The organism is Streptomyces sp. NPDC003023, assembly GCF_042888225.1.
Lineage (GTDB): Bacteria > Actinomycetota > Actinomycetes > Streptomycetales > Streptomycetaceae > Streptomyces.
Genome location: NZ_JBIAPL010000004.1, coordinates 1 through 54517 on the forward strand (window position 1 = coordinate 1; position 54517 = coordinate 54517).

The 54517-nt window shown below is 70.2% G+C and carries 62 protein-coding genes, 5 tRNA genes and 1 other RNA gene (1 of these 68 cut by a window edge); 28 read left to right on the forward strand and 40 right to left on the reverse strand.

Translation table 11 applies throughout. The features are described 5' to 3' along the window. On the reverse strand, positions 1–248 hold a 248-nt coding region (locus ACFYV1_RS15005), incomplete at its 3' end, for a phosphoribosylformylglycinamidine synthase subunit PurQ (protein ID WP_389395898.1). Then, entirely contained in the window at positions 245–490 is a 246-nt protein-coding gene (purS, locus tag ACFYV1_RS15010) for a phosphoribosylformylglycinamidine synthase subunit PurS (protein ID WP_389395899.1), read from the reverse strand. The genes purS and ACFYV1_RS15005, both read right to left, overlap by 4 nt. 290 nt (positions 491–780) lie before the next feature. Here purS and ACFYV1_RS15015 point away from each other — a divergent pair, with 290 nt between their 5' ends. The 8 genes from ACFYV1_RS15015 to ACFYV1_RS15050 all read left to right on the forward strand — a co-directional run bounded on the left by ACFYV1_RS15015 (position 781) and on the right by ACFYV1_RS15050 (position 5319). Beyond that, positions 781–1119, forward strand: a complete 339-nt coding sequence (locus ACFYV1_RS15015) for an Lsr2 family protein (RefSeq protein ID WP_389395900.1) — start codon at positions 781–783, stop codon at positions 1117–1119. A 109-nt stretch (positions 1120–1228) separates the two neighbouring features. Beyond that, positions 1229–1300, forward strand: a tRNA-Gly gene (locus tag ACFYV1_RS15020). 80 nt (positions 1301–1380) lie between these two features. Further along, positions 1381–1453 (forward strand) — tRNA-Gly (locus tag ACFYV1_RS15025). A 146-nt stretch (positions 1454–1599) separates the two neighbouring features. Next, positions 1600–2532 (forward strand): ABC transporter ATP-binding protein, encoded by a 933-nt coding sequence (locus ACFYV1_RS15030; protein WP_389395901.1) that lies wholly within the window; start codon positions 1600–1602, stop codon positions 2530–2532. Next, positions 2529–3344, forward strand: coding sequence for an ABC transporter permease (locus ACFYV1_RS15035; protein ID WP_389395902.1), 816 nt, complete (start codon positions 2529–2531; stop codon positions 3342–3344). The genes ACFYV1_RS15030 and ACFYV1_RS15035 overlap by 4 nt, the downstream gene beginning before the upstream one ends. A 24-nt stretch (positions 3345–3368) precedes the next feature. Continuing rightward, positions 3369–4592 (forward strand): sensor histidine kinase, encoded by a 1224-nt coding sequence (locus ACFYV1_RS15040; RefSeq protein ID WP_389395903.1) that lies wholly within the window; start codon positions 3369–3371, stop codon positions 4590–4592. Further along, positions 4589–5224 carry a response regulator gene (locus tag ACFYV1_RS15045; protein ID WP_389395904.1) on the forward strand — a complete coding sequence of 212 codons (636 nt, stop codon included), beginning with the start codon at positions 4589–4591 and terminating at the stop codon, positions 5222–5224. The genes ACFYV1_RS15040 and ACFYV1_RS15045 overlap by 4 nt, the downstream gene beginning before the upstream one ends. Before the next feature lie 22 nt (positions 5225–5246). After that, positions 5247–5319: transfer RNA gene (locus ACFYV1_RS15050), tRNA-Gly, on the forward strand. A gap of 203 nt (positions 5320–5522) precedes the next feature. Here ACFYV1_RS15050 and ACFYV1_RS15055 read toward each other — a convergent pair. From ACFYV1_RS15055 to ffs, 6 genes are all read right to left on the reverse strand, one after another. Further along, positions 5523–6422 carry a phosphoribosylaminoimidazolesuccinocarboxamide synthase gene (locus tag ACFYV1_RS15055; RefSeq protein WP_389395905.1) on the reverse strand — a complete coding sequence of 300 codons (900 nt, stop codon included), beginning with the start codon at positions 6420–6422 and terminating at the stop codon, positions 5523–5525. Between the two features lie 92 nt (positions 6423–6514). Next, positions 6515–7975 (reverse strand): N,N-dimethylformamidase beta subunit family domain-containing protein, encoded by a 1461-nt coding sequence (locus ACFYV1_RS15060; RefSeq protein ID WP_389395906.1) that lies wholly within the window; start codon positions 7973–7975, stop codon positions 6515–6517. Between the two features lie 233 nt (positions 7976–8208). Then, entirely contained in the window at positions 8209–9876 is a 1668-nt protein-coding gene (locus ACFYV1_RS15065) for a hypothetical protein (RefSeq protein WP_389395907.1), read from the reverse strand. 452 nt (positions 9877–10328) lie between these two features. Next, the gene (gene purD, locus ACFYV1_RS15070) at positions 10329–11579 is read right to left on the reverse strand and encodes a phosphoribosylamine--glycine ligase (protein WP_389395908.1); all 1251 of its coding nucleotides are present in this window, start codon (positions 11577–11579) and stop codon (positions 10329–10331) included. A 61-nt stretch (positions 11580–11640) separates the two neighbouring features. Beyond that, positions 11641–13950 carry a DNA polymerase III subunit gamma and tau gene (locus tag ACFYV1_RS15075; RefSeq protein ID WP_389395909.1) on the reverse strand — a complete coding sequence of 770 codons (2310 nt, stop codon included), beginning with the start codon at positions 13948–13950 and terminating at the stop codon, positions 11641–11643. A gap of 53 nt (positions 13951–14003) precedes the next feature. After that, positions 14004–14102, reverse strand: an RNA gene (gene ffs / locus ACFYV1_RS15080) — signal recognition particle sRNA small type. 120 nt (positions 14103–14222) lie between these two features. On the opposite strand from ffs, the gene ACFYV1_RS15085 reads away from it, so the two are divergent. Further along, a tRNA-Ser gene (locus ACFYV1_RS15085) sits at positions 14223–14310 on the forward strand. Positions 14311–14425: 115 nt separating this feature from the next. Here ACFYV1_RS15085 and ACFYV1_RS15090 read toward each other — a convergent pair. Next, positions 14426–14593 carry a hypothetical protein gene (locus ACFYV1_RS15090; protein WP_389395910.1) on the reverse strand — a complete coding sequence of 56 codons (168 nt, stop codon included), beginning with the start codon at positions 14591–14593 and terminating at the stop codon, positions 14426–14428. Positions 14594–14824: 231 nt separating this feature from the next. Between ACFYV1_RS15090 and ACFYV1_RS15095 the strand changes: the two genes are divergently transcribed. Together ACFYV1_RS15095 and ACFYV1_RS15100 are read left to right on the forward strand one after the other, a co-directional pair. Continuing rightward, on the forward strand, positions 14825–16252 hold the full coding sequence (locus ACFYV1_RS15095; protein WP_389395911.1) for an ATP-binding protein: 1428 nt from the start codon (positions 14825–14827) through the stop codon (positions 16250–16252). 403 nt (positions 16253–16655) lie between these two features. Beyond that, on the forward strand, positions 16656–18362 hold the full coding sequence (locus tag ACFYV1_RS15100) for a lysyl oxidase family protein (RefSeq protein WP_389395912.1): 1707 nt from the start codon (positions 16656–16658) through the stop codon (positions 18360–18362). 75 nt (positions 18363–18437) lie between these two features. Here ACFYV1_RS15100 and ACFYV1_RS15105 read toward each other — a convergent pair whose 3' ends face one another. The 10 genes from ACFYV1_RS15105 to ACFYV1_RS15150 all read right to left on the reverse strand — a co-directional run bounded on the left by ACFYV1_RS15105 (position 18438) and on the right by ACFYV1_RS15150 (position 27379). Next, on the reverse strand, positions 18438–19484 hold the full coding sequence (locus tag ACFYV1_RS15105; RefSeq protein WP_389395913.1) for a PDR/VanB family oxidoreductase: 1047 nt from the start codon (positions 19482–19484) through the stop codon (positions 18438–18440). A 16-nt stretch (positions 19485–19500) separates the two neighbouring features. Further along, entirely contained in the window at positions 19501–20958 is a 1458-nt protein-coding gene (locus ACFYV1_RS15110) for a purine-cytosine permease family protein (protein ID WP_389395914.1), read from the reverse strand. After that, entirely contained in the window at positions 20955–21254 is a 300-nt protein-coding gene (locus ACFYV1_RS15115) for a Rieske (2Fe-2S) protein (protein ID WP_389395915.1), read from the reverse strand. The genes ACFYV1_RS15110 and ACFYV1_RS15115 overlap by 4 nt, the downstream gene beginning before the upstream one ends. After that, a complete protein-coding gene (locus ACFYV1_RS15120; protein WP_389395916.1) occupies positions 21251–22132 on the reverse strand; it encodes an iron-containing redox enzyme family protein in 882 nt (293 codons plus the stop codon). The genes ACFYV1_RS15115 and ACFYV1_RS15120 overlap by 4 nt, the downstream gene beginning before the upstream one ends. Continuing rightward, entirely contained in the window at positions 22132–22917 is a 786-nt protein-coding gene (locus ACFYV1_RS15125) for a dihydrodipicolinate synthase family protein (RefSeq protein ID WP_389395917.1), read from the reverse strand. The genes ACFYV1_RS15120 and ACFYV1_RS15125 overlap by 1 nt, the downstream gene beginning before the upstream one ends. 11 nt (positions 22918–22928) lie before the next feature. Next, entirely contained in the window at positions 22929–23432 is a 504-nt protein-coding gene (locus tag ACFYV1_RS15130) for a DUF6190 family protein (RefSeq protein ID WP_389395918.1), read from the reverse strand. Then, positions 23422–24615 carry an aminotransferase class I/II-fold pyridoxal phosphate-dependent enzyme gene (locus tag ACFYV1_RS15135; RefSeq protein WP_389395919.1) on the reverse strand — a complete coding sequence of 398 codons (1194 nt, stop codon included), beginning with the start codon at positions 24613–24615 and terminating at the stop codon, positions 23422–23424. The genes ACFYV1_RS15130 and ACFYV1_RS15135 overlap by 11 nt, the downstream gene beginning before the upstream one ends. Positions 24616–24871: 256 nt before the next feature. Continuing rightward, entirely contained in the window at positions 24872–25564 is a 693-nt protein-coding gene (locus ACFYV1_RS15140) for a DsbA family protein (RefSeq protein ID WP_389395920.1), read from the reverse strand. Positions 25565–25614: 50 nt separating this feature from the next. Then, complete coding sequence (locus ACFYV1_RS15145; protein ID WP_389395921.1) at positions 25615–26421, reverse strand: MBL fold metallo-hydrolase; 807 nt, start codon at positions 26419–26421, stop codon at positions 25615–25617. A 19-nt stretch (positions 26422–26440) separates the two neighbouring features. Further along, complete coding sequence (locus ACFYV1_RS15150) at positions 26441–27379, reverse strand: DMT family transporter (protein WP_389395922.1); 939 nt, start codon at positions 27377–27379, stop codon at positions 26441–26443. Positions 27380–27491: 112 nt separating this feature from the next. On the opposite strand from ACFYV1_RS15150, the gene ACFYV1_RS15155 reads away from it, so the two are divergent. Next, positions 27492–28211, forward strand: a complete 720-nt coding sequence (locus ACFYV1_RS15155; protein WP_389395923.1) for a TetR/AcrR family transcriptional regulator — start codon at positions 27492–27494, stop codon at positions 28209–28211. Here ACFYV1_RS15155 and ACFYV1_RS15160 read toward each other — a convergent pair. Further along, entirely contained in the window at positions 28199–28843 is a 645-nt protein-coding gene (locus ACFYV1_RS15160; protein WP_389395924.1) for a TetR family transcriptional regulator, read from the reverse strand. The two genes, ACFYV1_RS15155 and ACFYV1_RS15160, sit on opposite strands and share 13 nt — an antisense overlap. Before the next feature lie 133 nt (positions 28844–28976). Here ACFYV1_RS15160 and ACFYV1_RS15165 point away from each other — a divergent pair, with 133 nt between their 5' ends. The 7 genes from ACFYV1_RS15165 to ACFYV1_RS15195 all read left to right on the forward strand — a co-directional run bounded on the left by ACFYV1_RS15165 (position 28977) and on the right by ACFYV1_RS15195 (position 35672). Further along, on the forward strand, positions 28977–29549 hold the full coding sequence (locus ACFYV1_RS15165; protein ID WP_389395925.1) for a helix-turn-helix domain-containing protein: 573 nt from the start codon (positions 28977–28979) through the stop codon (positions 29547–29549). 472 nt (positions 29550–30021) lie between these two features. Continuing rightward, complete coding sequence (locus tag ACFYV1_RS15170; protein WP_389395926.1) at positions 30022–30438, forward strand: YciI family protein; 417 nt, start codon at positions 30022–30024, stop codon at positions 30436–30438. Continuing rightward, positions 30432–31664: an RNA polymerase sigma factor gene (locus tag ACFYV1_RS15175; protein ID WP_389395927.1), complete on the forward strand. Its 1233-nt coding sequence runs from the start codon at positions 30432–30434 to the stop codon at positions 31662–31664. Before ACFYV1_RS15170 ends, ACFYV1_RS15175 begins: the two co-directional genes overlap by 7 nt. Positions 31665–31965: 301 nt before the next feature. Continuing rightward, a complete protein-coding gene (locus ACFYV1_RS15180) occupies positions 31966–32634 on the forward strand; it encodes an HhH-GPD-type base excision DNA repair protein (RefSeq protein WP_389395928.1) in 669 nt (222 codons plus the stop codon). A gap of 165 nt (positions 32635–32799) precedes the next feature. Next, positions 32800–34335, forward strand: a complete 1536-nt coding sequence (locus tag ACFYV1_RS15185) for a M28 family metallopeptidase (RefSeq protein ID WP_389396428.1) — start codon at positions 32800–32802, stop codon at positions 34333–34335. Positions 34336–34531: 196 nt separating this feature from the next. Continuing rightward, positions 34532–34828, forward strand: a complete 297-nt coding sequence (locus ACFYV1_RS15190) for a type II toxin-antitoxin system VapB family antitoxin (protein WP_003955420.1) — start codon at positions 34532–34534, stop codon at positions 34826–34828. 220 nt (positions 34829–35048) lie between these two features. Next, a complete protein-coding gene (locus tag ACFYV1_RS15195) occupies positions 35049–35672 on the forward strand; it encodes a LytR C-terminal domain-containing protein (RefSeq protein ID WP_389395929.1) in 624 nt (207 codons plus the stop codon). A gap of 70 nt (positions 35673–35742) precedes the next feature. Here ACFYV1_RS15195 and upp read toward each other — a convergent pair whose 3' ends face one another. After that, positions 35743–36378, reverse strand: a complete 636-nt coding sequence (upp, locus tag ACFYV1_RS15200; protein ID WP_389395930.1) for a uracil phosphoribosyltransferase — start codon at positions 36376–36378, stop codon at positions 35743–35745. Between the two features lie 118 nt (positions 36379–36496). Between upp and ACFYV1_RS15205 the strand changes: the two genes are divergently transcribed. From ACFYV1_RS15205 to ACFYV1_RS15225, 5 genes are all read left to right on the forward strand, one after another. Next, entirely contained in the window at positions 36497–36679 is a 183-nt protein-coding gene (locus tag ACFYV1_RS15205; RefSeq protein WP_389395931.1) for a hypothetical protein, read from the forward strand. A gap of 150 nt (positions 36680–36829) precedes the next feature. After that, the gene (locus ACFYV1_RS15210) at positions 36830–37366 is read left to right on the forward strand and encodes a hypothetical protein (RefSeq protein ID WP_389395932.1); all 537 of its coding nucleotides are present in this window, start codon (positions 36830–36832) and stop codon (positions 37364–37366) included. Between the two features lie 139 nt (positions 37367–37505). Then, positions 37506–37946: a tRNA adenosine(34) deaminase TadA gene (tadA, locus tag ACFYV1_RS15215; protein WP_389396429.1), complete on the forward strand. Its 441-nt coding sequence runs from the start codon at positions 37506–37508 to the stop codon at positions 37944–37946. Between the two features lie 102 nt (positions 37947–38048). Further along, positions 38049–38133, forward strand: a tRNA-Ser gene (locus ACFYV1_RS15220). Positions 38134–38263: 130 nt separating this feature from the next. Continuing rightward, positions 38264–38968, forward strand: a complete 705-nt coding sequence (locus tag ACFYV1_RS15225; protein ID WP_389395933.1) for a TIGR02391 family protein — start codon at positions 38264–38266, stop codon at positions 38966–38968. A gap of 36 nt (positions 38969–39004) precedes the next feature. Here the strand turns inward: ACFYV1_RS15225 and ACFYV1_RS15230 are convergent, their stop codons facing one another. The 18 genes from ACFYV1_RS15230 to ACFYV1_RS15315 form a co-directional block, all read right to left on the reverse strand. Beyond that, positions 39005–40267: a tyrosine-type recombinase/integrase gene (locus tag ACFYV1_RS15230; protein ID WP_389395934.1), complete on the reverse strand. Its 1263-nt coding sequence runs from the start codon at positions 40265–40267 to the stop codon at positions 39005–39007. Between the two features lie 10 nt (positions 40268–40277). Then, the gene (locus ACFYV1_RS15235; protein ID WP_389395935.1) at positions 40278–40496 is read right to left on the reverse strand and encodes an excisionase family DNA-binding protein; all 219 of its coding nucleotides are present in this window, start codon (positions 40494–40496) and stop codon (positions 40278–40280) included. Positions 40497–40634: 138 nt separating this feature from the next. Further along, entirely contained in the window at positions 40635–41891 is a 1257-nt protein-coding gene (locus ACFYV1_RS15240; protein WP_389395936.1) for a DUF3631 domain-containing protein, read from the reverse strand. Further along, the gene (locus ACFYV1_RS15245) at positions 41888–42256 is read right to left on the reverse strand and encodes a hypothetical protein (protein WP_389395937.1); all 369 of its coding nucleotides are present in this window, start codon (positions 42254–42256) and stop codon (positions 41888–41890) included. Before ACFYV1_RS15245 ends, ACFYV1_RS15240 begins: the two co-directional genes overlap by 4 nt. Beyond that, positions 42253–43140, reverse strand: a complete 888-nt coding sequence (locus ACFYV1_RS15250) for a bifunctional DNA primase/polymerase (protein WP_389395938.1) — start codon at positions 43138–43140, stop codon at positions 42253–42255. The genes ACFYV1_RS15245 and ACFYV1_RS15250 overlap by 4 nt, the downstream gene beginning before the upstream one ends. Beyond that, positions 43137–43871 (reverse strand): DNA methylase, encoded by a 735-nt coding sequence (locus ACFYV1_RS15255; protein WP_389395939.1) that lies wholly within the window; start codon positions 43869–43871, stop codon positions 43137–43139. The genes ACFYV1_RS15250 and ACFYV1_RS15255 overlap by 4 nt, the downstream gene beginning before the upstream one ends. Positions 43872–43954: 83 nt before the next feature. Then, entirely contained in the window at positions 43955–44239 is a 285-nt protein-coding gene (locus ACFYV1_RS15260) for a hypothetical protein (protein ID WP_389395940.1), read from the reverse strand. A gap of 10 nt (positions 44240–44249) precedes the next feature. Continuing rightward, positions 44250–44438, reverse strand: coding sequence for a hypothetical protein (locus ACFYV1_RS15265; RefSeq protein ID WP_389395941.1), 189 nt, complete (start codon positions 44436–44438; stop codon positions 44250–44252). 46 nt (positions 44439–44484) lie between these two features. After that, a complete protein-coding gene (locus ACFYV1_RS15270) occupies positions 44485–44667 on the reverse strand; it encodes a hypothetical protein (protein WP_389395942.1) in 183 nt (60 codons plus the stop codon). A gap of 13 nt (positions 44668–44680) precedes the next feature. After that, positions 44681–45151 (reverse strand): hypothetical protein, encoded by a 471-nt coding sequence (locus tag ACFYV1_RS15275; RefSeq protein ID WP_389395943.1) that lies wholly within the window; start codon positions 45149–45151, stop codon positions 44681–44683. A 217-nt stretch (positions 45152–45368) separates the two neighbouring features. Further along, positions 45369–47462, reverse strand: coding sequence for a hypothetical protein (locus ACFYV1_RS15280; RefSeq protein ID WP_389395944.1), 2094 nt, complete (start codon positions 47460–47462; stop codon positions 45369–45371). Positions 47463–47464: 2 nt separating this feature from the next. Then, positions 47465–49024 carry a hypothetical protein gene (locus ACFYV1_RS15285; protein ID WP_389395945.1) on the reverse strand — a complete coding sequence of 520 codons (1560 nt, stop codon included), beginning with the start codon at positions 49022–49024 and terminating at the stop codon, positions 47465–47467. 93 nt (positions 49025–49117) lie between these two features. Further along, the gene (locus tag ACFYV1_RS15290; protein ID WP_389395946.1) at positions 49118–49360 is read right to left on the reverse strand and encodes a hypothetical protein; all 243 of its coding nucleotides are present in this window, start codon (positions 49358–49360) and stop codon (positions 49118–49120) included. A 19-nt stretch (positions 49361–49379) separates the two neighbouring features. After that, positions 49380–49715 carry an RRQRL motif-containing zinc-binding protein gene (locus tag ACFYV1_RS15295; RefSeq protein WP_389395947.1) on the reverse strand — a complete coding sequence of 112 codons (336 nt, stop codon included), beginning with the start codon at positions 49713–49715 and terminating at the stop codon, positions 49380–49382. Further along, entirely contained in the window at positions 49712–50713 is a 1002-nt protein-coding gene (locus ACFYV1_RS15300) for a DUF2637 domain-containing protein (RefSeq protein ID WP_389395948.1), read from the reverse strand. The genes ACFYV1_RS15295 and ACFYV1_RS15300 overlap by 4 nt, the downstream gene beginning before the upstream one ends. Beyond that, on the reverse strand, positions 50710–50997 hold the full coding sequence (locus tag ACFYV1_RS15305; protein WP_389395949.1) for a DUF6303 family protein: 288 nt from the start codon (positions 50995–50997) through the stop codon (positions 50710–50712). The genes ACFYV1_RS15300 and ACFYV1_RS15305 overlap by 4 nt, the downstream gene beginning before the upstream one ends. Beyond that, positions 50997–51260 carry a DUF6284 family protein gene (locus tag ACFYV1_RS15310; protein WP_389395950.1) on the reverse strand — a complete coding sequence of 88 codons (264 nt, stop codon included), beginning with the start codon at positions 51258–51260 and terminating at the stop codon, positions 50997–50999. Before ACFYV1_RS15310 ends, ACFYV1_RS15305 begins: the two co-directional genes overlap by 1 nt. 88 nt (positions 51261–51348) lie before the next feature. Further along, complete coding sequence (locus ACFYV1_RS15315) at positions 51349–51486, reverse strand: hypothetical protein (protein ID WP_389395951.1); 138 nt, start codon at positions 51484–51486, stop codon at positions 51349–51351. Here ACFYV1_RS15315 and ACFYV1_RS15320 point away from each other — a divergent pair. The 4 genes from ACFYV1_RS15320 to ACFYV1_RS15335 all read left to right on the forward strand — a co-directional run bounded on the left by ACFYV1_RS15320 (position 51485) and on the right by ACFYV1_RS15335 (position 54193). After that, the gene (locus ACFYV1_RS15320; protein ID WP_389395952.1) at positions 51485–51625 is read left to right on the forward strand and encodes a hypothetical protein; all 141 of its coding nucleotides are present in this window, start codon (positions 51485–51487) and stop codon (positions 51623–51625) included. The two genes, ACFYV1_RS15315 and ACFYV1_RS15320, sit on opposite strands and share 2 nt — an antisense overlap. Positions 51626–51731: 106 nt before the next feature. Further along, positions 51732–52274 (forward strand): hypothetical protein, encoded by a 543-nt coding sequence (locus tag ACFYV1_RS15325; protein WP_389395953.1) that lies wholly within the window; start codon positions 51732–51734, stop codon positions 52272–52274. 726 nt (positions 52275–53000) lie between these two features. Further along, the gene (locus tag ACFYV1_RS15330; protein ID WP_389395954.1) at positions 53001–53717 is read left to right on the forward strand and encodes an XRE family transcriptional regulator; all 717 of its coding nucleotides are present in this window, start codon (positions 53001–53003) and stop codon (positions 53715–53717) included. A 2-nt stretch (positions 53718–53719) separates the two neighbouring features. Next, on the forward strand, positions 53720–54193 hold the full coding sequence (locus ACFYV1_RS15335; protein WP_389395955.1) for an NUDIX domain-containing protein: 474 nt from the start codon (positions 53720–53722) through the stop codon (positions 54191–54193). Here the strand turns inward: ACFYV1_RS15335 and ACFYV1_RS15340 are convergent. Then, positions 54181–54517 carry the 3' portion of an HD domain-containing protein gene (locus ACFYV1_RS15340; protein WP_389395956.1) on the reverse strand. Its footprint extends 236 nt past the window's final position, so only the last 337 of its 573 coding nucleotides appear in the window; the start codon falls outside the window, past its right edge; it ends in the stop codon at positions 54181–54183. The two genes, ACFYV1_RS15335 and ACFYV1_RS15340, sit on opposite strands and share 13 nt — an antisense overlap.

The following is a 54517-nucleotide window of genomic DNA, read 5'->3' on the forward strand; positions in this document are numbered from 1 at the left end:
ACCGGCATACCGGCCTTCGCCTGCTCGATGACCGTCTCCATCACCGGCGAGAACCGGGAGATCGCTCCGGCACGCAGATAGTCGCCGTACGAGAAACCGCCGGCGAGGACGACCGCGTCGACCTGCTTGAGGTCCTTGTCGCGGTGCCACAGCGGAACCGGCTCGGCGCCCGCGAGCCGCGCGGCACGCAGCGCGTCCCGGTCGTCGAGCGTTCCGGGGAAGGTGACGACTCCGATACGAGAGGTCACGACTCCACCTTCACGACGAAGTCCTCGATGACGGTGTTGGCGAGGAACGTTTCAGCCATCTCATGGATGCGGACAAGGGCGGCCTCGTCGACCGGCCCCTCCACCTCCAGTTCGAAGCGCTTTCCCTGACGTACGTCCGCGATCCCGGCGAACCCCAGTCGAGGCAGTGCACGCTGCACCGCCTGTCCCTGGGGGTCGAGGATCTCGGGCTTGAGCATGACGTCGACTACGACGCGAGCCACGGGCACTCCCGGTGGTGTGTTGCGAGGGCGGTTCCCTCAGCGTACCCGCCCGGAAAATCTACGCGGGTAGATATCAAGGCAACACACAAGGAAATCCAGAGAAAGAATCCGCGTCTCCATTGCGACGGACACGCGGAAGCAATTGGCGGGGCTTCACAATGCGCCACGTTTCGCTGTACAAAGGAATACAGAGGAAAGCAGCATTGCCCCTCGACGGCCGAATAGCCGGTATCGCCGCACGTCAGACCCCGACCGTAACCGGCGATACCGCAGGGAAAGGACCGATATCCGTGGCTCAGCGCGTGGTGGTCACACTCTCCGACGACATCGACGGCGGAGAAGCGGCGGAAACGGTCTCGTTCGGCCTGGACGGGAAGTCGTACGAGATCGACCTCAATCTCCCCAATGCAAAGAAACTGCGCAAGGCCCTCGCGCCGTACATGGCGGCCGGCCGAAAGCAGACGAACAGCGGCAAGCGCGACAAGCAGCGCGCCGTCACCTACCGGCACACCGCCGTCGAGGCGGCTCCCGCGGCGGTCCGGGCCTGGGCCCAGTCCAACAAGATGGACGTGCCGGCCCGGGGCCGCATCCCCAAGCGCGTCTACGAGGCGTTCCGCGAGGCGAGTTGAGCCGCCGAGGCCGCGCCCGCGCCGAACGGAGTTGCACTGCACCCCTGGTGATCGGCTAGAGTCTGGAGCACGCCGAGGGGCAAGCCGAAAGGCCCGCCTCGAGCAGCGTGCGGGTGTAGTTCAGTAGTAGAACATCCCCCTTCCAGGGGGAAGGCGCAGTGTGCAATTCCTGTCACCCGCTCTGCATCGCTTTACCGTCCACCGATGTGGATCAGGTACAGTGGTGAACGCACCGCCCAGTGAGAGCTGAGCGGCAGCAATGCGGACGTGGCTCAGTTGGTAGAGCATCACCTTGCCAAGGTGAGGGTCGCGAGTTCGAATCTCGTCGTCCGCTCAGAATCGAAGGCCCTGGTCGACAAGACCGGGGCCTTCGTCGTTTCAGCGGGTCGATCACGGTCGCCCGCACCCCATGACATTTGTCATGACCAGCGATGACAGCGCGCACTGCCGGGGTCTTTCCGTCCACGGAAGCCTTGAGGCATGACCGACGACGACTACGTGATCCAGGCCGAGGAACTCCGGCGCACCTACGCCGGGGGCTTCGAAGCCGTGACCGGTATCACCTTCCGTGCCGCCCGCGGGGAGATCTTCGCGCTGCTGGGGACCAACGGCGCCGGCAAGACCTCCACCGTCGAACTGCTGGAGGGCCTCGCCCGCCCCGACGGCGGCACCGTGCGCGTACTCGGCCACGACCCGTACCGCGAACGCGCCGCCGTCCGGCCCCGCATCGGGGTGATGCTGCAGGAGGGCGGATTCCCCGCCGAACTGACCGTGGAGGAGACCACCCGCATGTGGGCGGGGTGCACCAGCGGCTCCCGCCCGGTGGGCGAAGCCCTCGAATCGGTCGGACTGTCGAAACGGTCCGGTGTACGGGTGAAGCAGCTGTCCGGCGGGGAGAAGCGCCGGCTCGACCTGGCGCTGGCCCTCCTCGGGCGGCCGGAGGTGCTCTTCCTCGACGAGCCGACGACCGGACTGGACGCCGAGGGCCGCCGTGAGACCTGGGACCTCGTGCGCGCCCTGCGCGAGGGCGGCACGACCGTCCTGCTGACCACTCACTATCTGGAAGAGGCCGAAGGCCTCGCCGACCGGCTCGCGATCATGCACGAGGGGCGGATCGCCACGGAGGGACGGGTCGACGAGGTCGTCGCGGCCCAGCCCTCGCACATCTCGTTCGAACTGCCCGACGGCTACCTGCCCGGTGACCTCCCGCCACTGGCCCCGCTCGGGATCAGCAGCCACGAAGTGGTGGGCAGGAACGTACGGCTGCGCACCTTCGAACTCCAGCGGGCAGCCACCGGACTGCTGCTCTGGGCCCAGGAGCATCGCGTCGAGCTGCGGGGCCTGGGCGTCCGCTCCGCGTCTCTCGAAGAGGCGTTCCTGCACATCGCAAAGGACCAGGAGACCACCCGATGAGCACCACGGAGACCGTACGGCCCACCGACGACGCGCCCGCACGGACGGTGACGACCGCCGGGACACGGATGACCGCACTCGCCCGCGCCGAACTGACCCTCCTCGGCCGCAACAAGGCGACCATGTTCACCGCGCTCGTGATCCCGGTGATGCTGACCTTCGCGATGTCGTCAGCGGTGCGGGAGATGGATCTGCGGGATGCCGGCCTGTCGGTGGGCACCGTGCTGCTGCCCGGCGCGTTCGGCTACTCGCTGCTCTTCGCCGTCTACTCGACGCTCGTCGGGGTCTTCGTCGTACGGCGCGAGGAGCTGGTCCTCAAGCGACTGCGCACCGGAGAGCTCCGCGACCTCGAGATCCTGGCGGGCGCCTCCCTGCCGGCGGTGGCGATCGGCCTCGCCCAGTGCGCCGTGCTCGCCGTCGGCTGCACTCTGGCCATGGACATCCCCGTTCCACGGGCCGTCTGGCTCGCTGTCGCCGGTGTGCTCCTGGGAACGGTGCTGAGCTGCGCGCTCGCCGCCGCGACGGCGGCGTTCACCAGGTCCGCAGAGGGTGCCCAGATCTCGGTGATGCCGCTGATGCTTCTCTCGATGACCGGCTCCGGCATGGTCGTACCGCTCGACGTGATGCCCGAGCGCATCGCCTCCGTCTGCGAACTGCTGCCGCTGACACCGGTGATCAGCCTGATCAGAAGTGGCTGGACCGGCGGCGCGAGCACCGCGGAGACCTCCGGGCAGCTCGCGGTCGTCATGGCCTGGACAATCATCTCGGTGATTGCCGTGCGGAAGCGGTTCCGCTGGGAACCACGACGCTGAGACAGCCGACGGGGGCAGGAAACGGTGTTCAAGGGGATACGCGGCTGGCGCCGTCGCTGGCAGGAGCGCACCAAACTCCAGAAGATCGACCTCTATTCGCGGTTCACGCTCTGCACCATGGTCTGGTTCCTGATGGCGAGCTGGGGGCTCCTGCCGCTCGTCGAGAGCGTGCGGCACCGGCCGCTGCCGATCGCTCTCGGTACCGCGCTCGCCGTGGTGGGCATCGCGCAGTGCGTGGCCTCCAACCGCATCACCGGTCCGGCGTTCGACCACTGCCTCGGCAAGGCGGTTCTTCCCCGCCGCCGCCTGGCGTTGCCCTTGGTGCTGCTGGCCGTCGCGGTGGCGCTGGTCACGGCGCTGCGCGCGGTGGACGGCATGGAGGACGGCATGATCGCCTTCCTGCTGATGCAGACGCCGCTCGCGTTCGCCATCCCGTACGCGCTGCTGGTGCCGATCCGGGCCCTGCTGCTGCGGTTCGCGGTCTTCACCGCCGTACTGGTCGTGCTTCTCGCGGCAGCGGGCATGCGCGGCGGCGAGCTGGCGGGGCTGCTGCTGATGGTGTCGATCGCCTGCGCCCTGACGCTGCTCACGGTGCGGCCGTGCGCCTGGAGTCTGCAGGTCATGTGGCAGGCGGAGGAGGCGAGGGACGTTCAGGCACGACTGGCGGTCGCCGAGGAGCGGCTGCGCTTCGGCCGCGATGTACACGACATCCTCGGCCGGAATCTGGCCGTGGTGGCCCTGAAGAGCGAGCTGGCCGTGCAGTTGGCCCAGCGGGGACGGCCGGAGGCGGTGACGCAGATGCGGGAGGTGCAGCGCATCGCCCAGGAGTCGCAGAGAGAGCTGAGGGAAGTGGTGCGCGGATACCGGGACGCCGACCTGGCCGTCGAACTCGAAGGCGCACGCGGCGTCCTGACCGCCGCCGGGATCAACTGCGCCGTGTCGGGCACCGATTGCGTGGACGGTCTGGCGGCGCAGACACAGTCGGCCCTCGGTTGGGTCGTCCGCGAGGCGGCGACCAACGTGCTGCGCCACGGCGACCCGCGGACCTGTGCGGTGCGGCTCTCCGTGTCGGCCACGGCCGCGGTACTGGTCGTCGAGAACGACGGACTCGGCAACGGGCCCGACACGGCCGGCGGCGGCTCCGGACTCACCGGACTGCGGGAGCGGCTCACCGCGCTCGGCGGCACGCTGGACGCCGGCCCGGTGGGCGGCAGGATGTTCCGGCTAACGGCGGAGGTACCGAGATGACCGCGCGGGGCACGGACCCGTCGGCAACCGTGCGACTGCTGCTCGCCGACGACGAGCACCTGATCAGAGGGGCGCTGGCCGCACTGCTCGCCCTCGAGGACGATCTCGTCGTCGTCGCGGAGGCCGCCACCGGCCCTGAGGCGCTCGCGATGGCCCGGGCGCACCGGCCGGACGTCGCCGTGCTCGATCTGCAGATGCCGGGCGCCGACGGTGTGACGGTGGCCACAGCCCTGCGGGACGAACTCCCCGACTGCCGGACCATGATCGTGACCAGTCACGGGCTGCCGGGGCATCTGAAGAGGGCCCTGGTGGCGGGTGTGCGCGGCTTTGTGCCGAAGACCGTCAGCGCTCAGCGGCTGGCGGAGATCATCCGCACCGTGCACGCCGGAAACCGTTATGTGGACCCGGAGTTGGCCGCCGACGCGATCTCGGCCGGTGACTCGCCGCTGACCGCGAGGGAGGCCGAGGTGCTCGGCCTCGCGGCGGACGGGGCCCCGATCGCGGAGATCGCGGAGCGGGCATCGCTGTCGCAGGGAACGGTACGGAACTACCTCTCGTCGGCCGCCGCCAAGCTGGGTGCGGAGAACCGCCACACGGCGGTGCGGCTCGCACGCCGCCGAGGTTGGGTATAGTGGGCTCCGCGCTACGGCGCATGCGGACGTGGCTCAGTTGGTAGAGCATCACCTTGCCAAGGTGAGGGTCGCGAGTTCGAATCTCGTCGTCCGCTCAGTGTGAAGCCCCCGGCGATCTCGCCGGGGGCTTCTTCGTGTGCCGTGATTCCCCGTGTCCCCTCGTGACCTCGTGACCTCACACCCGTGATCCTGTGGTCCTCGTGAGACCGGCATGCGGGTCGGGCGGGGCGGGTGGGTCCGGCGGATCAGGGCCGAGAGGCCGCGGCGGCCGGTGCGGCCGTGATCCGCCGGGCACCGGCTACTGCCAGGGCGTCCCGGTCAGGAGCTCGTAGGCCTCCACGTACTTGCCACGGGTCGCCTCCACGATCTCCTGGGGCAGGGCGGGCGGCGGCTGCTCGCTCCCGCGGTCCCAGCCGGAGGCGGGGGAGGTCAGCCAGTCGCGGACGAACTGCTTGTCGTACGACGGCTGGGCGCGGCCCGGCTCCCAGCTCTCGGCCGGCCAGAAGCGGGAGGAGTCCGGGGTGAGCACCTCGTCGGCGATGATCAGGTCGTCGCCGTCGAAGCCGAACTCGAACTTGGTGTCGGCGAGGATGATGCCCCGGCCGCGGGCGATGTCGCGGGCCCTGGAGTAGACGGCAAGCGTCGTCTGGCGCAGCTGGGCGGCGGTTTCCGCGCCGACCTGGCGGGCCACCTCCTCGTAACTGACGTTCTCGTCGTGGTCGCCCACGGCCGCCTTGGTGGCGGGCGTGAAGATCGGGGCGGGGAGTTCGGAGCCGTCACTCAGGCCCTCGGGGAGCGCGAGGCCGCACACCGTGCGGGTCTGCCGGTACTCGGCGAGGCCGGAGCCGGTGAGGTAGCCACGGGCCACGCACTCGACCGGGACCATGCGCAGGGACTTGCACACCATGGTGCGGCCGGCCCAGTCGGCCGGGGCGCCCTCGGGCAGGTCGGTGGAGACGACGTGGTTGCCGATCAGGTCCTGCAGGCGCTCGAACCACCACAGCGAGAGCTGGGTGAGGACCCGGCCCTTGTCGGGGATCTCGGTGGGCAGCACCCAGTCGTACGCCGACATGCGGTCGCTGGCGACCATCACGAGGTCGCCGGCCTCGTTCTGGTACAGGTCGCGCACCTTGCCGGTGTGCAGATGCACCAGTCCGGGCACCTGCAGCGGCTCGGGCTTTTCGACGAATCCGGACACGGGTTCCTCCCGTAGCTGTGAACAACAGCTCCGATTGTCCCGTATGCGGGCGGGGCCCACCCGGTCAGGGGTGGGCAGACCGCCCGGAACGCTCAGTCCCGCTTGCAGATGCGGTCCAGCAGGTTGGCCGTCGCGCGCTGGATGCGCGGGTCCACATGACCGGGCCGGTCCAGGGCCGGCGACCAGGCGAACGTCCCTGACGCGAACACCAGAGCACCCGACGGCGCTCGGTAGAGGGATGTCTCCTGGTGGCGGAGCGCGCCGTCGCCGTCCCGGTAGGGCGAGTGGGCCAGCAGGATCCGGCCCTCGTGCTCGGGGAGGGCGGTACGGGGGAAGTACCGGTCGGCCTCCCCGGCGACCAGGCCGGGAAGCTCGTCGCCCTCCCCCGCCCCGGTGGCCTCCCACAGCCAGTGGTCCGCGTTCCTCACGATCATGGGCGACGGTTCGGGGACGCGGCCGGCGTACTGGATGCCCATCAGCTGCTGCTCGGCCCGGTCCACCTCGCGCCACAGTGCGGGCTTTCCCGGACCGCGGCGCTTGCGGCAGGTCAGCAGCCGGTCGGGCAGACCGGAGGGGGAGGGGGCGAGATCGACCTGCCAGTACATGGTGTTGGCGGAGAGGAAGACCAGGGACGTGCCCCGGTCGCGGGCCAGTTCGGCGGCCCGGCGCATGGGCGCCGACCAGTACTCGTCGTGGCCGGGGAAGACGAGCCCCCGGTAGCGGGCCGGGTCGACGCGGCCCGCGTGCAGGTCGCGGGCGTCGGCGTAGGCGAGGTCGTATCCGTACCGCTCGGCCCAGCGGATGAAGTCGTAGGCGTGGCCGACATGGAGGGGCAGGCCCGCTCCCGCGTACGGGCGGTCGAAGGAGACCGTGATCGCGGCGTCCTCCTCGCCGAGCAGCGTGCCCGCCTCGTCCCACGCGTGGTACAGGCTCGCACCGGTGCGGCCGTCCTCCGGGTAGAGGTTGTACGCCTGCCAGGTGATGTCCGGCAGCAGCAGCAGGAGATCCGCGGGATGGCTGTCGCGAACCGTGAAGGGGATGTGGGAGCGGTATCCGTCGGCGGTGGTCAGCACGGCGACGTACGCGCCGATCGACCAGTACGACGGGATCTGCAGCCGCCACGAGAGCCACCAGTGGTGGCAGGAGACCGTGCGGTCGGCGGTGAGCGGTGGCGGCTGGACGATCCCCGAGAGGCGGGGGCTCGTGGTGATCTTGGCGGCGCCGTCGCCCCCGTAGTGGCCGATGCGGTAGATGTCGACGGAGAACTGCTGAGGCGGGTCGACGGTGACGTGGAAGTCGATCGCCTCGCCGGGTGCGGCGGCGCCCGGGCTGACGAACCCCTTGATCTGGCGGCGCACGTCGTCCGCCGTGCGGGGACCGCCGGAGCGGCCGCGGGCCAGGCCGGGGTCCGCGTACCAGGGGACGACCTGGCCCGTGTCGTCGAAGTAGTGCTCGCTGCCGCGCAGCCAGGGCAGCGGGCCCTGGCCGAATGGGTCGGACACGGCGTGCGCGAGGGCCCCCGACTCCCATCGCCGGATCTGGTCCGCCGCCATCCCCGTCCCCTCCCTCGGTGTGCCCCAGTGACACTCGTGATCCGACATCCTCGATCGCGCCACCCGTTCAGCGCCGGTCTCCAGCACATCACATTACGCATGCGGCCCGTCACCGTTCGTCGCTAATTGACGACAAGGAGGGCAATAAGGGGAAGGGGTTGCTCCGGATCGCCTGCGCGGCACGGTCGGACGACCCTGCCCAGGAGGCCCGGCACCAGACAGGGTCCGGACGGTCAGACGAGGCGGACCGGCTTCTCGGGGCGCACTCCCAGGGACCCCAGCCAGACCCGCAGCGGCTGCGCGTCGCCGTCCTCCACCAGGCTCAGCACGGGCGCCGTCAGGTCCGTCCTGCGCTCACCGTCGATCAGGAGCGTCGGACCGTCCAGCCAGTCCAGTCCCGGTGCCGCTCCGACGGTGTCGACCGCCGTGCAGCAGACCATCGCGACAACATGGTCGGCGAGCAGTTCGCGACCGGTGCGGGGTGGCTGGAGCGGCATGAGGGGCAGGGGATCGCCGCCGCCCCAGAGCGCCAGGGCGTCCACGGAATCGTCCGACGACGCGGGCGCGGCTCCCGCGGTCCCCGCGGCGGGCGTCGGCGCGGCATCCTCGCGGGCCACGCGTGCGGTCAGCACGGCGGCCAGTGCGTCACTCGCCTCCGCGCCCGGCCGCGCGGAGAGGTGGTCCATGACCCGGGCCAGCGTCGGGCCCTGCGGCCCCCTCGACGGCGGTACGCCCAGCTCGTCGAGGACCCGATGGATACGGGCCGCCTCCGAACGCCACTTCCGGTCGACGACCTCCTCTGGATAGTGCTGCCAGTCGACCGGCGACCAGTCCTGGCCCTGACCGGCGGGACCGCCGTGGAAGAGACGCGCGGCGAGCAGCGACGCCGCCTCGTCGACCGCGCCGGGCTCCTCCAGCAGGTCGCAGGCGGGACGCTCGCCCAGCCGCGAGGTGAAGCCCTCCGCGAGACGGTCACGGCGCGACAGCTCCGTCAGGGCCGAGACCACGCCGGCGTCCAGCCGCGACGGCCAGCGGCCCATGCGCCACGCGGGCAGCGCCACCCTCGTCAGCAGCCGGTCCCAGCCCGCATATGCCAGACCGACCTGTTCCTGGGCGACGATCCGCAGCCCGTAGTCGACGGCCTGCGCGCGCTCCGACGCCGCAGCGGCGACCCAGCGCTCCATGCCGGCGGCGTGCTCCTGGCAGGCGCGGAGCAACAGCCGTGCGGCTCCGCCGACGAAACCCGCCGACGTCCTGCCCAGCGCCCCCCGGCCGGGGCGGGCCGCATCGGCCACCGCGCCGTCGAGACCCCGTACGAAACGGCGGGCAGCGGCTATGTCGGGGTCGGCGGCAGAGCCCGTGCCCGCGACGACCGGAGCGAGCACGGCCCGGAGTTCGGCCACCCTCATCCACCACAGGAACGGCGAACCGATCACCAGCACGGGCGCATCGCCCGTGCGCCGCCGGGCGCCCGATATCGAATGCGCCGGATGAGAGCGGTCCTCGAGCCAGCTGTCGCAGTCCGGCGTGAGCGCCAGCGCCGACGGGGCGGGTACTTCGAGACGCTCCGCCAGGTCGCGCACGAGCCGGTAGAGATCCGGGGCGGAACGCTCGGACAGGTCCACGGTCGGACTGAGCGCGGGAGTGGCCCGCACGATCACCGCGGTGACGGCCGCGGCGACCACCAGCACGACCAGCGCGCAGACCGTGACGACCCAGCGGGCGATGTCCCAGCTCCCGCCCTCCATACGCCCCGTCGCACCGCCGGCGAAAAGGACGACGGCGACGGCCGCCGGAAGCAACGCCACGGCGACCGCCCTGCTGCGGATACGCAGCACGGCCAACGCCTCGGCGCGTGCGCCCCTGGCGCCCATGGACTCACCGATACCGGTACCGGACACGGCCGGACCTCACCCCCTCTGCCCTGCGACGGTGTTGGTCACTCCCCCACTGTGGCACCGCCCACTGACATCGCAATGCCGGTGGGCCAAGTGCCGGAAAGCTTGCGCCGCACCATAGTTGGGGCTTCGGCGGCCGTCATCCGGATGGGGCAGCCGTCACTCGATGGAATGGCTTTGGGCAAAGGATCGCCCGCCCGGACGGAATGTCGGGGCGGGCGTCACGGAGCGGCTCCGGCGGGCGTCACGGGGCCGCCCCGGCGGGTGTCGCGGAGACGGCTCCGGCGGGCGTCACGGGGCCGCCCCGGCGGGTGTCGCGGAGACGGCTCGGGCGGGGTGGAAGGGGGGTGGGACGGGGCACCGCGGGACGGGGATCACCCGACGGCTCGGCCCCGCTCCCGCGCCCGCGCCGTTCGGAGCCCGCCCGCCAGAACTCGCCGACGGGCCCCCGGCGGTCAGACCTCGGCGGCCTTGCGGGCGATGTCCGTACGGTGCTGCGAGCCGTCGAGACGGATCCGGCCCACGGCCCGGTACGCCCGCTCGCGGGCCTCGACGAGATCCTTGCCGGTCGCCGTGACCGACAGAACCCGGCCGCCCGCGCTCACGACCGCGTCGCCGTCCCGCTTGGTACCCGCGTGCAGGACGTACGCGTGCGGTGCGTCCTCGGCGACGACGGCGTCCAGGCCCTCGATCGGGTCACCGGTGCGAGGGGTGTCCGGGTAGTTGTGGGACGCGACGACCACGGTCACGGCGGCGTCGTCGTTCCAGTTGAGCGGCGGTTCCATGTCCAGCGTGCCCTTGGCGGCATTGAGCAGCACGCGCGCCAGCGGGGTCCTGAGGCGGGCGAGGACCACCTGGGTCTCCGGGTCGCCGAAGCGGGCGTTGAACTCGATGACCCGCACACCGCGCGAGGTGATCGCCAGCCCCGCGTACAGCAGCCCGGAGAAGGGCGTCCCGCGGCGGCGCAGTTCGTCGACGGTCGGCTGCAGCACGGTGGCCATGACCTCGTCCACCAGCTTGGGGTCGGCCCACGGAAGCGGCGAGTAGGCACCCATGCCGCCGGTGTTGGGACCCTCGTCGCCGTCGAGGGCGCGCTTGAAGTCCTGCGCGGGCTGCAGCGGAAGGACCGTCTCGCCGTCGGTGATGGCGAAGAGGGACACCTCGGGTCCGTCGAGGAACTCCTCGATCACGACACGACCACAGGCCAGCGCGTGTTCGCGGGCCACGGCGAGGTCGTCCGTGACGACGACGCCCTTGCCGGCCGCGAGGCCGTCGTCCTTGACGACGTACGGAGCGCCGAAGGCGTCGAGCGCCTCGTCGATCTCCTCGGGCGTCGTGCAGACGTAGGCGCGGGCCGTGGGTACACCGGCCGCCGCCATCACATCCTTGGCGAAGGCCTTGGAACCCTCCAGCTGGGCCGCTTCCCCGGAGGGACCGAAGCAGGGGATGCCCACCCGGCGTACGGCGTCGGCGACACCGGCGACCAGGGGTGCCTCGGGGCCGACCACCACGAGTCCGGCTCCGAGCACGGTGGCGAGCTCCGCGACGGCGGTGCCGTCGAGCTGGTCGACCGGGTGGAGCTCGGCGACCTCCGCGATGCCTGCGTTCCCGGGCGCGCAGTGCAGAGCGGTGACGTCGGGATCGAGGGACAGAGAGCGGCACAGGGCGTGTTCGCGGGCGCCGCCGCCGATGACGAGGACCTTCACGGCAGTCAGCCTAACCGCCGAAGGCCGCTGCCTGTCGTACGGGCCTCCGAGGGAGGGCCAGCTACTCGTTCGTGTATTCCTCCACGACCGTCGCGCCGAGCTCGCGCACGATCAGGTCGTGACCGGACAGCGCGGAGTCGACGAGGTCCGGGTCGTCCGCCTCCGGCACGTCGTCCTCGATGGAGACGGGCGGCGGCGCGTACGCCTCCGGAGGGCCGGACGGCTCTGGCGCGGAATGCTGCGAGGGAGCCGCCGAAGCGCCGGTGGGCTGCTGCGCCCCGCCCAGGTCGGACCGGGGCGCCGGCGTGGCGGGAGCGGGTGAGGCGGCCGGCGCGGCGGCCTGCGGCCCGTTCTGGCCGTATCCGCCCTGGCCCGCGCCACCGCTCTGGTTGCCGAACCCGCCCGGGGCGCCGTAGCCGCTCGTGCCGCCGTGACCGGCGGCGCCGCCCGGCTGCGGCGGGGCGGAGCCCGGTCCGCCCGAACCGCCGGACGGGTCGACGATCGCCTCGACCTTCCACTGCACGTTGAACTGCTCGGCCAGTGCCTGCCGCAGGACCTCCTCGCTGCCGCTGCTGGCGAAGTTGTCCCTGGCACCCGCGTTGATGAAGCCGAGCTGGACGGTCGTGCCGTCGAAGCCGGCCACCTGCGCGTTCTGACTGAGAAGGATCCAGGTGAAGCGGCGGCGGTTCTTGACCGCCTCCAGAATCTCGGGCCACATGTTCCGCACCTGACCGGCGCCCTGCGCCATGCCCGGAGCGGCTGTGGAAGGGGCGGGAGCGGCCGCGGCGGGAGCCGGAGCGGGAGTCGCGGGGCGAGGGGCAGCACCCTGGCCGGGGGTGGACGCCGTCGGCCAGCCACCGGGCCGACGCGCGGTCTCGGTGCCACCGGCGGGTCCCGAGGTCCCGGTGCTGCCGGCGCCACCCGTGCTTCCGGCGCTGCCAGGCCACGCTCCGGGCCGGGGGGCGGCGGCCTGCGGCTGCTGCGGCGCAGGCTCCGGCGCGGCGGGTGGAGCAACATGCTCCGGCGCTGAAGCGGGCGCCGGAGCAGGCGCAGCCGGTGCGGCGGGCATCGCCGGTGCGGGCACGGTCGAGTCGCCGCGGACGGCGGCGCGGGCCGCGGACGGCCCGCCGCCGGGCGGCACCGGCACGTGCGCCTGAGCCTCCGGCCCCGGTACGTAGCCCATCGCGGGCCCCTGGCCACCTGCCGAGAACGACGCGCCCCGCTCCAGACGGTCCAGCCTGGCCCGCACCGACCGCTCGTCGTCGAAGGCCGCCGGAAGCAGGACACGGGCGCAGATCAGCTCCAGCTGAAGCCGCGGCGATGTGGCCCCGCGCATCTCCGTGAGCCCTGTGTTGACCAGGTCTGCCGCCCTGCTGAGCTCGGCGGCACCGAACACCGAGGCCTGGGCCTGCATTCGCTCGACCACTTCGGCCGGGGCGTCGATCAGCCCCTTGTCGCCCGCATCGGGGACAGCGGCCAGGATCACCAGGTCACGCAGCCGCTCCAGGAGATCCGCGACGAACCGCCGCGGATCGTTCCCGCCCTCGATGACACGGTCGACGACCTCGAAGGCGGCGGCTCCGTCACCCGCCGCGAAGGCGTCAACGACGGAGTCCAGAAGCGACCCGTCCGTGTAGCCGAGGAGAGCGGTCGCCATGGCGTATGTCACACCGTCGTCGGCGGCGCCGGCGAGCAGCTGGTCCATCACGGACATGGAGTCACGCACGGAGCCGGCACCCGCGCGCACCACCAGGGGCAGCACACCGTCCTGGACGGGAATGCCCTCGCGGCCGCACACCTCGCCCAGGTACTCCCGGAGCGTGCCGGGCGGCACCAGCCGGAATGGATAGTGGTGCGTTCTGGACCGGATCGTCCCGATGACCTTCTCGGGCTCTGTGGTCGCGAAGATGAACTTGAGATGCTCCGGAGGCTCCTCGACCACCTTCAGCAGGGCGTTGAACCCCGCGGGGGTGACCATGTGGGCCTCGTCGATGATGTAGATCTTGTACCGGCTGCTCGCGGGGCCGAAGAAGGCCTTCTCGCGCAACTCTCGCGCATCGTCCACACCACCGTGCGAAGCGGCGTCGATCTCGATCACGTCGATCGAACCCGGGCCGTTGCGCGCCAGGTCCTGACAGGACTGGCACTCGCCGCACGGGGTCGGCGTGGGGCCCTGCTCGCAGTTCAGACAGCGGGCGAGGATGCGGGCACTGGTCGTCTTTCCGCAGCCGCGCGGCCCGCTGAACAGGTACGCGTGATTGACCCGGTTGTTCCGCAGGGCCTGCTGGAGCGGGTCAGTGACATGCTCCTGACCGATGACCTCTGCGAACGACTCGGGGCGGTAGCGGCGGTACAGCGCAAGGGACGACACACCTACGAGGTTATCGGGGCCCACCGACAACCGGAGCCGCCACCGATCCCGGGAACGCGAACGCCCCCCACGCACCCGCCAGAGCCGACCTACCCTTGCTGCCTTCCGGCCCTGGGGGAGTTCAGTCAGATAGCGCCACGTGAGGGGCTGCGCCCAGGTTACCCGATGCCGAGGGGTGATCGTGCCGCCGGGCACCGGGCCGATCGAGGCCGCCGAACGTAGATCGCGAACAGGTTCGCGAGCACTCCTCAACGTCTTGTATTGTTTGCGGCGGAGGATTCGCCTAGTGGCCTAGGGCGCACGCTTGGAAAGCGTGTTGGGGGCAACCCCTCACGAGTTCGAATCTCGTATCCTCCGCCAGTGCCTCACCGGGCACGATGTCGAAGGGCCCCACCGTTCGCGGTGGGGCCCTTCGACGTGCCTGGTCTCAGTTGCCCCATGCGCCCGTCGCCACGGCACTTCGCAGCCGGGCCGCTCACAGCTGAAACGCGGCCCGTGGCTTGTTGTCCTGGAGGAGATCCAGGACACCCGGCTCCTCATCCGCGAAGATCCGGGGCGCTTCCTCGGACTCCGCCCTGCACAGCGCCGCACAGCAGACATCGGCGAACGGCTGGGTGCGCATGCGGTAGATCTTGCGGTGCATGCCTTGATGTCGCCGACGGTCCGGGCCTGCGATGAGGGCATGACACCACTTCGGAGAAGAGGGTGCCACGGCTCACTGGGGCTGGACGTGACGCCGCCACGGTGCCGCAGCCGGGACGCCGAGCGCGTCTTCACACTCTCCCGGTCCACGGAGTCATGGGCGTCGTACTCGGCGAAATAGTATCGGTAGCGATAGTATCTCTACGGATACCATTTCTCTCGGGGGCCTCGCATGCGGCGTTTCATCGGACGGGACCGCGAGCTCAACGTGCTCGGGCGGGCCCTGCGGTCGGTCGACGATGCCGTCGGCTCGGCGAAGCCGGGACAGTGCATCCTCATGCGCGGGCGGAGACGAGTCGGCAAATCCAGCCTTGTCGAAGAATTTCTCCGCCGCACCGAGGTGCCGTACCTGTTCTTCACCGCAGCGGGCGGCACGGCGGAGGACGAGCTGACGGAATTGCTCGACACCGTCGCCAGATCCACCCTGCCGGAGCGGGCACTGTTCTCGGACGAGACTCCAAAGCAGTGGACTGCGGCATTCAGGCTGCTCGCGGAGATCCTTCCCGACGACAGCCCAAGCGTGGTCGTCATGGACGAGGTTCCGTACCTCATGGACCGCATCGACGCCTTCGAGGGCATGCTCCAGCGGGCTTGGGACCGTCTGCTCAGCCGCAAACCCGTGCTCCTCCTCCTGGTCGGCTCCGACCTGTCGATGATGGAAGCGCTGAACAGCTACGACCGCCCCTTCCACCAGCGGGGCCGGGAAATGGTCGTGGGGCCGCTGAATCCGGCCGACATCGGCGAGATGCTCGGGCTTGAGCCGGCCGCCGCCTTCGACGCCGCCCTGATCACGGGCGGTCTTCCGCTGATCTGCGCGGAATGGCGCCCCGGAGCCGATGTCTGGGAGTTCCTCCGCGACTCGCTCGACAACCCGATCTCGGCGCTGCTGGTCTCCGCCGAGCGATCGCTTGCCGCGGAGTTTCCACCGCAGACCATGAGCCGGGAGGTCCTTCGGGCCATCGGAAGCGGCGAGAGGACCTTTACCAACATCGCTCGCGCGGCGGGCGGCATCGCCCACACGACTCTCACCCGAGCCACTGATGTCCTGACCGAGAAGCGGGTGGTGGCAGCCGAGCTGCCCCTCTCGCTGAGACCGTCGAAGGAACGCCGCTACCGCGTGGCCGATCCGTACCTACGGTTCTGGCTCGCCTTCCTGGATCCGCACATGGCGGAGATCGAGCGGATGCGGGGGGATCTCACACTGAGCCGGATCAAGGAGCAGTGGACGAGCTGGCGTGGGCGTGCGATCGAACCGCTCGTCCGGGATTCCCTTGCCCGCCTCCTGCCGGACGGGCTCCTGCCCGCCGCTCCGGCGATCGGCGGCTACTGGACCCGCAGCAACGACGTCGAAATCGACTTGGTCGGCGCCGATCGGCAGCCGGTGGCCAAGGAGTTGCTCTTCCTCGGTTCGGTCAAGTGGCTGGAGAACTCCGCGTTCGACAGCCATGACCTGGCCGCACTCCAGAAGCACCGGGCCGCGATCACCGACGAGCCGGTACCGCTCGTGGCGGTCTCGCGCAACGGGACCGCCTGTTCCGGGCTCGGGCTCCAGGCGGCGTACGGACCCGAAGAACTGCTGGGCGCCTGGCGCAGAGCGTGACCAGGGGCCGAACTCCTGTGGTTGCAGTTCTGGCCGCGTACGCCTCCGTCCGGGGCCGTCCGGACGAACAGTTGGAAAGCGTGTTGGGGGCAACCCTCACGAGTTCGAATCTCGTATCCTCCGCCAGTGCCTCACCGGGCACGAAGTCGAAGGGCCCCACCGCGAGCGGTGGGGCCCTTCGACTTCAACAGGCACTGACGCCGGATCGCGCCGCACACAAACCGTTTTGAGCCAACGATCCGTCGTCGACGCCCTGCGAGCCAACCTGCACACCCCTGAGCCCTTCTCACAGGCGGGAGACAGCTTCGCGACGGGGGGCCGCCCCACTCCGACCAGGGCGTCCGATTGTTTCCGCGGGCTGTTGATCCACCGTCCCATCAGGCACTTCGGACAACGAGGATTCATGACCAGATCCCACCATGCCCGCCTGTGGCGTCCCGCGATCGCCGCGGGCGCGGCCATCGCTGTCACCGCCGGAGTGGTCGCCGCCGCACCCGAAGCCGAAAAGGCACAGACCGCACCGAAGTTCAGTCTGATCGCCGCCTCCACGGCGGTCACACTCGACTCGTGGAAGGAAGAACCCGGCGTCTACCTCGACCTCGGGACGTACCTCACCGCAGAGAACAGCCCCCTCGAACTGAAGGTGACCCGCAAGTCCTACAAGGACCCGGTCGTCGCCAAGCAGATCATCCGCCGGGGGAACAGGATCGTCTCGACCAAGACCCTGCCCGCGGGCCTGGTGAAGGACTTCTCGGGACTGCCCGGCTTCGTAAGGATCACGATCGCCGACGCGGCCGGCAAGACCGTGATGACCAAGGACGAGGCGTTCTGCCCGAACAACGCCTCCGGCCGGGTACGCCCCGACGCCCCGGCCAAGTCGAAGTATCCGCAGAGCTGCCCCGTGAATCCGTTCACGCTCGGCTCGGTGTGGGGCGTCGAGAGCGGCTGGGCCTCCAACACGTACTCGGGCTACTACTCCGCCCCGGTCGTCCTCAAGGCAGGCACGTACACCGCCAAGGTGTCCGTCGCGAAGCGCTACCGCGACCTGTTCGGCATCGCGGACAAGCCGCAGACGATCAAGGTGACCGTCCGTGAGCGCAGTTGGGAGGACGGCACGCGTGCGTCCGCCGCCGGAGGGCATGGGGACCACCATGCGGCCGGGCACTCGGGGCACTCGGGACACGGCGTGATGCGCACTCCCGCGCCCGCCGCCGCGACCAGCGGCGCTGGTCCGTCCTACAACATGGGCCACGGGCCCTTCCCGCCCGCACCGCCCGCCCTGCCGTGGGCGCTCAAGAAGGAGGGCCTCCGGGCCGCGCAGGCGGGTGACGGGGCCGGGCGGACCGACGGCTCCCGGCAGGCGGCGGCACTGGCACCGAACGCGAACCGGCCGGCCGGCAAGGCGTCCGTACCGAACGTGCCGAAGCCCGACCTCCGCTCGCTGCCCGCCTACGGCATCCAGATCAGCGACGGCGGGGAGGAGGTCCCCGGCAAGGACTACCTGGCGTTCAGCGCCAACGTGTGGAACGCGGGCCCGGCACAGCTGGTGGTGGACGGCTTCCGCTCGCCCGGCAAGGAGCTGATGGACGCCTATCAGTACTTCTACGACGCGAACGGCAAGCAGGTCGGATACACCCCGACCGGCACCATGGAATGGGACCCTCGTCCGGGTCACGAGCACTGGCACTTCACCGACTTCGCCAGTTACCGGCTGCTCAAGGCCGACCAGAAGGAAGCGGTGCGCAGCGGCAAGGAGGCGTTCTGCCTGGCGAACACCGACGCCGTCGACTACACGGTGAAGAACGCCAACTGGCACCCCGAGAACACCGACCTGTCCACCGCGTGCGGCCAGGAGAACTCGATCTCCGTCCGTGAGGTGCTCGACGTGGGCTCCGGCGACACGTACACGCAGGACCTGCCCGGCCAGTCCTTCGACATCACCGATCTGCCCAACGGCACCTACTACATCCAGGTGCTGGCCAACCCGGAGAAGCGTCTGAAGGAGACGAACCTCGGCAACAACAGCGCGCTCCGCAAGGTCGTGCTGGGCGGCAAGCCGGGCGCCCGCACCGTGAAGGTGCCGGCGCACCACCTGGTCGACGCCAACTGACGGAGACGGCGACGCAGGGACGCCGGCCTTCGGGAGATCTCCCGGAGGCCGGCGTCATGGACGGCGGCATCGGGCTCAGAGGTCGAGGGTGAGGCGCCGGCTCCTCGACCGTCCGACGCAGATCATCATGGTGCTGTTGAAGGCCCGTTCGGCATCGGTGAGCACCGAGTCGCGGTGCTCGGGAAGGCCACCTACGACCTTCGTCTCGCAGGTCCCGCACCAGCCCTCCTCGCACGAGAACGCGACGCCGGGCACCGCCTCCCGCACCACGTCGAGCAGGGACCTGCCGGCCGGGACCTGGAGCGTACGGCCCGTGCGGCGCAGCTCCACCTCGAAGTGGCCCGCCCCCGTGTTCCCAAGAGGCCCGGAAGGCCCGGAAGGCCCGGAAGGCAGAACGGTGGCGCCCTCCGGAGCGGCGGCGTCCTCCGGGGCGCCACCGGCGTCAGGGGCGGTGAAGCGCTCCGTGTGCAGCGCGGCCCCCAGACGCGCACAGCGCTGCTCCACCGCCGCCAGCAGAGGCCCCGGGCCGCAGCAGTACACGGCCGTCCCCTCCGGGATCCCGCCCAGCGCGCGGTCCAGGTCGAGCATGCCGCGCGTGTCCTGCGGCACCAGCGTGACCTCTCCCCCGGGCAGCTCGGCGAGCTCGTCGCGGTACGCCATCGACGCGAGACTCCGGCCGCCGTAGTGCAGGGACCAGGGCACACCCTCGGCGGCCACCGCCCGCACCATGGGCAGCAGGGGTGTGATGCCGATGCCGCCGGCGACGAACACGTAGTGGTCCGCGGCAACCAGCGGGAACCGGTTGAACGGACCCCGTACGAGCAGGGTCCGGCCCTCGAGCGGCGTGCTGTGCAGTTCCTCGGACCCCCCTCTGCCGAAGGGCTGCCGCAGGACTCCGAGCCGGTACACGGCCGGGTCCGACGGATCGCCGCACAGCGAGTAGTGGCGCACCCGCCCCGACGGCAGCCGCACCTCCACATGCGCACCCGGTCGCCAGGGGGGCAGCACGGCACCTGCGGGATCGGTGAGGAACACGCCCAGTACGCCGTCGGCCTCCCGGACGGTCCCGCGGACGACGAGCTCACGGAACGACGCGCCGTCCTGGCGCGGGCCGCGTGTCACAGGTCGTTCCCTCCTGTCATGTCCGTCGGCTCCGGCCGGCGACGAGCGATGGCTCCGGCCGGAGCCGGCAGAGCAGTGCGTACACGACCGCGGCCACCGCGAAGGACACGGGAAGACTCAGGTCCACCCCGTCTGTCAGTCCGGTCAGGGGTCCTGTGTAGAGCGGGTTGTTGACCCACAGCAGTCCCGTGACGGCTCCCGCGGCGAAGGCCGCGAGAGCGCGCGGGTTCACCCCGCGCACGTACCAGTACCGCCCCTGCTGACCGTCTTCCGAGGCGAACGTACGCAGTTCCTCCGGCGCGTAACGGCCGCGGTGGAGGCGGTAGCCGACGGTGAGTACGGCGGCCCAGGGGGCCACGGCGGTCAGCAGCAGGGTGACGAACGCCGACATCGCGTCCATCGCCTCGTACACCACCGCTCCCAGGTACAGGACGACGAGCGCGAGCACCGCGACGACGGAGGTCACGACAGCGCGTGACGAGCGCCAGAACACCGAGTTCGCGGACAGACCCGCCGCGTACAGGCACAGCGCGCCCTGCGGCAGCGTCCCCGCGAACCCGAACAGCACGACCACGGTGGCGAACCAGCCGGGCACCGCGTCGGTGAGACCCTGCAGCCACGGCACACCGGGATCGGAGAAGAGCGTGGTCACGTACGCGCCGGTGAGCAGAGCGGCGAGGCTGCTCAGGAACATGGCCGCAGCGCTGTGCCGCACCACTGCCTTCATCGGGGTGCCCGCCCGCATGTACCGCGTGTAGTCGCCCTGGAAGGTGGCGTACGACAGCGGGACGGACGCGGACGCGGTGGCCGCCAGCAGCCAGGTGTGCAGACCGCTGCCCAGTACGGGGGTCCCGCCGCCGTAGCCCGCGTCGAACCGCGGGGCGAGGACCAGGACCAGACCGGCCAGTACGGCTCCGCCCGCCAGAGCGGTGACGCGGTAGGTCCGCACCAGGGCGGCATGGCCGCGGACGGCGACCACGGCGACGGCGCCGGCGGTGACGAGCATGGCGGCGGTCAGCGCGCCAGGCCCGGTGGGCGTCGAGAGGAGCCGGTGACCGGCGACCATCACGGCCGTGCCCCCGGTCCACACGGCGATCGCGAAGAAGCCGAGAGCCGTCACGACCGTGATGACGCTGCCGACGATCCGGCCGCGGACGCCGAAGTGGGCGCCGCTGGACATCGGGTCGTTCATCGCGGTGCGCACACCGAACCGGGCGAGGGGGGCGAGCAGCGCCGTGCCGACGGCCACACCGGCCGCGACGGCGGTGACCGAGTCCCACCACCCGAGCCCGAAGGTGATCGGCAGGGCGCCCAGGACCACGGTCCCGAAGGAGAACTGGGCCGACGGCCATATCCAGCGGAACTCCGCCGCGCCGAGGACGCGTTGGTCCTCCGGCACGGGTGCGATGCCGTCGTGGCCGGCCGCACGGGGCGGCGCCGTGGAAGGCGCCGCCCCCGCCGGGATCGTCGTCATGACGCTGCCTCGTGGGAGCCGGCGGTGCCGGCCTCCGGCAGGGCGTCGACGATCCGCAGAGGATCGCAGGCGGGCCCGGAGGTCCGCTCACCGCTTTGCAGGTCGAACGTCGAGTAGTGCAGCGGGCACTTGATGCGCAGGGTTCCGCCGTCGACGTATCCGAACCGGAGCTTTCCCCGGCGGTGCGGGCAGTGTGCGGCCGCCAGCACCTTGTGTCCGCCGGCCTCGACCAGCACGAGGTCGTCGGTCACCTGGCGCACGGTCGGGGCAGCCGCGGGCCCGGGGTCGGTGTTCATCGGACCCCCTCCCGGGCCCTCGCGACGGCAGCTTCGTTCGCCGCGTCGACGATGTCGCTGGTCAGCCGGACACCGGCCCAGATCTTCTTCAGGTCGGGCTCCTCCAGCGCCCGGACAGCCGCGCGCATGTGGTTGCTGTGGTAGGCGTCGATGTAGAGGTGTTCCGTGTAGTAGGCGTCGTTCCTGATGCCGAGCCTCCTGGCCGCGCGCGCGAAGCTCTGGAACCCGTACAGCACGCTGGACTCGAAGTAGGCGTATCCGCCGAGGAAGTACTCGGGCGTGGAGGCGCGGGTGGCGAGCCAGTGGAACATGTTGACGTACGCGTAGCTCTCCGCTCCGGTCCCTGCCAGGTAGGCGTCGAGGTCGGTGGTCATGCCCAGTTCGGTGAGCAGGTCCCGGTACAGCTGGGAGTGCGACTTCTCGTCGTTGCCGCAGCCGAGTTCGTCGATGAGGACCCGGAAGACGGCCATGCCGGAGCGGTAGGGGAGTCGCGGCACGACCGGCAGCAGGGACTCGGACTCGGTCAGCCCGTCGAGGGCGAACTGCGCGACCACGGCCTTGAACTGGCCGAGTGTGGCGTCGTTCGCGAGGAACGAGTGGCTCGCCGGGAGCTGGGCCTCCTCCTCAGCGAGGAACTCCTTCAGCGCCCGCAGCAGTTCGCCGGCCGACGCGAAGTCGGGTGCGGTGTCCTCGTGGTGGCGGGCCAGGGGCAGGATCCAGTCCTCCTCCAGCCCGATCATCGCTGCGTACCCCTCGGCGTCGGGAACCTCGCGGTAGAGCCGGTACAGCTGCCGCTGAGCGCTGTCGGTGACGACCGGCATGCCCGCCGTTCCGGCGGTGGCCCCGGCGGTGGCTGCGACGCTCGTGGTCGCGCCCATCACGACTCCTCGCAGACCGTGTCGGAGTCGATGACTCCCCGGGTCCGCAGTTCCTTCTTGACCCACCGGTACCAGTCGTCCTCGAACAGGCCGTGGCTCTCGCAGAAGGTGTCGATCTCCCTCTGCCGGTCCGGGGTGGGATCGACCAGCATCGCGTTGCACAGCGCGGGCTCGAGGTTGGCGAGCGGCCCGATGAAGCCGTCGACGCCGCGTACGTCGACGAGAAGGTTCTCCCATCCCTCGAAGACCGGCACCCCGGTGTCGGCCGCCGCCATCCGGCGGGTGAAGGCCGCGTCCCCGCTGGACTCCTTGATCCCGACCATGCCGGGTATCTCGCAGAGCCGCAGCAGTGTGTCGTACTCGATGCGGTTCCCTGACACGGCTTCCTCGTTGTAGAGGAAGACCGGGATGTCGGTGGCCGCTCGAAGGGCGCGGTAGTGCTCGACGATGTCGTCCTGGCTGACGTTCTTGCCGTACGGGGTGGTCACGACCACCGCGTCCGCGCCGAGTTCGGCGGCGGCGCGGGCCCTGGCGACGACCGAGGCCGTGTCGGGCAGCTGGATGCCGGCGAGGACCGGCAGCCCGAGCGAGTGGCGCACCGTGTGGGTGACGATGTCACGCCACTGCCCCTCGTCGAGCCTCCAGCCCTCGCCCGAGCTGAGAGCCGGCATCAGGGCCGTGACCTCGGGGTGCACGTACTCGACGAGCCGGGCGACGCTCTTCTCGTCGACGGCTCCGCTCTCGTCGAGCGGTGTGATGAGCGGGACGATGGTGCCGCTGTACATGTCTGTGCTCCTCAGAGTTCTTCGGATGCCACGGTCAGCACCAGGGAGTCCTGGTAGAGGCGTTCCAGCTCGGCGGGGAACACGGCGTCGTGCTCCGGGACCTCGAGCCGTGCGACGGGCAGGTCCCCGCGGTCCCGGAGCCGCGGGCTGACGGTGCGGAGGAGGCCGCCGCGCCGCATGACCTGGGCGACGAGGAGACGCTCGTGGGAGGGAAGGCCCTCGAGGCCGGGCGTGGTGAAGGCCCGGCGCACGTCCTCCTCCTCGTAACCGATGCGGGCGATGGCCATGTCGGTGTGCAGGACGTCCATGAACGGGTAGTAGGCGTCCTGCACTTCGCGTGTGAAGCCCCAGACCAGGTCGTCGCAGCGGCCGACCTGCTCCCAGCTCATCAGCACCCGGCCGGTGATCCGGCCGGCGAAGAACGCCTTGGAGACGGCGCGGACCGCGTCGTTCTTCGCGTGCATGCCCATGAACAGGGTGGCGTCGATGAAGTCGCCCGTAAGGTCAGCCGGCATAGCGCTCGAGCACCTTCTGCATGCGCTCCATGGCACCGGCGAACAGCTCGGGCTCGCGGGCGAGGGCCAGCCGCAGGTAGCGCTCGCCCTTCTCCGGGCTGTCCCAGTAGAAGAACGTGCCGGACAGGACATAGACCTCCTCGTCGAAGAGGACGGCCTGCAGCTCGGTGGCGGTGACGTGCTCGGGCCTGATCCTGAACCAGGCGACGCTGGTGCCGACCACCGGCTCCTGGAACTCCAGGATCGTGCCGTGCAGGGCCGCGCGGGCGGCGGCGCCGTTCGTCTCGATGATGTCGCGGACCGAGCCGAAGTCGTCCGCGATGGAGTCCTCCACGTACTGGGTGACCATGTTGAGGACGAACGGCGAGACGTTCAGCAGAACGCTGGTGTGGAGGTTGTAGACCTCTTCGTGGATGTCACGGCTGGCGGTGATCATGGCGCACTTGGCGTCCTGGATGGGCCAGGTCTTTCCGGTGTCCTCCATCACCATGTAGGTGACGCCCGAGTCCTCCAGCAGCCGGTAGATGTCGACCCGGCCGATCTTGTCGTCGCACAGGGCGAAGGAGGCGAAGCAGAAGTCCATCACCAGGACCTTGCCGTGGTCGACGCAGTAGCGCACGACCTCCCGGAAGCCGTCGAGCTGCTGGGCGAGGAGGGTGAAGCCGGTCGGGTTGTTGGGGTCCACGAGGTAGATGGCGTCGGCGTCGACGTTCTCCACCAGCCGGTCGTAGATGGACCCGGTCTCGTGCAGGGCGTGTTCGGGCACCGGGGATATCGGGACCTGCATGTTCCGCAGCAGGTCGACGAGGTTGTCGAAGCACGGTTCGACGAGCGCCACCGACAGGTCCCGCTGCTTGAGGTACATGCCGGCGACCATGGTCGCCACACTCGCCGAGTACGACAGCAGGGTGCGGCCCATCTCGCGGGCCGTGGGCTGGCGGTGCAGACGGAAGAAGGCGTCGAGGAACTGCTCCTCGAAGTGTGCCTGCTGTTTGCGCTCCGACTCGTACCAGAGCTCGGGGAGACTGGCGACGATGCGCTCCTGGGAGGCGGACTGACGCTGGTGGGTGTGGGCGTCGGCGAGGTTGAAGCGGGTCTTGAGTGCTTCGATCTCGTGCTGGGTGAGGTCCACGAAGGTGCTGACGTCTGCCTTGGCGTGCGCGGGAATTTGATTCACGGGCATGACAATCTCCCTGTGGGTTTCTGTTTAGGAATGCGGCTCCGACGTCCGGCCGGCCCCATCGGGCCGCGCCTCTCGAACCGCTACAGAAACGCTAGAAGATTCGCCCATCGATGCGAATCACGGCAGGATCACGCAATTAATAATCACCGACATGTTTTACGGCCGATAAAAGTGAACGACGTCCAGCCGTTCCACATCCGTGGAATGGCTGGACGTCGTTCACTTATTTACGGGGAAGTGGACCCCCGATAATCGATCAGCCGGTCGCGGCCGTCAGCAGAATGTCCTCGTAGACCTTGGGGTCGTCCGACTCGATCACCGGCCAGCCGATTCCGTACCCGCCCTCCCACCGCACGTCGATACCGGGGTTGGGGTGTTCCGTGCCGTCGGGCAGGAACAGATGCGGGCTGCAGTCGACGCTGTCGGTGCGGGCCGTCGCGGTGTGGTCGGAGAGCGTGCGCCTGGCCCGGCCGTCGTCCAGTGCCTCGGCGAGTGCCCCGGTGTCCACGGCACCTGTCTCGCGCGCCACGTCCATGATCACCTTGCGGTGGCTGATGCACCGCGACTCTGCCCAGAAGGCGCGCCGCAGGCCCAGGTCGAGCTGCTCGGACGCCTTGAGGCTCTGCTCCTTCGCGGCGAGCACGGCCTCCAGGGCGGGCAGCGTCGTCGAGGGATAGAGCCAGTCCTTGGCCTGCCACAACTGCCAGCCGGCCGTGGGTTCCAGGCTCGCCATCCTGGCGACCTCGCTGTCCGTGCCCGGGCGGGGGCTGGGGGCGTCGTTGAGCATCTCCAGCGGGAAGGCACGCAGGTCGAAGGCGACCTGGTCGTCCAGTCCGAGCCGGCTGCGTGTGGCGTGCAGCCGGTGGACCGCGATGTGCGCGAACGAACACCAGATGTCGGAGTAGACGGTGACGACCCCGCGTGCGGGATGGAGGGAGGTGTCGGGCATGGGCGCTCCTCGGGTGGGGCGGGGGGCCGGGCGGCTCCGGCCCCCGGCGGTTACGGGTGGGTGGTGGTGGCTTCGTGTGCTTCCAGGGCCGCCTCGAGGTCGAGGTCGGCGCCCGGCAGCCAGGCCGGCAGGGTGGGGATGCGGCCCATGGCGTCGAAGAGGGCCTCCACGGCGCGCCCCTCCGCGGTGGGTCCGTGTGCGCTCAGCAGCCGGGCGGGCCGCAGGGCGGCCAGCCCGGCGACGGTGCGGGCGAACTTCGCCGTGTCGACCAGCGAAGTCCACGGCGCTATGGCGCGGTTGAGGATGTCGAAGCCCTCGAAGAAATCCTTCGCGGGCGCGTCGAAGATGTTCTGCCCTGCTTCGGGAAGGACGGTTCCGAAACTGTCGGAACTGAACAGGGTCCCGTCAATGTGATCGAAGACGGCGAGAGTGCCCGGTGAATCGAAAGTAGGCGGTCGATGGAATCCGAGTTCACGTCCTCCCACTTTCATTCGTTGCCCCGGGTTCACCGTGACAACCCTTTCCCGCGGAATGAAAAATTCCTCACTCAGTCGTGTGAGCGATATCCCGTTGGTTATGACCGTGGCATCGGGAGCGGCCTCGAGGATGCGCGTCAGACTTCCCGTGTGGTCCCGGTCGTCGTGCGTGACGACGACCCACTTGAGGTCGCAGGGGTCGACCAGGGACCAGAGGGCCGCTTCGAAGCCGTCGCGGTCGACGGGCATTCCGGTGTCGATCAGGATCGGCGCGTCGCCGCGCAGCAGGAACGCGTTGACCGGCTGATCCCCGAGGTCCGGTATGGGCAGTGCCGAGGGGAGGACGTGCAGGTCGGGCCCTGCCGTGTAGCTCTCTTTCACGGGATGCCTTTCGTGACGCTCACACGAGCTGGATGGTGAGGGAGCCGGCGAGCAGAAGTCCGAGGCCGACCAGCCGAGGGGTCGTCAGCGACCGCTTGGGCAGCCGGAAGAGGCCGCGGTGGTCGATGAGGGCGGAGGTGAGCTGCTGGCCGGTCACGGTCAGTGCGATGGTCACGGCGGCGCCGATGGACGGGATGAGCAGGAAGGTGCCGGTGACGTAGGCGGCGGCGCAGGCTCCGCCGAGCCATCCCCACCACGGCATCTTCCGCAGCGGGGCGACCTTCGGCTTGGGGGTCCGCCGGGTCGCGTACAGGACGAGGAGCACCACGGCGATGGTGAAGGTGGCCACCGCGAAGCTGATGACGGCGACGGTCAGCGGGTTGTCCAGCCCGTCGCGCAGCTGTGCGTTGACCGCGCCCTGCACGGGCAGCACACCGCCGGCCACGATGCCGAGGGCGAGCCAGCCGACGCGCCCGGCCCCGGAGGTCTTGGGCCCGCCGGCTCCGGCGGCGGCTTTCTGCCCCTTGATGATCACGACGATGCCCGCGAGGACGGCGACGGCGCCGAGCACCATCGCGACACTGAGGTCCTTCTGCTCCAGACCGAACAGCCCGAAGAGGTCCAGGGCGAGCGAGGCGAACATCTGGCCGGCCACGAAGAGTCCGACAGCGGCAAGGGCTCCCAGTCGCGGGAAGAGCAGGATGCCGCTGGTGATGTAGAGCGGACTGGCCAGACCGCCCAGCAGTTGCCAGCCCTCCACGTCCGGCAGCCTGCCGAACGCGCCGAGCGCGCCGGCCGCCACGGCGAGGGCCAGCAGCAGGCCGGTGGCCACGCTCAGCTGGATGGTCGACGCACCGTACGGGGTGCCGACGGCGGAGTTGAGCTGGAGATTCACCGAGGCCTGGACGGCCAGGAGGCAGCCGACCAGGAGGGCCGCGGCGAGAAGCGCGGTGTGCATCTGTCTTCTCCTAGAACGGGTCAAGTGGACAGTGTGTCCGTTTACCATATACAGGAATCATGGAAGCGGACAAGGTGTCCACTTAATCCAGAGGTGAAGGTAAGGTCGGCCCATGAGCGATCACGGCGAGCACCGGGGACGGAAAGAGGCGCACTCCGGCGGGCAGCCGACGGGAGACCGGCGAGAAGAATCCCCCGGCCGGGCGGTTCACCGCGCCGAGGGCCTCGGTGACCTGCAGGCGCCGACCGACAGGCCCGCCCCGCCCCGCCAACGCGCGGACGCGGTCCGCAACCGCGCCCAGATCCTGGCCGCGGCCGAGCAGCTCTTCGCGGAGAAGGACCCGCGCACGGTCACCATGGACCAGATCGCGAAGGCGGCGAACGTCGGACGGGCCACGCTGTACCGGCGTTTTCCCGACACTTCCTCGATCGCGGTGGCGCTGCTCGACGAGCACGAGCGCCGGCTCCAGGGCCAGCTCATCTACGGCCCGCCGCCGCTCGGCCCCGGCGCGCCCGCCGCCGAGCGGCTCTCGGCCTTCTACCTGGCCATGCTCGATCTGCTGGAGCACCATCTGCCCCTGGCCCTCGGTGCGGAGACGGGCCGGGCGCGCTTCACGACGGGCGCGTACGGGTTCTGGCGCATCCATGTCCGCACCCTGCTCGTGGACGGCGGCGTGCAGGACCCCGACGCGCTCATCGACATCGCGCTCGGCCCGCTGGCTCCGGAGCTCTATCAGTTCCAGCGCCATGAACTCGGTCTGGAGGCCGGGCGGATCGCCCAGAGCCTGAGCCTGTTCGCCCGGCGGCTGCTCGGCCCCGCTCAGGCCGGCTGACAGCCGCCCTCCGGTACGAGCCCGGGCAGGACGAGCCCCCAGATCCGCTCCAGCCGCTCCCTCGGCGGCCCGTCCAACGCGCCCGCCGCCCCCAGCCACTGCTCGTCACCGCGTGCGCTGGGGTTGCGCATCGCCAGCTCCACACCGGTGACCACGTAGCAGATCAGTGCCGTCACCGCGGTGGCGTCCGCGCCGCTTCGCAGCATCCCGCCCCGGTCCGCCGCCCTGACCAGCCTGGCCACCTCGCGCCGCCAGGGGCAGGACAGATCGGCCGTCTCGCCGGGTTCCAGTTCCCGCGCGAGCCGTTCGCCCGCCCGCGCCACGGCCTCCGTCTCGAACAGCTGGATGAGCGAGTCGGTCGTCGTCACGAGCTTCTGGATGGGTGTCTCGCTCCGCTCGTCCGCCGCCTCGATCGCCCGGCGGGTGACGGAGCGAGCCCGCTGACGTACCGCTTCCGCGAGGTGGCTCTTCGTACGGAAGTGGAAGGCCAGTGCGCCGGTCGTCAACTTCGCCTCGGCGCCGATGGCGCCGAGCGAGGTGCGTTCGTAGCCATCTCTGTCGAACACCTGCGCCGCGGCGCTCAGGATGCGCTGCCGCGTCAGCTCGGCCCTCTGCTGGATCGCCAATGTCACTCCCCCGTGGGTAACTGGCCGGTTCAGGGAGCGAACCAGCCAACTCGCCTATCTGCACAGTGAGTTGAACGTTCCGGTGCAGCAGACTGTAGCGCATCGAATTGAACTCTTCGTGCAAAATATTGGACTAGATGTGACCAACCTCGTTCAGCTCACGCAGTCGCTCGCCCGCAACCTCCGGCACTGGCGGGCCGTCCGCGGACTCACCCTCGACGCACTCGCGGACCGTGCCGGGGTCAGCCGCGGCATGGTCATCCAGATCGAGCAGGCGCGCACCAACCCGAGCCTCGGCACCACGGTCAAGCTCGCCGACGCCCTCGGCCTCAACGTGGCCGCACTGCTCGACCAGGAACAGGACAGCCGGGTGCGCGTCGTCCCCGAGGCCGAGGCGGTACGCCTGTGGTCGACGGCCGCGGGCAGCAGCGGCACGCTGCTCGTCGGCGTCGAGGCACGGGGTGCGTTCGAACTCTGGCAGTGGCGGCTGCGGCCCGGCGAGAGCAGCGCCTCCGACCCGCACCCACCGGGAACGGTCGAGCTGCTGCACGTCACCGCGGGCGAACTCACTCTCGCCGTCGCAGGAACCGACCACACATTGCCGGCCGGCTGCTCCGCCGCCGTCGAGGCCGACGTGCCGCACTCGTACCGCAACGACGGCCAGGAGACCGTCGACCTGGTGATGGCCGCCACCGTCCCGCCCACGCACTGACGTGTGCCGGCCCGCTCACTCCCCACGTGAACACACTGCCTCCAGTGATGGCCTCCGCCACGCATCGTGACGGCCCGCATGGCGTCCGTGACGGTATCCGGCAGGTCGGACCCGGTCCACGCCACGCCGGTGCCTTGGCTGGAACCGGCCGGGTGACGCGCGTCAACCACCCGCTCAGGCGAAACGAGCGGCAGGGACAAGAACGACCGCGCAGGACCATCCGGACAGGAAGATCCCGGCCCCGCAGACGACGCCGATGCACGTTTGTCACACGGCTCCCGAACGGCTGCGAGCCTGGACGATGCCGGAGGACACCGTTCCACAACCGGCACCGGCGCAACCTGACCGGAAGGGCTCGGTGGAACGGCGGAAAAAAATCCCGCGCGCCGTGTCGAGAACGCCTCTCCGGCTCCGACGTCTCCTGTGAGAGTTGCCCGCAGGAGGGCGACCATCCGGCCAGAAGGAGCGAGTCATGAAGTACCTGGTGATGGTTCAGGGCACGCAGGCTGACAGCGAAGCGATGCGCGGCAACGGCACGAAGAACGCCCCGGCCTGGAGCGAGAAGGAGATCCAGGCCATGTTCTCGTTCATGCAGAGCATCAACGACGACCTCGCCGAGTCCGGGGAGTTCGTCGACGGCCAGGGACTGGCCGAACCGGCGCAGGCCCGTCACGTCACGGCCGGCAAGGACGGCCGGCCCGTGATCACGGACGGCCCGTACGGCGAGACGAAGGAGGTGCTCGCCGGGTACTGGGTGCTGGACTGCGCGAGCCTGGACCGGGTGACGGAGATCGCGGCCCGTGTCACCCAGTGCCCGGTCCCCGAGGGCACCACCCAGTACCCCGTGGTCATCCGGCCGATCATGGAGGGCGGAGGCGACGTGTGCTGACCACGACCGAGGTCGAGGACCTGCTGCGCCGGCACGCGCCGCAGGTCCTCGGCGCGCTGGTACGCAGATACGGCCACTTCGACCTGGCGGAGGACGCCGTTCAGGAGGCGCTGCTGGCGGCGGCGCAGCAGTGGCCGGTGGGCGGCGTGCCCGACAACCCGCGGGGCTGGCTCATCAGGGTCGCTTCCCGCCGCCTCACGGACCTGCTGCGGAGCGAGGAGGCACGGCACCGGCGCGAGGAGACCGCCGGCCGGCTCGCCCCGCGCGACGCGTTCACGGCACCGCCGCCCGGTGAGGGGCGGGCACCGTCAGAGGACGACACGCTCACGCTTCTCTTCCTGTGCTGCCATCCCGGTCTGAGCCCCACCGCACAGATCGCGCTGACCCTCCGGGCCGTGGGCGGACTGACGACTGCCGAGATCGCGCGGGCGCACCTCGTGCCGGAAGCCACGATGGCGCAGCGGATCAGCCGGGCGAAGCAGCGGATGAACGGCGTGCCGTTCCGGCAGCCGGGCCCGCAGGACCGTGACGCCCGGCTGGCGGCCGTGCTCCAGGTGCTCTACCTGATCTTCAACGAGGGGTACACGGCCACGTCGGGCCGTGATCTGCACCGCGCGGACCTGGCGGCGGAGGCGATCCGGCTGGCCCGCGCCGTACGCCGGCTGCTGCCGGGGGAAGGCCCGGTCACCGGGCTGCTGGCACTGATGCTGCTCACCGAGGCCCGCAGCGCGGCCCGCACCGGCCCGAACGGCGAACTGATCCCGCTCGACGAGCAGGACCGCACACGCTGGGACCGCGCGGCGATCGCCGAGGGCACCGCCCTGGTGGAGGAAGCCCTGGCGCAGGGGCCGGCGGGGCCGTACCAACTGCAGGCGGCGATCGCCGCGTTGCACGACGAGGCCCCGCGCGCCGAGGAGACCGACTGGCCGCAGATCCTCGCCCTGTACGACATTCTCGTGGCCCGCGCCCCGGAACCGATGGCCGAGCTCGGCCGGGCCGTGGCGACGGCCATGGTGCACGGCCCGCGTGCCGGCCTGGCCGAGGTGGCCCGCCTGGAAAGCGGGCTGACCGGCAATCACCGGCTCGAAGCCGTACGGGCACATCTGCTGGAGAGGGCCGGCGACCTCGAGGAGGCCGAGGCGGCCTATCGGTCTGCGGCCGGCCGCACGCTGAGCATCCCCGAGGCGCGCTACCTCCGGGCCCGGGCCACCCGGCTGCGCCCCTGATGGACGGTGCGGCACCTGCCGCGGCGGTGAGGGCTGTCCCGCAATCCCCGCTGGGCGATCCATCGTGGATTGCGGGACAGCCCCTACGCACTCGTTCGTGTGCCACAAACCGGACAACGCACCGGCCGCACCGGAAGCCCGCGCTCATGAGCCGCGGACGACCGAACGCACCGGTACACACCGGACCGGGCGCGGCACCGTCGCCCGACGTGCTCGTACGCGTTCGGCCGGACGCGGCGCTGCCGCCGGACGGGCCGGACCTTCACTGGCGGCACCCCTGTCTCCGGGTGATCATCAGGGCATGAGAGCCACGATCCACCTCGCCCAGCAACCGGAGGCCGACGAACTCCTCGGCCGCAGCCCGCTCGCCGCCCTGGTCGGGATGCTCCTCGACCAGCAGATCCCGATGGAGTGGGCGTTCACCGGCCCGTACACCCTGGCGCGGCGCCTGGGCGCCGACGATCTGGACGCCGCCGAGATCGCCGCCTTCGATCCGGACGCGTTCACCGAGCTGCTGGTGGAGAAACCGGCCGTGCACCGCTATCCGGCGTCGATGGCCAAGCGGGTGCAGGAACTGTGCCAGTTCCTCGTCGACGAGTACGGCGGCGACGCGAGCGCGGTCTGGACGGACGCGCCGAGCGGGGCGGAGCTGCTGGCGCGGCTGAAGGCGCTGCCCGGCTTCGGCGAGCAGAAGGCACAGATCTTCCTGGCGCTGCTGGGCAAGCAGTACGGCGTACGGCCCGAGGGCTGGCGGGAGGCCGCCGGTGCGTACGGCGAGGAGGACTCCTACCGGTCGGCGGCCGACATCACCGGTCCTGAGTCGCTCGCCAGGGTGCGGGCGTACAAGCAGGAGAAGAAGGCCGCCGCCAAGGCGGCCAAGGCCGCACAGACCGCCCGGACAGTGAAGGCGACGAAAGCTGCTCCGACGGCCAAATCCGGCAAGACCGCGAAGTCACCCAAGAAGCCGTGATGAGCGACGGGTTGAAGTGGATGAAGGGCTTCCGTGTGCGGATGGGACGAAATGCGCCATGAGTTGTGGCGCAGGTGTTCCCACAGGCCGTGTAGATCGCTAGCTTCCCCTCAACCCTCGTTCACATCGGGAAGGACCTCTGTGAAGGAAACCCGTCGCAGAGCCGTGGCCACCATGGCCGCAGCCGCACTCGCGACCCCGCTCCTGCTGGCCTCCGCCTCCCCGTCCGCTGCACAGCGCCAGGCTCCGGGAGACCGGGCCGCCATGGACGCGTCGAAGCTGGCACGGAAGCTGGTCCAGAAGGTGTCCGCGGACGACGCTTTCGAGCACCTCGAGAAGTTCCAGCAGATAGCGGACAGTACGGGCGGCCACCGCGCCGCCGGCTCGCTCGGTCACGACGCGTCCGCCGCGTACGTGTACCAGCAGATGAAGAAGCTCGGCTACAACGTCTCCTACCAGCGCTTCGAGTTCATCTACACGGAGACGCTGGCAGAGAAGCTGTCCGTGGTCTCGCCGACGCCCCGCGACGTCGAGATCGCCGCCATGACGTACACCAAGTCCACCCCGGTCGGCGGCATCAGGGCCGACGTGGCGGCCGTGCCGGTGGACGACACGACCGGATGCGAGGCGGCCGACTACGCGTCCGGCACCTTCACCGGCAAGATCGCGCTGATCAAGCGCGGCGGCTGCACCTTCGCCGCCAAGCAGGCCGCCGCGGCCGAGGCGGGCGCGATCGGCGCGATCGTCTACAACAACACCGACGGAGCTCTCTCCGGCACCCTGGGCGACCAGGCGTCCGCGAAGATCCCGACCGGTGGCGTCAGCCGGGCCGAGGGCGAGAAGCTCGCCGCCGACCTCGCCAAGGGTCCGCTGACCGTCTCCTTCGAGGTCCGTGAGCTCCAGGAGCAGCGCAGCACCAACAACGTGATCGCGGAGACCCGTAGGGGCAACGCGGCCAACACCGTGATGCTCGGCGCGCACCTCGACTCGGTGACCGCGGGCCCCGGCATCAACGACAACGGCTCCGGCTCCGCCGGTCTGCTCGAGGTCGCCGAGGAGCTCGCCAAGCGGGAGAAGAGCCCCGCCAACAAGGTGCGCTTCGCCTGGTGGTCGGCGGAGGAGAACGGCCTGCTCGGCTCCGAGCACTACGTCGCTGACCTCAGCGACCTGGGCAAGAAGGAGATCAAGCTCTACCTCAACTTCGACATGATCGCGTCGCCGAACTACGGACTCTTCGTGTACGACGGCGACGACTCCGACGGCGTGGGCGCCGGTGCCGGCCCGGCCGGCTCCGCGCAGCTCGAGCGGGACATCAACGAGTTCCTCGACAAGCAGGACACCCCGCACGAGGGCACCGACTTCACCGGCCGCTCGGACTACGGGCCGTTCATCGAGGTCGGCATCCCGTCCGGTGGCACGTTCACCGGAGCCGAGGGCATCAAGACCGAGGCGCAGGCAAAGAAGTTCGGCGGCGTCGCGGGCCTCGCGTACGACCCGAACTACCACGCCGCCGGCGACGACATCAGCAACATCAACATGGAGGCGTTCGCGGTCAACATCGGCGTCATCGCCAACGCCGTGGGCACCTACGCCCACGACATCAGTTCGCTGCGCAAGCCCGTCACGACCGTCCCCACGGACGGCGACGCGGGCAGCGGCGGCGGCCTGCACGACGGCCACGACCACGAGGTGACCGAGTAGCACCCCCGGTAAGGACGGTCGCGGCGCGCCGCGGGCTCGATGCCCGCGGCGCGCCGTTTTCGTGAAGGCAACCCCCGTCCGGCACGCACGCATCCCTCGCGCGACCACGTGTTTCCCCGGTTTGTGAAGATTCGACCAGGATCTCGCTGTGGTTCCATGGCTGCGCCATGAGGGTCCTGGCCGGTAGGCTTTCCGTGTGATCTTCAAGCGCATCGGTAACGGGCGGCCGTATCCCGACCACGGCCGGGAAAGCACCCGGCAGTGGGCGGATGTCGCGCCGCGCCCGGTCCGCCTCGATCAGCTCGTGACCACCAAGGGCCAGCTGGATCTCGAGACGCTGCTCGCGGAGGACTCCACGTTCTACGGGGACCTCTTCGCACACGTCGTGAAGTGGCAGGGCGACCTCTATCTGGAGGACGGCCTGCACCGGGCGGTGCGAGCCGCCCTCCAGCAGCGGCAGGTGCTGCACGCCCGCGTTCTCGAGCTGGGCTGAGCGGACCCGCCCGACGGCCGGTCACCGGCTGCCTCTGAGCCGCACCCGCGGCTCGGGCGGTCGGCGGTGTCCGGACGGCGGGCACCGCGGCGGGCGGCTGAACCTTCCCGGGGGTCCTTTCGGGTCCTTTCGGGTCCTTTCGGGTCCTTTCGGCACCGTACGGACGCAATCCGCTGATCGTTTAGTAGGCATGGTCGCCGGGCCGCATTACGCTGCGCCCATGAGCATGCTGACACCCCCCGGCATGGGCGGAAAGTACCGCATCACGGGTGACAAGTACCCACGTATGCGACGCCCCCGGAACCGCCGCAGGATCGTATTTGCGACTGTCGCCGCGGTGGTCGCGCTGGGCCTTGCCGGCTGGGGGACGCTTCAGCTCATCGACGCGTTCACGGGCGGCGGCAAGAAGACGTCCGCGAACCCCCGCGGCGCCGATTGCGAGCCCCGCCCCTCCCCCTCCGCGGCGCCTCCGCCGCCCCTGCCGCGCCAGATCACGGTGAACGTGTACAACGCGACGCCGCGCTCCGGCCTCGCCAAGACGACGGCCGACGAGCTGAAGAAGCGTGGCTTCAAGATCGGCAAGGTGGCCAACGCGCCGGCGTCGTACGACAAGAAGGTCCCCGGTACGGCCGTGTTCCTCGGCGCGCCCACCGCGCAGGAGGGCGCCTTCCGGGTGCTCGGCACCCAGGTCCAGGGCTTCCAGGCGAAGACCGACACCCGCAAGACGGCTGACGTCGACCTGATCATCGGGACGGCCTTCAAGGCACTCGACCCGAAGGCGAGCGCGGACGTGGCTCTCACCGCCCTGACCAAGCCGAAGCCGGTCCCCTCCGGAAAGTGCTGAGAGACGACGGAAGGGCCGGGAGACCCCGGCCCTTCCGGTGGACGACTACGCGGTCGGCCGCGCCGACGGGCTAATCGGCCGTCCCGTACATGCGGTCACCCGCGTCACCGAGGCCCGGCACGATGTAACCGTTCTCGTTCAGGCGCTCGTCCACCGAGGCCGTCACCACGGTCACCGGCGTGCCCGCCAGCTCGCGCTCCATCACCTCGACGCCCTCCGGCGCCGCCAGCAGCACGACCGCGGTCACGTCGTCCGCACCGCGCCTGATCAGCTCACGGATGGCCGCGACCAGCGTCCCGCCCGTCGCGAGCATCGGGTCCAGCACGTACACCTGACGCCCGGAGAGGTCCTCAGGCATGCGCGTCGCATACGTGGACGCCTCGAGCGTCTCCTCGTTCCGGATCATCCCGAGGAAGCCCACCTCGGCGGTCGGCAGCAGCCGCACCATGCCATCGAGCATGCCGAGGCCGGCCCGCAGGATCGGCACCACCAGCGGACGCGGGTGGGACAGCTTCACGCCGGTCGTGCCCGTCACCGGGGTCTGGATGTCGACCTGCTCGGTGCGCACGTCCCGGGTGGCCTCGTACGCGAGCAGGGTGACCAGCTCGTCGGCGAGCCGCCGGAAGGTGGGAGAGTCGGTGCGCCTGTCGCGCAGCGTTGTGAGTTTGTGCGCCACCAGCGGGTGGTCGACGACGTGGATCCGCATGCCGTCAACAGTAGCCCGCGCTCGCATCAAGGACGGTTTCGGAGGGAAGGTGGAGGGGTGTCCCCCAGGGCCGCGCAGGCCGAGGGGGTGTGGATGAAGCGGTGGGGTGGTGTGGCCGATGCCGGAGTCCGATCCGGAGCACGAAGAGGAAGCCGCGACCGACGCGGCGCGGCGCAGGCGACGCGCCCAGTTCCTGCGCGAGCTGAACGAGGCGAAAGCGCTGCGCGACCGCGTCCAGCCACGACGGGCCCGCGCCGCCCGGATGCGCCAGCAGATGCGCATGCGGACCTTCCGCTGGTAGCCCGTCCGCGAACGCTCGTGAGAACTGGTGGCCGACGCAACGACGGAAGACCTCTCGCAACGCGTCTCTTTCTGCCACGATTCCGAGTGGGCGGGGCACGAGCTCGACGCACCGCCGGTCGTCACACCTCTGATCAGTGGGAGAGTCACGGTGTACTTCGCCGCACTGCTCGCGCGCACTCATGACGGGTGGGAAGCGAGCGACACAGAGCTCGACGATGTGGAGACCCTGTCGGATCTGACCGACCTGGCCCGCGAAGCCTCGGTGGACGAGGACACGGTGCTCGTCTTCATCGAGCAGGAGGACGCCTGGTTCGGCGTCCTGCGGGTCGAGGGCGAGGAGGATCCCCGGATCTTCGTCTCGGACGCGGCCGCGGCCGCACGCTCCTCGTACGGGGAGATCCTCACCAACGAACTGCTCGGCGGGGACGATGACGACCCCGCCGACGACCTGGACGCGCTGAACCTCGACGGCACGGAGGACGGCGAACCGGACGAGGAGGACCAGGACACCGTGGACGTCCCGGCACAGGGCGGCGAGTCGGCGCCGACCGGACCCGTCGGCGACCGGGAGATCCTCGCGGACCTCGGACTGGCGGAGAAGGATCTGCTGGCGCTGGACTCGGACGCGCTGATGGAGATCGCGGACGCGCTCGGCGCGGGTGAGGTGCTGGAGACCGTGCGCTAGGTTCGTTCGGATCAGGCCGGATCGGGCCCGGCAGTGATCCGAACGAGAGGTCCCAGTGGTTCATCCGGCAGACGAACCCGTGCCGGCCGGTACGGCCGTGCCCGGTGGTGACCTCGTGCGCGGTCCGTGGGAGGCGGCGATGCGTCTCGCCATCGGAGAGGCGGACCGCGCGGCGCGGGGCGGCGACGTGCCGGTCGGCGCCGTCCTCCTCTCCGGGGACGGCACGATCCTCGCCACGGGGCACAACGAGCGCGAGGCGACGGGCGATCCGACGGCCCACGCGGAGGTCGTGGCTGTCCGCAGGGCCGCCGCCGTCCTCGGCGAGTGGCGCCTGACCGGCTGCACGCTCGTCGTGACACTGGAGCCGTGCACGATGTGCGCGGGCGCGATCGTGCAGTCCCGGGTGGATCGTGTGGTCTACGGCGCACGCGACGAGAAGGCCGGCGCGGCCGGCTCGCTCTGGGACGTCGTACGGGACCGGCGGCTCAACCACCGGCCGGAGGTCGTACCCGGCGTGCTTGCCGAGGAGTGCTCCGAACAGCTGACCGCTTTCTTCCGGGGCCGGCCGGGGGACCGCTGACGAGGTCCGGCGGACGCCCGGACGGCGTCTCCCGGATGCCTGGAGGGCCCTTCCGCCAAACCGATTTCAGAGCACGGCCCACCTTGGGCTAAGCTCTCTCCCGGTAGCGTGTCCGAGCGGCCGAAGGAGCTCGCCTCGAAAGCGAGTGTGGGGAAACTCACCGAGGGTTCAAATCCCTCCGCTACCGCTGGTAGACGAAGGGTCCGGCTCATCGAGCCGGACCCTTCGCGTATCTCCGTCTCAGTTTCCGTCTCAGTTGACCAGCCGAGCGCTCAAATCCTCACCATGCCGGGCGCTTCACCCTCTACGCTCCGCATGTGGATCGCGACTGGATGCGTCAGAAGCTCGAAGCGTTCGATGAGCTAGTAACCCAGTACTGGAATGTCCGGATTGCCAACGGTGACACGACGCAAGAGCGGAAGTGGCTGTTCGAGGCTGAGCCCACCGTCGTGAAGATCTTGCGCCGTCTTGACCCCAGCCTCCCACGGGCAGAGGTACTCGGGGTGGACGACTGGCAAGGGTTGACCGTCAACGTGAACGAGGTTCGTCGCGGCATTGGCGTCCTGGCAGATATGGACGAGTGGACGACTCGGTTGGCACCAGATGCTCCGTCCATGCCCGCCGATGGGTTCCACCCGTGGGTGTGGGATGCCGCCCGCACATTCTGGGAGTCCAAGCACTACCGTGCCGCCGTCCATGCGGCTGCCACATCGATCAACGCCCATCTTCAGGAAAAACTGGGGCGACGCGATCTATCAGACGCCAAGCTCGTCCAAGAGGCTCTGAGCGACAAAGACCCTGAGCCGGGCAAGCCCAGGCTTCGGATACCGGGTGATCAAAAGGATCCAGGGGTCCAGACTCGGCAACGCGGAGCGCTGCAACTCGGCCAAGGGGCGTACTTCGCCCTTCGAAATCCAGCGGCTCACGAGACAGGCGATCTGGCCGAGCAAGAAGCCTTGGAGCAACTTGCCACCTTCAGCCTGGTGGCGCGTCTGATCTATCAGTGTTACGTAGTGACTTAGCACTGTGGGCAGGGTGGCTAACCCTGCCCACAGGCATCAGCGGACTGGTACGGCCGTTGCGTCGTCACCGTCATCAGGTCCGTCCGGCTTCCAGATGAGTCCGTCGACTTGTCGGGCGATGTTCGTGCGGACCGTGTCGACCATGTGCTGGTACCGCGCGGCCATGGCTGTGGACGACCAGCCCATGAGCCCCATCACGGCACGCTCGGACACACCGAGGATCAGCAGCACCGTGGCGGCCGTGTGTCGCGCGTCGTGAAGTCGGCCGTCGCGGACCTTGGCGGCGGCGAGCAGCGCCTTCCAGTCGTCGTAGTCGGTGCGCGGTGAGGTGCCGCGTCCCACCTCAGTGGCGAAGAGCCACCCTTCCTCGGTCCACTTGTCCCCAGCCGCCGCGCGCTCGGCTTCCTGCCGCTTCCTGTGCGTCCGCAGCAGATCCACAAGCTGTGGAGGAAGCCCAACTGCGCGGCGGCCGGCGCGGGACTTCGTGTCAGCCGTCTCGGGGTTCGTCCGCTTACGCTGCGGGCAGTACCCGGCCTTCCGGCCGCAGGTGTCGCCGCACCCGTGGGCGTAGCGCGGGCGCCGGCGGCTGCGACGGACCATCAGGACTCCCCCGTTCAGGTCAACGTCGGTCCACTTGAGTCCGAGCGCCTCGCCCTGCCGCAGCCCGAGCGAGAGGGCCACCGCCCACCGTGCCGAGTTCCGGCGCTTGTCAGCGGCGCGCAGCATCCTGCGGACCTCTTCGACGCTGTACGGCTCGACCTCGTCCTCCCGTACGCGTGGCGCCTTGGCGAGCCGGACGGGGTTCTGCCCGAGGTGTCCGCGCCGGACCGCCTCATTGAGCGCGGTTCGGAACGTCCGGTGCGCCTGGTGGGCCGTGGCGGGCTTGCTGCCCTTGGCCTGCATCGCGGCGTAGAACGTCTCGATGTGCTCCGGCTTGAGCCTGTCGAGCCGGTGGGCACCGAGTCCAGGGATGAGGTGCTTCCGTACGGCGGCGCCGTATCCCACCATCGTGTTCTCGTTCACCCCAAGGGGGGCGATGTTCTCGATCCAGTGCGTCAGCCACGTCTTGACCGTCCAGGGCTTTCCCGGCTTCCGCACGGTCTTAGCGTCGCGCTGTCGCTCCAGTTCCCGCACGGCTTCCGCCACCTCGGCACGGGTCTTCCGTTCGACATGGCGGCGGTCCGGCTTGCCGTCGTCACGGATGCCCACAGTGACACGGCCGTGCCACTTCCCGTCCTTGCCCAGGTAGATCGAGGACCGGCCGTTGGGCTGCCGGGTGCGCTTGCTCTGCTCTTCCACAGGGGTCCTTTCAGGCGGCGGTAGCGGGCTTGTTGGCCGCGCGCAACCGGTTCACGTACTCGGGGATGGCTGTGGCAGGTACGCGACGGAGTCGGCCGATAGGGACGGACTCCAGCTCTCCCGTGCCGACGAGCCGGAAGCAGAGAGTGCGGCCGATACGGAGTCGCCGGGCGGCCTCTTCGACGGTGAGGAGGGCCAGCGTGGGGTCATCAAGTGCGGGTGTATCCATGCGATGGACTCCTTGCCGGGGGCGGGGCGAGCCCCGCCCCCTCCCTGTCAGAAGTGCTACATCCGCTACATCTGCTACACCGCAGGTCAGTGACCTGTTTCGTGTAGCAGATGCGCGTGATGTAGCAGATAGCTGCCGCTACGGGACGACGGTGGCCGCGCCGGGCGTAGCGGATTGCAGGGCCGTGTAGCAGATGCCGGGAAGCACTTCTGCTACGGATTCACCCCCGCTGACCTGGGCTGTAGCAGATGTAGCGGATGTAGCGGACTTTCCGGGGGGTGGGGGGCAGTAGCGGGCCCAGGCGTCGGCCAGGTCCTCGGCGTAATAGCCGCGCGGGACGGTGCCGCCGGGCGTGCGGATCGGCCGGGCCTTGACCGGCCGGTTGGCTCCGGTCATGTAGCCGCTGAGCAGCCGACCGAGTCCGCGCGGGGTGAGCGGCTTGCCGCCCATGTCGACCCACGGCGCGTCGTCCATCGCGGTCAGGCACTCGATGATCGCGGCGGTGGGCATGCGGTCGATGCCGCAGAACACGGTGTCGCGCAGGTCGGTCAGCAACCGGATACCGAGCGAGGATTCGTCATCCTGCGCGGCAGCGGCGACCAGCTCGACGCACGCGGCGCGGGCCCGGCCGGGCCAGTCGCCCCCTGCAGCGTCCGCGACGGCGAGCAGCGGCTCCCACACGTCGGCCGGCCGATCGGTGACGCCCTCGGGCATCTCCGGCCACGCCCCGGTGACCCGCTCCCGCACCTGGTCGGCCCAGCGGGCGAGCCGGTCCCGCAGCGCGTGCCCTTCCTTCTCGTGGATGCGCTGACGGTAGGGCTGCACCCGCTCGTTCGGTGCCCGGCGCCGCATGCGGATGATGACGGAGCGGGTCAGGATCGTGTCCGGCAGCGACCCGAGGCCGGCGACCGCGACGGCGCAGTACGACGGGAAGGGCTGCACGCTCTGGTTCGAGCCGTCCCCGACGCACCGGTAGGTGACCCCGGAGCGCCGGTGCCCGGCGTTCAGAAAGCCGCGCAGTTCCTCGTTGTCCCCGGCCTTGGGGCCGAACACGGTGTCGATCTCGTCAAAGAGGATCGTCGGCCGCCCCTCCGTGCCGGACACAGCCCGGAACAGGGCCGCCGGGGAGGCGTTGACCGCCACCATCGGCTGCGGCACGAGGGTTTCCACGATCTCCAGCGCGCGTGACTTGCCCGATCCCGGTTCCGGGGAGAGGAACGCGAGGCGCGGCGTGGAGTCGAAGGCATCGAGCAGGTGCGCGTGCGCGTCCCACAACGCCACGGCGACATAGGCGGCCTGGGTGGGGAAGACGTTGAAGCGCCGGTGCAACTGCTCGACTTCATCGAGCAGCGCGGCCCCGTCGATCGCGGGGGCCGTGTCGTTGGTCGTGGTCATGCGGCGTTCCTCCTGTCCGCCGGGGTGGTGGCGGTGGCGGGCAAGCGCAGGTCAATGACAGAGCGGACGCCCTGCCGGGCGGCGACTTTCGCGCGCTCGGTGGCGGGGGCGGTCTGTTCGTCGGCGGCGTGCGGGCAGTGCCACACGCGCACGCGGGTGGTCAGCTCGATGACGGCTGCGCGGCCTACGGCGCGTTCGTGGTGGCCGCAGCGGCAGAGCCAGTCCGCGACCGGCGGGCGCATGTCCATGCGGATGTGCAGGCCCGGCATGATGCCGGTGATGATGACCGGCTGTTCGGCCGCCTGCTGCTGTTCGGTGGTGGCAGGAAGGCATTTCAGGGGGGCGGTGCGGGGCCACTGGTTCACGCCGCCTCCCCGGGTCGGGCGGTGCGGATGGACCAGTTGAGAGCGGATCGGATCGTGGCCCGGCACTCGGCCGGCGGCAGTCCCGCCGACTCCCCCGCCCCCTGAAACGCCTCTTCCACCACGTCCCGAGGGATCTCGCCCCACGCGACGAACCGCCCCAATGCTCGCGCCCCGGTGAGCAGCCGCGCGTTCCGTCCGCCCTCGCTCGTGGAGGCCACGGCGGCCGTTTCGGCGTCCAACGCGGCTGCGGCACGGCGAGAGGACCGCGACGCGACGGGCGCGGCCGTGAGTGCCCGCGACGACTGGGCCGTCAGGCGGGCGTGCAGCCACTCTGGGAGCGGGGCGGGCGGCCGATCGTCCACCACGTCGTAGGTTCCGGCGGGGGTGGCGCTGCCAGGGGCGACGACGTACCCGCCGTGCGCGCGGGTGTCGACCAACGGCGCGAGAGTGCCCGCCGTGTTGGTAAGCCGGGCCCCGGCGGGGGCGGTGAAGTACAGGTGCCGACCACCGCTCGCGGTCCGTACCGTGCGGGTGGCGGGCACTACCTGCCCGGCGCGCTCGCAGAGCGCCGTGAAGGTCGTCACGCCGCAAGGCGTGTCCGCATTGCTGTTCGTCTTGGGCTTGTCCAGGTCGACCACGAGCAACCCGGCCGGGCCGGTGGCGATGCCAACGTTGAACGGCCCTGCCGACCACGCGGCGCGGATGCGGTCCGGGTCGGTGGTGGCGCGCTGCTCCCACTTCACGTGCCCGCCGGCGCAGGCGCCGGTGCGGGTGCAGGCGTCCTCCCCGTGCAGAGCCGGGCGCTTGCCGCCGGGCCGCAGCGGCAACACGGGCCAGCCGCGGGCGGCGGCGTCCAGCGCAGCGGACAACAAGTCCGTTGTCATGCCGCCACCTCCAGGCCGGCGCGGGCCGACGCGAGGAACGCCCGGCCGATCCACTCCGCGTAGGCGGGCGGAATGGCCTCGGTCAGTTCCTCGCGGACATCGGTCCACGTGATGCCCATCGCGGTCTGCATCTCCGGCACGGTGGCCTTGCCGCCCCCGGAGCCGTACGGGGCGACGTAGGGGCCCTCCCGATAGACCCCGTGGCGGTAGCCGCGCACATAACCCCGGTGCCGAGGGTGCGCCGGGCGCTGCACGCTCCAGCGCCCGAGTTCGAAGTTGCGGTGCCGCAGCACCCCCAGGCCGAACATCTCCCCACAGAGACTGAGGTCTTTGCGGATCTTGGCGCGGCCGTTGGGCTGCTCGATCACGTACGGCAGACCCGTCTGCTCGAGCAGGGCCCGGGTCGGCGCGACCAGGTCCACATGCGTGCCGCCCCAGCCCCGCGAGGCGTTCGTGCCCACGGTGAGCGCGCACTTGCCCTGGCACGGCGGGGACGTGTGCACGATGGCGTACTGCCCGATCTCGCCGGAGGTGATGAGCGCGGCGAGGTAGGTAAGGGCGTCGCCCTGGTGGCGCGGGAAGGGGTAGTTCGGCCGGGGGGCGATGTCGACGCCGAACACGTCGAACCCGGCCCGGTGGTAGCCCATGGCCGCGCCGCTGGCGCAGCAGAACAGGTCCAGCAGGCGCGGCTGGTGGCCGAGCACTCGCCGGATGGGTGTCGGTTGGGTCATGCTGGATCTCTCCAGTTCTCGTGAGTGACTGGCAGACGAGAGCGGCCCCGGTCTTTGGCGAGAGGGGGGCCGCTCTCGGCGTGTCAGAAGGGCGGTTCGTCGCTGTAGCTGCCGGGGCCCCACGGGTCGGGGTGCGGGCGGCGGCGACGCGGCAGCCGTGGGAGCGGGAACAGGGTCCACTGGCGGTTCTCGTTCCAGCAGCCGCAGGGCTCCCAGTCGGTGCCGGCGTACTCGCCGGTCTCGTAGTCGCCGTAGTCGTGCTCGAAGCCGCCCTCCCCTGCGCAGTCGGTGCAGTCGGGGCGCGGGGTGTCGGCCAGTACCAGCGCGCGGCGTGGCCAGGTGATCTGACGAATGCGGAGCCGGGACACTGCGAACCTCCTACAGGCTGGGAATGACACTGGCCAGGGCGGCGGTCATGCTGCGGATCGGTTCGGCCGCGCCGGTGGAAGCGAGGAAGAAGCCGAACATCATCGCGACGAAGGCGGCCCCGCAGCCGACGCTTCTGGCGCGGAGCATCACGAACAGCAGGGCGCCGAAGAGGACGACGAGGGAGACGGTGACGGCCATGCCGGATCTCCTAACGGTGGGTGGGGTGCCACTCGCGGCGCTCTGGTCACTTCTTGGCGCCGTGGCGGGTGTGGTCGTTGGCCAGGGCGGTGAGCCAGGAGATCTCTTGCTGTGTCACGGCGCGGAAGCGGATCCGGACGGTGCAACCGGGGTCGGGGCACCGCAGGGTGTGCATTCCGGCGAGCCGGGCGGCGGTGTCTGTGAGGCGGGTGGGCAGTCGGGTCTTCACGGGTGCTTCTCCCTCAGCGGTTGTTGATGGTGCCGCTGGCACGGCCGAACATGCCGGTGGCGGTGATGTTCTGCGTGATCTGGGTGGGGGCGGCCCGGCCGGTGCGGCTGCGGCCGATGCCGAGCAGCAGGGGCAGGGCGATGGCTCCGGCGGCGATGAGGGCGACGGTGGCCCACAGGGCTTGGCTCATGGCGATCAGTCCCGGTGCGGCGTAGGAGAGTCCGATGCCGGCGGCGGCGACGCCGCCCCCGATGGTCGGGACGAGAAGTGCGGTGGTCTTGGCCCAGGTCGGGATCGGCTGCGCGATCGGTGTCGGCTGCGGTCCGGGCGCGGCGGGCGGCTGGGTGTAGGCGAGGGTGCGAACGCCGCCGGGCAGGGTGACCAGTTGGACGCCGGGCGGGATCTCGTGCGGCAGCATTTCGGCCCGCGCCGTGGTCGGCATCGCGGGGACGGTGGTGATCTCGTACGGGGTCTGGGAGTGCACAACGGGGTCCCTTCAACGACGGCGGGCAGCACCCGTGATGCGGGGTGCTGCCCGGTGCCTTGCTTGTCGTGTCGCTTGTCGTCTGACTTGTCGTGCGGCTTGTCGCTTGTCTTGTCTTGTCTTGTCGCTTGTCGCCTTGCAGGTCACAAGCCGTTTTCGGCCCTCACAGGCCCGCCCAGCGCCCTTCTCGCAGGGGTGGGCGACAGGCGACAAGTGCTCACGCCTCGGGGGTTGTTCCGGGGGCGTGGCGGTGGTGGACGTAGCGGGCTTTGGTGCCCTCTCCGACGCGGACGGCGGTGCCTTCGTCGGTCCATGTCTTGAGCCATCCGACGACGGTCTGCCGGGTGGTGCCGTGCTCGTCCGCGAGCGCGCGGGCGATCGCGGACGCTCCGGTGCCCTCAGGTCCGGCGGCGAGCAGCAGCGCGAGCGCGGCAGTCCGCGCGGCGTTGTCCTCGTTCCGCAGGGCGGACAGGTTCAGCCCGGCCGACGCGGGCGGCTGCTCCGTGCCCGCGTCGGGTTCAGGGGCGGTGGCGAACTGGGCGTCGATCTGCTCGCGGAACTGCCGGGCGAGCGCATCCTCGTTCGACTCCGGGGCGGGCGGCTGCTCACGCAGCGCGGACAGATTCAGCCCGGCCCCGGTGCCTGCTTCCCCCTGCCTTGTGTTGGTGGTGGGGTGGTCGTCGCGCATCCATGCGGTGCGGGTGCTGTCCCAGCGGCGGGCGTAGTCCGGCCCGGCCGCCTTCGCGGACGTTGCGTCCAGCGTGGGATGCCGGTCGGAGGTGGCGGCGACGATGTCGCGGATCTGGTTGGGCAGGATCCGCCAGGACTTGAACAGCGCGGCCGGGGATTCGGGGGTGCCCATGAACCCGGCGCCCTTGTAGGGGGCCTGGTCGACGCGCAGTCCACGGGAGCCGGGGAACTGCTTGCCCAGGTCCATGCCCTCGGTCTCGCCGCCGGTCAGGGCAACGCGGACCTTGGCTTCCCGGCGGATCATCAGGTTCCCGAGCACCGCGCCGGTGGCTCCGAGGGCGGTCAGGACGGTGCGGATGCCCATGGCGCGGGCGATCCGGATGACTTCCAGGATCTTGGCGGCGAGCTTGCGCGATTCCTTGTCGCTGCTGGCCAGGATCTCCGCACCCTCATCGATCACGATCTCGATCTGCGGGATCCGGTCGCTGATCGGCAGCAGGTCCGTGTTCGCCTTGGACATCAGGTCCTGGTAGGCCATCTTCCGGTGCTTGGCGATCCGCACCGCCGCATCGAGCATCACCGCGGCTTCCTCGTGCGAGGCGGCGAGCCAGTCGATACCAGGCCGCATGCCGTCTGTGGTTTGCCCGCTGCTGTCGAGCGCGGGCCGTACCCACGGGAGGCCGGCCGATCCGGCGTTCAGGTCGATCACCCACGTGACGATGTCCGTGGCGCGGGCGAACCCGGCGAGGATCGTGTGGACCATGTTCGTCTTGCCCGACCCGGTCGGCCCGACGACCAGCGCGCACTGCTCGCGCAGGTAGGCGCGGATCTCGTCCGCGTTCGTGCGCAGCCCCCACGGAATCCCGGTGTGCAGGGACAGGGGGCCGTAGTCGGTCGGGTAGGTGACTTCTGCGGCGAGCACGTTGACCGTGGTCACGTCGATGAGGACGCGGCCCTGGTCGATGCCCTGCGAGGCGGATGCGGTGCAGCCGTGCGGCAGTCGGGCATCGGCGGACAGCCGCGCGGACTCCTTCGCGATCCTGTCGTACGTCGTGCCGCCGGGCGGCAGTTCGGCGTCGATCGTGAAGCCGGTCCCGGTGGGCCACTGCTCGACCGCGAGGACGCGCACGGTGATGCCGCACACGCGCTGGATCCGGTCCACCCATTCGGCGGCGATCGCCCGGCGTTCGGCGGACAGTTCCTGGGAGACCTGCCGCTCAGCGGCGGCGATGGCCTCCAGCTCGCGGGCTTCCTCGTGCAGGAGGGTGGCGCGGGCGGCGGCCCCCATGCCGACTCCGAGGGTGGCGAGCGATCCGAGGGCGGCCCAGGTGAGCGGGCCCGAAGCCATGGCCCACGTCGTCCAGCCCGCGCCGATGAGCCATGAGGCGGCGCGCATGCCGACGGTGCGGGCGGACAGCCGGTCGCGCAGGCTGGTGGCGGTGTGGCCGATCGCCCCGGCTGCGCCCACGGCAAGGGCCCAGCCGGGCGGCATGCCGGCGGCGGCTCCGGTGGTGGCGACGGCGAGGGCTCCGGTGGTGGCGGACAGAGCGCCGGTCACGGGTCCGTGACCGGCAGCCCAGTCCCACACCGGCCCGGTGCTGGCCTGTGTGTTGGTGGTCATGATCAGACGTTCCATCCCTTCTCGGCCTCGGTCCCGTTGCGCGGGTCCTCGTGGCGGGCGATGTCCTGCTCGTGTGCGGTGCGGAAGAGCGGCCCCATGTCCTCCGCGACCGCGACCGCGCTCATCAGGGCGCCGAAGATGTCGTTGAAGCCGTCCGCGACTTCCTTCTCCAGCGGGAACTCCGAGTCGGCCCGTTCCGCGAGGATCTTCATCACGTTCGCCACGCTGGTCAGCGCGGCGGGCAGCCCCTCGACCATGGCCAGGATCTCCATGGCGTCCTCGGGGTCGTAGCTGTTGGCCGCGGCTTCCATCTCCGCCGCGTACTCCTCGAACCGGAAACCAGACACGATCTCTCCCTCACTCGTCGTGGTGCTGGGTGCGGCGGGGACGACACCGGCCGGGCGCTCGACCTGGTCCCCGATCTGCTCGTCGTCCTCTGCCGCCTCGGCGTCGACGGCGTCCTCGGCTTTCTGCAGAGCGGCCCGGATCTCCTCGTCCCGGGCCGTGCGCTGCTCGTCAGCGGTGCGCATCATCCGGGCGTAGAGGCGGCGGCCCGGGTGGACCAGCCAGGGCAACCCGAGCTTCCGGCCGATCGGGGACGTGATCAGACCGACGATGCCGAGGGCACCGGCGAGCAGCGCCGCGAGCAGGCGGCGACGCTGGAACCGGGCGGCGGACTTACGCAGGGCCTTGCGCGCTTCCTTGCGGAGCGGTGCCTTGCGCACCTGGTCGCGCTGTCCGGCGACCTGCCCGGCAGTCCGCGCATCGCGTGCCTTGCGGGCACGCTCTATCGCGGCTCCTCGGGCCTTACCGATGCGCCCGGCGGCCTTGCCCACGGCCCGGCCGACCGGCCCTTTGCGGGCCAGGGATGCGGACCGCTGACCAGCCTTGGCCTGGCGGCGGGCGTCCGCGAGTGAACGGCGGGCGCCGGTCGTGTCGTTGCGGCGGGCGGCCCGGGACTGCGACGCCTGCTGAGCGGCTTCCCGCACGGCCTTGACCTGCCCGACCTTGCCCCGTGCCTTGCCGGACACTGCGGACGGCGAGCCGGCGGAACCCTTACGGCTGCCGCGAGAGATCCCGCCCGTCCGCCCGGCAGAAGAGGCGGAACCGGTAGCGCTGCGGGACGACTTGCCCCGGCCGCGACCAGCGGCCTTAGTGGTGCCGGCGTTCCCGTTACGGGACTGGCCCGGCACCCGCCCCGAACCGGTGCGGCGGCCCGCTGCGGCCACGCCCGCCGTGCCATTGCGGGCCGCGCGGCCCGTTGTCGCGCCGCCCTTGCGGTCGCGGCGGTGTCGGGTGGCTGCGGCGGCGGTGCCGAGCACGACCGCGCCGGTTGCGGCCAGGGCGAGCGCGACCGGGCCGCCCGCCAGTGCGGCGGCGGCCATCAGGGACGTGGTGGTGTTGGTGCCGGTCACCGCGAGGGGGACGACCGGCCAGCCGCCCGGCGTGTGCTCAACCTCGGCTGCGGCCGGGGCGGGCGCGGTCTGCTGCTCGGTGACGGGCAGTGTGGTGTCCGGTGGGGCCTCGGTGCCCGCTTCCGGAGTGATGGTGGTGTCCGTCATGCTGTGTGCACTCCCTTCGGGAGATCAAAGGCCCGGACGCGGCTTGGGAAGGCGTGACGTCCGGGCCTTGCTCATGGGGTGGTGCGGTGCAGGTCAGAGCTGGTTCGGCTCCAGGGCGAAGAAGACGACGTTGCCCGTGGACAGCTCCGGGTTCTGGTCGCCGATCTGGTTCCGCAGAGCCATGAAGACGTCGTGCCGGGTGGCGCCGGCGGCCGGGGTGAAGGTGCCGTACCAGGTGCTGGACATCCGGCCGGGAAGTTCGAGGGTGAGCACGTAGTGGTGGCTGCCCTGGCTCGTGGCGGCCGGGGCGGTGCTCTGCTCGGTCTGGCTGCTCATGGGGTGTTCTCCTGTCGAGTCAGGCGGCGAGAGTGGGTGTGTCGTGGCAGGGGGTGCACATGCCGAGTGAGCGCGGGATGCGATACCCCGCGTCACGGAGGCAGTTCGGGCAGATGCGCTGGGCGGCGTTCGCCTTGGCGAGTGCCGCCCACCGCGCGGGTGTCATCGGGCGGACGGGCTTGGCCCGGTCGATGCGGTACAGGTAGGCGACCAGCGGCCCGCGACGGCGGCGGGGGCGCTGCAACTCGGCGGCGACGCCCTGACCGCCCGGCCGCAGCCCGAGGGCGCGCAGCTGGCGGTAGGTGGCGTATCCGTCCGGTGCGAGCCGCCATCGGTAGGTGGGCAGCGTGCTCACGACGACGCGCCTTCAAGCGTCCGACCGGCGGCGTCGCGGTGCTCCTGGTAGCGGGTGGAGACCCAGCCGATGGACCAGCCGCACAGGTCCGCAGCCGACCGCACCGGCAGCCCCTCAGCGAAGGCGGCGTGCACGACTGCGCGGGCTCGGTCCTCGGGCAGCTTCTCGTTCACCGGACCACCGGCGAGCAGTGCGGCGCGTTCACGCGCGGCCCGCTCCTCCCGCTCGCGCTGTTCACGGCGGGCGGCTTCCTCGCGCTGCCGCTGCTCCTCCTGGCGACGCTGCGCAGCCTCGCGTTCAAGCTGTTCACGCTCGCGCTGCTGCTGTTCACGCTCGCGTTCACGGCGTTCACGGGCCTCGCGCTCCACATGCTCCCGCGCTTCCCGCTGCTCCTGTTCCTTGCGCCGTGCGGCCTCCTCCCGCTCGGTCTGTTCACGGGCGAGGCGGGCTTCGTGTTCACGCTGTTCACGGGCGAGCAGTGCGGCGTGTTCGCGTTCCTCGCGGGCTCGCTGCTCGGCCGCCTCACGCCGTTCTGCCGCAGCCTTTTCCCGCGCTGCCTGCTCGGCCCGCTGCTGCGTCTCAAGGGCTGTCAGGGCGGCGGTGATGGCCCGGCGGTAGGCGAGCCCGGTCTCTGCCGTGACGATGAGCAGAAGCGGCGCGACCGCGTGCACGGCCACGCCTACCAGGTCTTTCCTGAGTGCGGAATCCGCAACGTTGAGCGCGAGGGTCATGCAGCCGGTCATCCATCGCAGCACGACCGGCCACCGCCCGCCGTTGCCGCCCAGACGGGCCAGGGCGGCATCGAGGCGGACCACGATGACGACTGCGGCGTCCACGACCAGCGGCAGAATCGGCGCGGTCCAGTCCCACTCGTCGGGGGTGTGAGCGGCGGCGAGCGGGGTGACGGTGAGGATCGAGTAGAGCATCGCCCCGGCCACGATCATCCACGTCCCGACCGACAACGCACGCTCGGCTGAACGGATCTGAACACTGTTCATTCCGTCGCCTCCCGGACCTTGGTCGTGGCGAACAGACGGACCGGCGCGTCCGGCTCATCGGGCACCGGCAAGGTCTCGGCCCACTGCCATTCGGCGTCGTCCGTGAACACGTAGCCGAGCGCGTTCAGCGCCCGTGAACGCTCCTGAACACTCGGCACCTCCGGACCGCGGTTCAAGTCGTACTCGGGCCACTGCGACGCCGGCACCCCGAGCAGCACCACATACAGGCGCCAGCGATCGGTGACGGTGGAGCGGGACACCTGCGCCGTGAAGGCGGCGGCCATCACGCCACCTCCGGCGCACCGGCGACGCCCCGGTTGATCAGCTCACGGCGGGCGACCAGCACCCGCCGGCGCGCCCGCCGGATCCGGCGCACGTCCAGCGGCGACGGCTCCCGGTCCAGCGTGACGATCTGCGCGTCCAGCAGCTCGAGCTCCGCCGTGATGATCGGCATCTCCAGTTCGATCGCGTCCAGCTCCGCGGCCGTGGGCTCGCGGTCGAAGTTGGGGGCGGTAACAAGCGCCTGAACAGCAGCGATGTGCTTCATGAGTCGTGGTCTCCTTAGACGGTCTACGGCTCGACAGCGGCCCCGGAGTTGCCTCTCCGGGGCCGCGCGCCGTGGGGCGGAAGCGGGGTCAGACGGTGGCGATGATCAGAGCGGCGATCAGCAGCCACAGGTGATGGAAGGACTGGTCAGTTGACTGCACTAACTCGGGCCATGGATCGACTTGGTGGCGGTGCGTCAGGAACATCTGGGCATGTCGTTGTCGCATGAGTTCTCTCGGGTACATCGAGACCGCCAGGCCGGTCCAGGACATCTGGAGCGGCAGCGAGGCGTTCCGCGTGCGGACCGTCGAGCACCTGGGAGAGGAATGCACGGGCCGCCTGCTCACGCTGGGCCGAGGGAAATGAGGAGGGTGCCACGCTGTTGGCGTCGCTGGCGGACCCACGCGAATCTCGGTCAGACCCCATGGAAGGCCCGTCTGCGGCATGATCGGCCGTCATGGATCCCGCCGTCATGGCTGCACTCATCCCAACGCCGGTCGCTGTCCTCGCCGCCGCGGCCGCCTATGCCGCAGGCCGCGCACAAGCTCGAGGGGCACACCGCGGACCCGTGGACGCCGTCCGCCGACAACACCAGCGTGACGCCTACGCAGCCTTCCTTGAAGCCGCAAACACCTACGCATCCGAGACAGCCCGAGACTGCCTAGGCCAGGCCCAACAGGAAGTAAGCGACACAGGGGACGGGACATATGGAGAGCGCGTGCGGCAGCGTCAACTCGAACTCAGGTGGCAAGCGGCCAGCGGCATCGAGGGTGTGCGGCGCACACTTCCCGTGGTGCTCCTCGAAGGACCACAGCACGTAGCCGACCACGCCCAAGCCGTCGCCGAAGCCGTATACATGGTCCGTTTTCAAGGGCATCTCTACGCCTCGCCCGCGACGGAGGCATTCAGCGCGGCTCGTCGTCTAAACGAGGCAGCTGCCGGGCTCGACCGCGCCATAGCTGCGTTCACCGTCGTTGCTCGCAACTATCTCAATGCCGAACAGAACGGCACCTGACGCCCGGCACCCGAGGGGCCCGCACCGGCTCCGGCTCCCCTCAGCGCTGCTCGTGCGAGACGAGCAGCGGAGGCAACCGCCGCAGCAGAGAACCGCGCTGCGGAAGCGTCCGGCTTCACCGGCCTGCCGTTTGCGACGGCAGGCCGGTCCCGAGCCGGTGAATCGGGCGCGTCATCATCACTGCTCTGACGCCAGCAGGGCGGCGCGCACCGGGTGGCACACCAGGGCTGACCTCCAGTGATGGAGGGATGATCCCCAGGGCGTTTCTCCAGAGCCGGTACGCAGCGAAGTGGCCGCCGGCGGCCGTCACCCGGGCCGCTACGGGGACGGGGACTCTCACCCCGTCGACTTGGCACGCTGTTCAGTTCTCAAGGAACGACCAGCTCAGGGCCCCCGTGGAAGCGAGCTATCCCGAACCGGCACCGCGATGAGCAGCCCTAAGAGGGCCCCTCAGATGTCACTGAGAACCGCGATCAAGCCGAAGCCCGATGCAGTACCTCTATTACAGGTACTGCATCGAGATCCGTCAAGCCCGCTGACGGACTCAGCGGTTCTCGCGCCGGGATTTCTTGGCGCACCATCAGAATCAGTGCAGGTGGGGGGCGTTGTTCACCCCGTGCGTGGACACCTAGGGGCGATCTCGTTACTGTCAGGAAGTCCCTAGACGTCCCATCGGGGGTGGAGATGTCCAACGAACGCTTAAGGTCGGCCCTCTTGGCTCAGGGCATGACCGTTCACGACCTGGCTGAAGCGATCGAGGTGAACCCGAAGACCGTCGAACGCTGGATCACTCAGGGGAAGGTGCCGTATCGGCGGCACCAGTACGCGACGGCGTCACTGCTCAAGGTCGACGTGACGACACTGTGGGAGGACTCCCGCACAGTCGAAAGCTCCTCCGACCTGAGCAAAGCCGAAATCGTCACGGTCTACCCGCACCGGCACATGGTGCCCGCCGGCCTGTGGCGCGAGATCTATGGACGAGCCCAGTCGCACATAGACGTTCTCGTGTACTCAGGGCTTTGGCTGTCGGAAGACCCGTTGTTTCATGACCTGCTCAAGGCGAAGGTGCAGGCGAACGCTCAAGTTCGCGTCCTGCTCGGAGACCCTGACTGTGCAGCGGTCAAGCAACGCGGCATAGATGAGGGTCACCAGATCATGGACGGCAAGATTCGCAATGCGCTCATGAACTACCGTCCGCTGTTTGCCAGTCATCCGGACATCGGCTTCCGGCTCCATGACGCGACGCTCTACAACTCACTGTTCCGAGCAGATGACGAGATGCTGGTGAACACTCACGTCTACGGCATCGGGGCCTTCATGGCGCCAGTCCTGCATCTTCGGCGCTTGCCGGGCGGCGGCCTCTTCGACACCTACGCGAATAGCATCGAGCAGACCTGGGGAGGCGCGCGCCAGGTGACGGAACACGACCTCACGGGAGCTTGAGCATGGGACGCATTGACTACCTGCATGACCCCGACGCACCGCCGGCCAACTCTGTCGTGCCGTCCGTCGTCGCTTTCGTACAGAACGACGCGGGCGAGGTGCTGGTGATCCAGCGGTCCGACAACGGCCGGTGGGCCCTCCCTGGCGGCGGACACGACGTGGGTGAGTCCATCAGTGACACAGTCGTGCGCGAGGTGTGGGAAGAGACCGGAATCAAGGCCGAAGTCGTCGACATGTCCGGGATCTACACGGACCCCGGACATGTGATGTTGTACGACGACGGCGAAGCCCGGCAGCAGTTCAGTATCTGCTTCCGGGCCCGACCGGTCGGGGGTGACGTCCGGACGAGCAACGAGACGACGCAGGTCCGCTGGATCACCCCAGCGGACCTGACAGAACTCGACATCCACCCGACGATGCGTTTGCGCATCGAGCACGCCATGGACCGGACTCGCACCACCCCCTACATCGGTTGAGCCTTCGCGGCGGCAACCCGCTCCAGCACGCGGGCGGTGCTGGCCAGGATCTCCGGTTCGGCGCGGCGGATGAACATGCCAATCAGGCTGTCCGGCCCGTACCGCCCGGCGATCTCGTTCACGCGGTCCACCGGGTTAGTGGGGGTCCCGTCCGGCGTGGTGTTCATGTCGCAGTAGCAGAGCGCGTCCCCAAGATGCGGGCGCTCGCGGGGAAACTCGCTCTCCAGCTCGTCGCGCAGTCCACGCGCCTCCGCTTCCATCCATGCGCAGGAGTGGTGGGCCACCAGCCGGATCACCCGCACGTCCGCGTCGGTGTTGTCCCGC

What these genes read in the sequence shown, in the direction of transcription:
- ACFYV1_RS15030 (WP_389395901.1), top strand. Translation starts at nt 1,600, where the DNA reads ATGACCGACGACGACTACGTGATCCAGGCCGAGGAACTCCGGCGCACC.
- ACFYV1_RS15035 (WP_389395902.1), top strand. Translation starts at nt 2,529, where the DNA reads ATGAGCACCACGGAGACCGTACGGCCCACCGACGACGCGCCCGCACGG.
- ACFYV1_RS15045 (WP_389395904.1), top strand. Translation starts at nt 4,589, where the DNA reads ATGACCGCGCGGGGCACGGACCCGTCGGCAACCGTGCGACTGCTGCTC.
- ACFYV1_RS15060 (WP_389395906.1), bottom strand. Translation starts at nt 7,975, where the DNA reads ATGGCGGCGGACCAGATCCGGCGATGGGAGTCGGGGGCCCTCGCGCAC.
- ACFYV1_RS15090 (WP_389395910.1), bottom strand. Translation starts at nt 14,593, where the DNA reads ATGCACCGCAAGATCTACCGCATGCGCACCCAGCCGTTCGCCGATGTC.
- ACFYV1_RS15095 (WP_389395911.1), top strand. Translation starts at nt 14,825, where the DNA reads ATGCGGCGTTTCATCGGACGGGACCGCGAGCTCAACGTGCTCGGGCGG.
- ACFYV1_RS15100 (WP_389395912.1), top strand. Translation starts at nt 16,656, where the DNA reads ATGACCAGATCCCACCATGCCCGCCTGTGGCGTCCCGCGATCGCCGCG.
- ACFYV1_RS15110 (WP_389395914.1), bottom strand. Translation starts at nt 20,958, where the DNA reads ATGACGACGATCCCGGCGGGGGCGGCGCCTTCCACGGCGCCGCCCCGT.
- ACFYV1_RS15115 (WP_389395915.1), bottom strand. Translation starts at nt 21,254, where the DNA reads ATGAACACCGACCCCGGGCCCGCGGCTGCCCCGACCGTGCGCCAGGTG.
- ACFYV1_RS15120 (WP_389395916.1), bottom strand. Translation starts at nt 22,132, where the DNA reads ATGGGCGCGACCACGAGCGTCGCAGCCACCGCCGGGGCCACCGCCGGA.
- ACFYV1_RS15125 (WP_389395917.1), bottom strand. Translation starts at nt 22,917, where the DNA reads ATGTACAGCGGCACCATCGTCCCGCTCATCACACCGCTCGACGAGAGC.
- ACFYV1_RS15130 (WP_389395918.1), bottom strand. Translation starts at nt 23,432, where the DNA reads ATGCCGGCTGACCTTACGGGCGACTTCATCGACGCCACCCTGTTCATG.
- ACFYV1_RS15135 (WP_389395919.1), bottom strand. Translation starts at nt 24,615, where the DNA reads ATGCCCGTGAATCAAATTCCCGCGCACGCCAAGGCAGACGTCAGCACC.
- ACFYV1_RS15140 (WP_389395920.1), bottom strand. Translation starts at nt 25,564, where the DNA reads ATGCCCGACACCTCCCTCCATCCCGCACGCGGGGTCGTCACCGTCTAC.
- ACFYV1_RS15150 (WP_389395922.1), bottom strand. Translation starts at nt 27,379, where the DNA reads ATGCACACCGCGCTTCTCGCCGCGGCCCTCCTGGTCGGCTGCCTCCTG.
- ACFYV1_RS15155 (WP_389395923.1), top strand. Translation starts at nt 27,492, where the DNA reads ATGAGCGATCACGGCGAGCACCGGGGACGGAAAGAGGCGCACTCCGGC.
- ACFYV1_RS15170 (WP_389395926.1), top strand. Translation starts at nt 30,022, where the DNA reads ATGAAGTACCTGGTGATGGTTCAGGGCACGCAGGCTGACAGCGAAGCG.
- ACFYV1_RS15180 (WP_389395928.1), top strand. Translation starts at nt 31,966, where the DNA reads ATGAGAGCCACGATCCACCTCGCCCAGCAACCGGAGGCCGACGAACTC.
- ACFYV1_RS15195 (WP_389395929.1), top strand. Translation starts at nt 35,049, where the DNA reads ATGAGCATGCTGACACCCCCCGGCATGGGCGGAAAGTACCGCATCACG.
- upp (WP_389395930.1), bottom strand. Translation starts at nt 36,378, where the DNA reads ATGCGGATCCACGTCGTCGACCACCCGCTGGTGGCGCACAAACTCACA.
- ACFYV1_RS15205 (WP_389395931.1), top strand. Translation starts at nt 36,497, where the DNA reads ATGCCGGAGTCCGATCCGGAGCACGAAGAGGAAGCCGCGACCGACGCG.
- tadA (WP_389396429.1), top strand. Translation starts at nt 37,506, where the DNA reads ATGCGTCTCGCCATCGGAGAGGCGGACCGCGCGGCGCGGGGCGGCGAC.
- ACFYV1_RS15235 (WP_389395935.1), bottom strand. Translation starts at nt 40,496, where the DNA reads ATGGATACACCCGCACTTGATGACCCCACGCTGGCCCTCCTCACCGTC.
- ACFYV1_RS15240 (WP_389395936.1), bottom strand. Translation starts at nt 41,891, where the DNA reads ATGACCACGACCAACGACACGGCCCCCGCGATCGACGGGGCCGCGCTG.
- ACFYV1_RS15250 (WP_389395938.1), bottom strand. Translation starts at nt 43,140, where the DNA reads ATGACAACGGACTTGTTGTCCGCTGCGCTGGACGCCGCCGCCCGCGGC.
- ACFYV1_RS15255 (WP_389395939.1), bottom strand. Translation starts at nt 43,871, where the DNA reads ATGACCCAACCGACACCCATCCGGCGAGTGCTCGGCCACCAGCCGCGC.
- ACFYV1_RS15265 (WP_389395941.1), bottom strand. Translation starts at nt 44,438, where the DNA reads ATGGCCGTCACCGTCTCCCTCGTCGTCCTCTTCGGCGCCCTGCTGTTC.
- ACFYV1_RS15280 (WP_389395944.1), bottom strand. Translation starts at nt 47,462, where the DNA reads ATGACCACCAACACACAGGCCAGCACCGGGCCGGTGTGGGACTGGGCT.
- ACFYV1_RS15285 (WP_389395945.1), bottom strand. Translation starts at nt 49,024, where the DNA reads ATGACGGACACCACCATCACTCCGGAAGCGGGCACCGAGGCCCCACCG.
- ACFYV1_RS15290 (WP_389395946.1), bottom strand. Translation starts at nt 49,360, where the DNA reads ATGAGCAGCCAGACCGAGCAGAGCACCGCCCCGGCCGCCACGAGCCAG.
- ACFYV1_RS15300 (WP_389395948.1), bottom strand. Translation starts at nt 50,713, where the DNA reads ATGAACAGTGTTCAGATCCGTTCAGCCGAGCGTGCGTTGTCGGTCGGG.
- ACFYV1_RS15305 (WP_389395949.1), bottom strand. Translation starts at nt 50,997, where the DNA reads ATGGCCGCCGCCTTCACGGCGCAGGTGTCCCGCTCCACCGTCACCGAT.
- ACFYV1_RS15310 (WP_389395950.1), bottom strand. Translation starts at nt 51,260, where the DNA reads ATGAAGCACATCGCTGCTGTTCAGGCGCTTGTTACCGCCCCCAACTTC.
- ACFYV1_RS15320 (WP_389395952.1), top strand. Translation starts at nt 51,485, where the DNA reads ATGAGTTCTCTCGGGTACATCGAGACCGCCAGGCCGGTCCAGGACATC.
- ACFYV1_RS15315 (WP_389395951.1), bottom strand. Translation starts at nt 51,486, where the DNA reads ATGCGACAACGACATGCCCAGATGTTCCTGACGCACCGCCACCAAGTC.
- ACFYV1_RS15325 (WP_389395953.1), top strand. Translation starts at nt 51,732, where the DNA reads ATGGCTGCACTCATCCCAACGCCGGTCGCTGTCCTCGCCGCCGCGGCC.
- ACFYV1_RS15330 (WP_389395954.1), top strand. Translation starts at nt 53,001, where the DNA reads ATGACCGTTCACGACCTGGCTGAAGCGATCGAGGTGAACCCGAAGACC.
- ACFYV1_RS15335 (WP_389395955.1), top strand. Translation starts at nt 53,720, where the DNA reads ATGGGACGCATTGACTACCTGCATGACCCCGACGCACCGCCGGCCAAC.